Genomic DNA, 57468 nt, shown 5'->3' on the forward strand with positions numbered 1-57468 from the left:
GTGGATCATCAGGTCCAGCACCACGGAAACATCGGTCCCGCGGGGATTGAATTCGGCCAGTCTGTGGATTTCAATAAACATCGGGTTCTGGATATACTCTTTGGCTCCGATAAAGGCGGGATTGTATCTTTCAACGTGCCCGACCTGCGCTTTGATATTGTTTTCCTGACACTTTTGAAGGATTTCTTCAGCCTGTTCCAGCGTCTGTGTTACCGGTTTCTCAATAAAAAAATGAAGTTTTTTTTCAATAGCCTTCAAAGCATAATCGTAATGGTAGAGGGTCGGCGTCACGATATCCAGCACATCGATCTGATCCAGGAGATCATCAAAATTTTCAAAATACGGATATCCGAATTCGGCTTCCAGTTTTCTGCCGTTCTCTGCATCCTTGTCATGGAAACCTACGAATTCATATTGATCCGACTGATTCAGAAGCCTTAAGTGGATCTTGCCCAAATGTCCTGCTCCTACCAAACCTGCTTTTAACATAGCTGTATTAAATTTTTGTAAATATAATCAATTTAGGGGTTCGGCAAGAGATGATAGGTTTTAGGTTGACCGGTACCGATTGTTTTTTTACTTTTGCACAAACTGCTGCTGCAATCTAATACCAGTTATCCCATGACGAATGATTCGTTTGTACACAAAGGAAAAAGAAAAATTTTAGTTGACTATCTCCGGAACAGGATCGGCATTTCAGACGAAAATGTCCTGTCTGCCATGAACCAGGTTCCGAGGCACCTTTTTATTGAAAGTATTTTTGAGGATTTCGCGTATGAAGACCGTGCGTTCCCGATCCTGGCGCATCAGACGATCTCGCATCCTTCCACCGTGGCGGAACAGTCTGAACTTCTTCAGGTAAAAGAAGGCGAAAAAGTCCTTGAGATAGGCACCGGCTGCGGGTACCAGACGGCAGTTCTGCTGGCCATGAAAGCTTTGGTCTATACCGTGGAACGGCAGAAAGACCTGTTTGATTTTTCCAAGAAAAAACTGCGTGAAATGCTCCTGTATCCGAAGTTCCAGAGTTTCGGGGACGGTTTTGCCGGCCTTCCGACCTTTGCGCCTTTTGATAAAATCATCGTGACCTGCGGGGCTGCGGTTTTGCCCACCGAACTTTTAAAACAGTTAAAGGTAGGCGGAAAAATGGTGATTCCTTTGGGCCCGACCGATGAACAGGTGCTGTACCGCTTTACCAAAGTTTCCCCGACCGAGTTTGAAAAAGAGGAATTCGGAGCCTATAAATTTGTGCCGATGCTGGGGAATACGAATCAATAGCTGTTTATTCAGGCAGCAGTGACAGGAATTCCCCTCCTCCGGAGGGGTGTCGAAAATTGAAAATTTTTGACGGGGTGGTTTAGAAGCATCCCACAAAAAAACAATACATGGACGAAATTTCAACCCATATCCACGGAGTTCCCATCCGCAGGCATTTCGTGGAATCTTTGCCCTACAATCCGCATTTAAGAAAATTACTCAGCAGCAAACGCAAAGCCGGAATTCTCAGTGAAGTCCTGTTCTGGAAGCAGGTACGGGCAAAAACATTTCACCGGATCGATTTTGACAGGCAGAGAATTATAGGAAATTATATTGTCGATTTTTATGTAAAAACCTTAAGTCTGGTCATTGAAATCGACGGCTGGAGCCATGACCATAAAGAAGCTGATGATGAAGCCAGGCAGAAATATCTTGAATCTCTAGGATTGAAAGTATTCAGAGTAAGCGATTTTGATATTCGGAACAATATCCGCGTGGTGATGAAAGACCTGGAGGATTTTATTGTTGAACATTATAAATAGTAAACCTAATCTTCCAATAATATCCATATGGGAATTCCCCTCCTCCGGAGGGGTGGATTCGGCTTAAGGCCGGAGACGGGGTGGTTTAAAACACCAGATAAAAAGAGATTAATAAAAATATTATATTTCTTTTATGACCACCCCGTCAAAAATTCCTTCAGAATTTCCGCCACCCCTCCGGAGGAGGGGAATTGATGCATAGGGAATTTTTTATGTTTAGTTGCAGGGATTTTCTAATTTGAATATCTTTAAAACATCAAAAATTAGAACTAAACTGAACTTTTACATAGCCATATGACTTTCCAGGAACAGATACAGCAAGGCATCCCAAGCCAGTTACCACAGCCGAAACCTTACGAAACCCATATCAACCACGCGCCGAAGCGAAAAGAGATTTTAGGCGAGGAAGAGAAAAAATTAGCCCTAAAGAATGCTTTACGGTATTTTGAACCGCAGTTCCATGCGGAACTGCTGCCGGAATTCAGGGAAGAATTGGAAACATACGGCAGGATTTACATGTACCGGTTCCGTCCGGATTACGAAATGAAGGCAAGGCCGATTTCAGAATACCCGGGAAAATCCGAGCAGGCCAAAGCCATTATGCTGATGATCCAGAACAACCTGGATTATGCCGTGGCACAGCACCCGCACGAACTGATTACCTACGGCGGGAACGGTGCCGTGTTTTCCAACTGGGCCCAGTATCTCCTGACGATGAAGTACCTGTCTGAAATGACGGATGAACAGACCTTAACGATGTATTCCGGTCATCCGATGGGACTGTTCCCGTCCCACAAAGACGCACCGAGAGTGGTGGTGACCAATGGAATGGTGATCCCGAATTATTCAAAGCCGGATGACTGGGAGAAGTTCAATGCATTGGGTGTTTCGCAGTACGGGCAGATGACGGCGGGAAGCTATATGTACATCGGTCCTCAGGGCATTGTCCATGGGACAACGATTACCGTTCTCAATGCCTTCAGGAAAATCAATAAAGAACCGAAGGGCGGACTGTTTGTTACCTCCGGACTGGGCGGCATGAGTGGTGCACAGCCAAAAGCTGGGAATATCGCGGGTTGTGTTACGGTATGTGCGGAAGTGAATCCTAAAATTACCAGAATCCGCCATGAGCAGCAGTGGGTCAATGAAATCCATGAAAATCTGGATCAACTGGTAAACAGGGTCAGAAAAGCGCAGGATAACAGGGAAACGGTTTCGCTGGCCTATCTTGGAAATATTGTTGAGGTCTGGGAGAAATTCGATCAGGAGAATGTAAGGATCGATATCGGTTCAGACCAGACGTCGCTGCATAACCCGTGGGCGGGAGGCTATTATCCGGCCGGACAGAGTTTTGAGGAATCCAACACCATGATGGCGGAAAATCCTGAACTGTTCAAGGAGAAAGTCCAGGAGACATTGAGAAGGCACGCCGCAGCCATCAATAAGCATACGGAAAAAGGAACCTATTTCTTTGATTACGGAAATGCGTTCTTGCTGGAAGCATCAAGGGCCGGAGCAGATGTGATGTCTGACCATCCTACCCTGGGAAGAGAATTCAAGTTCCCGAGCTATGTTCAGGATATTATGGGGCCGATGTGCTTCGATTACGGTTTCGGGCCGTTCCGTTGGGTATGCACCAGCGGGACGCCGGAAGACTTGCAGAAAACCGATGAAATTGCCTGTCGGGTTTTAGAAGAAATGATTAAAAATTCCCCGGAAGAAATCCAGCAGCAGATGAAGGATAACATCCAATGGATCAAAGGGGCGCAGGAAAACAAACTGGTGGTCGGTTCACAGGCAAGGATTTTATATGCCGATGCCGAAGGAAGGATGAAGATTGCCGAAGCCTTTAACAGAGCCATCAGAAACGGCGAGATCGGGGCGGTAGTCCTGGGACGGGACCACCATGATGTTTCAGGAACGGATTCGCCGTACCGGGAGACGTCCAATATTTACGACGGTTCAAGGTTTACGGCTGATATGGCGATTCAAAATGTGATCGGCGACAGTTTCCGCGGGGCTACCTGGGTTTCCATCCACAACGGTGGCGGCGTAGGCTGGGGCGAGGTGATCAACGGCGGTTTCGGGATGCTGCTGGACGGAAGCGATGATGCCGAACGGAGATTAAAATCCATGCTGTTCTGGGACGTGAACAACGGAATCTCCAGACGAAGCTGGGCCCGGAATGAAGGCGCTGTCTTCGCGATTAAAAGAGCCATGGAAGCAGAACCGAACCTGAAAGTGACGCTTCCGAATTTTGTGGATGAGAATCTTTTTTAATTTATTATGAAAGTTAAAGGTATATGTAAGATATGTAAGGAAGAGAAGATGTTAAACTACGAACACTTCCCACCTCGATCTGCTTTTAATAAAAACACTCGATTTTATTCAATACCATCAGATGAATATTTTCAACATTTTACTGAATATTTAAACGGTAAAAAACCGAAAGGCAGAGTCAACCAAGGAGGTTTAGGTGATTATTGCTTATGTGAAGATTGTAATAATTTTTTAGGTTTGAAGTATGTAAAGGATTATGTAATTTTTGCAAAAATTTGTTATACTGTGATTAATACTTTGGAGAATTTTAAATCAATAGAGTTTAAAATAAAAAAAGAAGAAGTTAATCTTAAAAACTTTTTGAAACAGATTACTTCTATTTTTATTTGTAATAATGATTTTTGGTTTACCGAAGCTTATCCTGAATTATTAGAATTCGTTATTGATGAAAACTATATTGAGCTTCCGAATAAATACAGGTTCTACATGTATTTAAATAATGAAGGACAAATCAAAAACGGTAACTGGACATTTGATAATATAAATGGTGCTGTTTGTGAATTTACATTTCCACCGTTTGGCTTTGTATTAAATATTGAAAAGGAAAATCGTATTATGGAATTATCTGAAATTACAAGCTGTAAGAATTATGATGCTTTCCCAAATGAAGAAATTAAAATAATATTGAATAAATATCCTACGTATTCTCCTATTCCTCTTGATTTTAGAGATAAGGATACTTTCATGAAATAAATTAGATTCTTTGTAGTGAGAGTTTGATTAAAACTTTTTAAATATGGAAAAACCTGCCTTAAGGCAGGTTTATTTTTTATCATAGCGCAGATTTATAATCCGTGCCTTATTTTTTATGTTTGCTCAAGGATTGTAAATCTGCGAGATCGGGTGCAGATTTTTAATCGATGCGTCGTTAATTCTTTTTACAGATCCACTTCCGGATCTTAGTTTTCACTATCGGGCTCATCTTTAATGATCTCAAAAGGCCAGGTAAAATGGCTTGATGCGAAAGGGGCTCCGTTTCTCGGGGTGATTATTTTTACTTTTATCCTGAATTTTGTTCCCGCCGGAAAGTTGGTGGATAAAACCTTGGAACATTGTACAAACATGGTTTCTACATAAGGGTCCTGACCGGGAAGCGGCTGTATGCGAACCGGGCCGTATTTGTCTTTTTCATTAATCAAAACGCTTTGCACTATAATATAATCAAACTCCATTTTATCGTATTTTTTTATTAGAATCTCTCTTAATATTTTAGAATATGTTGGCTTGAATAACGGTTCCCAAATGTATAAAACTGGCCTGATAATGAACTCCGTATTTATACGTAAATTATTATTAATTGTGGTACGTGGATTTATAATCCATGCCTTGATTTTCCTGGTAAAACTCTTTAGGTATAAAAAAACCTGCTGTGAGGCAGGTTTATATTTTATGATCGCGCAGATTTATAATCCGTGCTTTATTTTCTGTGTTTGCTCATGCATTGCAAATCTGCGAGATCGAGTTCTAGAAGAATAATATCAATTTGGTTTATCAAAGAATGAGCTGCTAAAGACAGTCGTATTGTATTAGCCTAATTCCTGAAAAATATCGTTACCTACTTTTCTAAATTGGCATTAATACTATTTTTTCAAAGAATCAATCCTGAAGCTTTGCGCGCTGTTGTAGCTTATCTCTGTAAAATTTGAAGATTATATAATAAGATTGGTGTTTTCTTTCCAATCCACATTTATTTTGTTTTGCGCAACGAAGGTTTTACCCATGTTCAGAAGATCTGCATACATAGTTTCAAAACTGGCACTATATTTTTGTTTAATAGAATGGGCTAAGGCATCTTTTTTTGTCTGATCCGCCTTACTGTCGCAAAGCTCCGCATAATTTGTATATTCATTTTTATAGACAGGAATTACAAAACTCATAGAGTGCCACAGGCTTTTCCTTAATAGCCTTTCTGTCATCAGAATTTGCATTCAGTGTTTGATATCATTGAGGGACTTTTCCATATACAGGGAAGTCTTTATTATATAATAATGCTCAGCTTTCCGTTGCGGTTGCCCCCTAATATGTAAGGACATACTCTACAGTATTGGTTGTCAGGTCCTTGAGATGATATGAATGGTTTGTTTGTTTTTCCAATAAATACGTCCTTTCAGAATTATTAATATTTGTGTCCATGTAAAATTCTAACTTATTCCAGCTTTTATAGTAATATGGGTTGGATGAATGGATCGTGTAAGAAAACTTGTTTTTATCGTAGACGCATCTTACTTCATTTCCATCATTAGTACATTTTACACTTACTTCTTTATTTGAGTGTACATCTTTAATTATTGACAACCTTGTAAACTCAATATATGTTTTTGTAAGTGTTTTTTTTGTGTCAAAAATATCATCTTTACTGATATTTTGATTTCGAATATAGGTACTGTTTTTTTTCTTCGTTTTATATGAAATGGTATTTTCATTAATGTAGGTATAAAAAGCTAAACCATCTGTATATATATCTTTTGTAATTTTTTTTATTGATTTGAATTTAGGTTTCACGGAAGACTCGACCTGGTAAAAGTTAGCCACTTTATTTTTTGAAATCTCAAAAAACATCGGTTGCATAATTCCGGAGTTCTTTGATTCTAGTGAACCATCTAAAATTGAATTTCTAAGCTCTTCGTTTAACCAGACACCCTCTATATGCTGCGAAAAGAAAAAACCGGACCATAAACAACAAAATAACACACTTGTTTTTCTCATATTCTTCTATTTATTTAATTTCCTGAACAAAATTAACTTTGTCCTGAACATTTGACTTTCAATCCGCCTAATGCTTTTTATTGGGTTTAAAAATTTGGAATCCTGGTTACAAGAAGTAATCATTTATTCAAGAACCGCTCTCAAAATATTATTGCGGGAATCCTGAATCGGTTTACCATTGATCCGGGCAGTAGAAACACGACAGATTTCAATCTCCTTATGATTCCTACCGTCAATCGCCGTTTCCCTAAGATTCCTAAAATCATAGATCTTATACCCTTTTCCCTTATAATCAATTGTTATGGTATCCTTAAGCTGTAGACTTTCATCGATAAAATAATTGATATGTCCGGTTCCAGTTTCTTTATTTTTAGGGAGTACCTCTTTATTTCCAAGTCTGAAAATAACACTGTTTTCCTGCAGGCCTTTAGAATAGAGATTAATCCAGAATCCTTTTTTACCTGCAACAAAAACTTCACAAGGATCATCTTCGTCATTTTTCACCGCTGTTTTTTTACAGGAAAATAAAAGCATTAAAATGATCAGAGATGCTATTCTATTCAACTTTAATATAACCATGATAATTATTTATGAAATGTTCTATTGGGATAGCCTTTCTCAGAAAAGTTCTATGGCCATCCAAAATTAAACTGTGAAATCTAAGATATAAAATATTTCGGCTTCTATGTTGATATTTTGTTTTTGGAAATGATCATGGGCCATAGGGTGAAAATGGAATGAATGAAATATCAGGATTAAACAACCTTAGCAAAGTCAAGAATATTTTAATAACAGGAAATCCAGGCTTTAAACATTATCTGCTGTCTCTTACGGCAGCATTTGCCGAAATGAAATCTAAGCATGAAAATTTTGAGGTGATCTTTGCAGGCCAGGCAGAAGCCAATGCCGGGCTCCGGCAGATGACCAGCGCAAGCGCCATCCGCAAAGATCTTGAAAAGCACCTGAAATCTTACTTCAGTTTATTAACCGCCATGAAAGAAGTTGACAGATGGCAGTTGTTATACAGCGATACCAATGAACTGGTAAAAGCCGCGAAAAATTCTGCTCAGCAGAAAGACGGCCGCGAAACAGAAACCGGATCATCCGGAAATGCCTGACCATCCGGTAAAAAGTATCTCAACACCGTTGCTTATTTCTTTCTCCCGCAGGTTTTCCTGCGGGAGATTGCAGTTAAAGGAAATCTAAAACAGACTTTTAAATGATGATACCTGATATAATATATTTCCTATATTTGTCTCACAAACCGATACTTAAAAGCATAAGATAATGATAGCGGAAATAGAAAAATACATCGAGATCCGGAACAATATAGATGAGATCCTGAAAAATTCGCCTTTCAAAATGTCGTATATCATTGAGAAATCCGGAATTAAGAAACCCACATTCTTCAAGAAGCTGAAAGAAAAGAGATTTACGCCGGAAGAGCTTCTGGTGATTTCCAAAACCATAGAAGTGAAACCGTGGCGCAATGAAACCAGGGAAGAGATTTTAGAATCTTTGAAACGTTCGGAAGAAGATTTTAAGAACGGAAGATTTCACGATTACAGGGAAGTAATGGAAGCAGCAAGATTACGTTTGGAAAAGTACAGAAATGAAAATAAACTTCTCTGATGAATCGCTCACCGATTTAAGAAATATTGAGGAATATCTTCTTAAGAATTGGAATGATAAAGTTTTTGATGACTTCCTGAAAAAACTGGATGAAATTGTCAGAATAATTGCTGAAGGAAATGTTGTTTTCCAAAAATACGAGAATACAGATTACCATAAAGTACTCATCACAAAACACAACACGCTGATCTATATTGTGGAAGATCATGCTTTAAAAATCATGCGTATCCTCCAGAACTTTCAGGATCCGGACGAAAATTACAACGCTTTGAAATAAAAATAGAATATGAAAAAAATAGGAATCATCGGCTGCGGCTGGCTCGGAAACCATATCGCAGAACGGCTTGCTGGCCGGTACGAAATTTTTGCAACCACCACGACACCCTCTAAAATGGGTGAGCTGGAATCTAAAGGCTATCGCGCTGCTTTGGCAAGCTTTCCTGATGAAGCGGATTCAGGAACAGAACCATGGGACGCTGCACCGGATCTGGATGCCATTATTATTAGTGTACCGTTTTCCGGGATCAGGGGAGCACAGGTTCCGATGACGGGAAGGCGGGAAAACCTGCTGAAATTCATCGGGGATTACAGGGGGCAGATTTTTCTGATGAGCTCTACCGGAGTCTATCCCCAGGCCGAAAAGGAGTTTATGGAAGACGATCAGCCGGCTGCGGAGGTAGAGAGTGAACGTTTTATCCTGGAAAAATTCCCCCAGGCCAATATCCTGAGACTGGCCGGATTAATGGGCGGTGACCGGCTTTTGAAGAATTACAACATTTCCGGACTGGATCAGCTGGTGAACCATATCCATTATGCGGATATCAGTTCGGTGATTGAGAAAATGCTGGAAAACCGGTCGCAATCCAAAGTATACAATGTGGTGGCTCCTGTGCATCCCAACAAAGAGGAGGTGATCAACGCGCAGAAAGACCTGCCGTATTCGGGGGAACGTAGCGATAAAGGCAGAACCATATCGCCGGCAAAATTAATGGCAGAGCTGGATTTTGAATTCCGGTATCCGGATCCGCGGTATTTCCACCTGGTGAATGCTTAAATAATAAAACCTGCCGTTGGGCAGGTTTATTTTTTTTTTACCGTGTCGGAGACTGTTTAATTGATTTCAAAAATAATTCTACAAAGTCCTTCGATTTTTATGGGTATTTAATCTGCCGGACCTGAAAGAGCTAACATGATGTATTTCAACAGGCACTTCCGTTTTATTTTTACCGGCAAGTGAATCAGATTATTGATCTCTTATTTGCCGCCATTTTTTCATACTCCGACCGGATGAGTTCTTTACCGTAGATTTTTTCCAGGCGTCTTATGGTAAAATGCCCTTTGGCCATATCCTGGAAATGATTGATGAAAATGGTATTGACGATGGCTCCGCCCGCCGCACCGATGGCAGGAATGGCCTGGGCGGCCACCTTTTCCGTGACCTGGATATTAAACCTTGAAGCAATTTTAATGACCAGTTTCACCAGCTGGGGCGCACTTTTATCCGCCACCGCATTTTTTGTGATAAACTCAGCCGCAGTGCCCACCGATTTTGACAATGCCGCCCGGACGGTAAAATAACCGCTTTCGGTGGCATCATCCGACTGGCTTTTACCGCCTAAGGCAAAAACTTCAAGACAGGCCAGTTTCGTCACCGGGTCATTGATGGATTCGCCTTCGCTGCGTGCAATGTCAATAATGGAGCGGAGCATAATGGTGGTGGAAAGGGGAAGTTCAATAGCCAGCGCCGGAAGGCCGAAAAACCCGCCGATGGCACCGGATGAAGCCACGCCTATTTTGTGCCATAAGTTTGACGCTTTGGAATTCGGTGACTCCTTCATGGTCAGCACCGCGGCATCAGCGGCTTTCAGCAAAGCGGTTTTTGTAATTTCGCCTATTTTCCCGTTCCAGCTGGCCGGGAGGCGTTCCAGCCCTTTCTCAATAGGGGAGCCGATAAGGTTTGTTATTTTGGCGGCTATTCCGGGGTTTTCCAGAATCTGCATGGCCGTGAATAATTCCTGGTGATGATCTGCGGAGATGTTCATGATCTGATGATTGAATTGGTAATAGTATTGATTAATAATGTAATGTGGATCTTAACTGTTTATATTGCGAACCGCCAGTCCGGATAAAATTCCGAAAGAATTTTATATTGGGAACATTGTTCCGGATATCCGGATAGGTTCTCAATCCGTTTTCCCCTGTATGGCGGAAAACATCTGAACGGACGTATGGAGTTCTAAAATGCACGGCAGGTCAACAGTATAATTGTAAGCTTAAAAATACGGAACATTTTTAAACAATGGGCTACCACTTTTATATTTCATTCGTTCCCTGTTGCTGCTCCTATTTTCAGCCTTGGAATATTTTTTAAAAAGAATGTGATATCTGAAGTAATCTCCTGTCAGTTAAATACATCATGTCATATCTGAGGTGACAGTTTTTCATTCTAAGTGACAGATTTTCACGCTTCGGTGGCTGGCATATCATTTGAAAATATTCAGATGTGTTCATTAAAATTAATGTTTAACCTTTTAAAAATCGTTTTGTTATGTCAATCGTAAAAAGAAACAGCGGCAGCATGCTCCCTGCCAGTCCACGTGCACTGTTCGATGACTTTTTCAGCCGCGAACTTTTTAACTGGGGCAATACTGATTTTTCTTCCACGTTAACCACCGTTCCTTCGGTGAACATCCGGGAAAACGAGGAGAACTTTGAAGTGGAAGTGGCCGCACCGGGAATGGAGAAAAAAGATTTCCGGATCACCCTTGAAGGCAACCTTCTGACCATTTCATCTTCCCGAAAGAATGAAACGGAGGAAACCAAAGACCGCTATACCCGTAAGGAATTCAGCTACCAGTCTTTCCGGCGAAGTTTCGAGCTGGCCAAGGACGTGGTGGATGAAGAGCATATTGAAGCGAAATATGACAACGGCGTTCTGAAGCTCACCATCCCTAAAACGGAGAAAGCGAAGAAGCAGGCACCCCGCCTGATCGAAATTCAATAATACAATGACTTTACCGCAATTGGTTTTCCTCAGGAAAACCAATTGCTGTTTCCTGATGTTTATTTAATCTCAAATTTATTTTAAAGATCAAATAACCCGTATTGTATGGATACATTGCTTTTATCGGTGTCTGTTCTGTGCCTTACCACGACCGGACTGATTTTCCTGCTGAAAAAGTTCCGACAGCCTTACCTTATTGCCTATATCATCGCCGGGATTTTATTAGGCCGGTATGTCCTGAAAGTATTTACTGAAATCCACCAGATCGAAGCAATCGGTGAAATGGGGATCCTGCTGCTGATGTTTTTCCTCGGGATGGAAATCAATATCCCGAACCACCACAGCCTGATCATAAAGCCGCTGATTGCCCAGGGAATCAAGATCCTGCTCAGCCTCGGCTTTGCCTTCCTGATCGGGCATTTCATCGGCCTTGAATTCAGGAGTATGATCCTCGTGGCCATATTGTTTACTTTTAACAGTACGGCAGTCGTGAGTGAATTCCTTAAAAAGCACAATACCCTGCATACCGCTTTCGGGGTTACGATTCTCAATATCCTGATTGTCCAGGACCTGTTCCTCGCGCCCGTCCTAACGCTGCTCAAAGCCTGGAGTGGGGAAGAGGCCCGGTTATGGAACATGGCTTTGCCGGTTTTGTTCAGTGTGGCGGTCTTCCTGCTGTTCAATAAAATAAGGAATGCCCAGGAGATCAGGATGCCGAAGTTTTTGCCAGTATTGAAAACGACCATGACCTGCAGGTATTTACCGGACTGCTGATCTGCCTGGGATTCGGGCTGCTCGCTGAGTTCATCGGGCTGAGCAGCGCACTGGGAAGCTTTGTAGCGGGAGTGATGGTGGGAAGGCTGAAGATGCTGAACTGGCTGGAACATTCGCTGGTTCCGTTCAAGGTTTTTTTCATCACGCTGTTTTTCGTATCGGTAGGGCTGAGGCTGGACCTTGCGTATTTTTATCAGCATTATGAAATCATCCTTCTCGGGACCCTGTTTGTTTTGATCAGCAACAGCCTGATGTCTGCCATTGTTTTCAGGGTACTGCGGTACGGCTGGAAAGACAGTTGGTACGGAGGTGCCCTGCTTTCGCAAACCGGGGAATTTGGGATCCTGGCTTTAGCCATTGCTTATAAAACCGGGATTATTCCTTACGACCTGTACAAAGCCGGGTTGTGCATCACCTGTCTTTCTCTGCTGCTGTCGACGGTATGGATTACGGTTTTTAAATCGGTAACGGATAAGCGGTATTAAGGGCGTCTTCTTTAAGCTAAGATGATTGCTTTAATCCAATATTTTGAACGGTTAAAGTTGATTTTTGAAGCTTATTGAGTTAAAAATAATTTTCCGAAGATGATGCTGAGTGCATAGATTAGATGAATAAACCTGTTGAATCTGAAAATCAGTTTTACAGTTTTCCGAAGAAATGCATAAAGTCTTTTTGTCCTTTTCCAACCTTTTCATTAAATCAGGCATCTATACTGTTAAAGATAAGTTCTACTATGAAAATAACGATACCTCAATCCTGTCACGAGAACTGGGATACGATGACACCGGATGAACAAGGAAGATTCTGTTCCGTATGCTCAAAAACGGTCAGGGATTTTACAGCGGCTTCCGATGAAGACATTGCCACCGCTTTTTCCGGGATTTCCGAAACGGCATGCGGACAATTCAAGGCCTCCCAGCTTAACCGTGATCTGCAGTATTCGCATATCAATTCCCTTTTTGCTAAGTTTGCCGTAGGATTTGTGCTGACGGCTGGAGGATTTGTTTCCGTACAGGCCCAGCAGCATGAACCGCAAAAGAATGAAGTAAAGCCACCGGAAATTAAAGGAAGAGTAACGCCCGGATTAATAAGGAAAGATACGGCTGATCACCGGAATATTATTCTAGGCGGCATCCACAGGGAGAGCCTAGACAAATACCGGCCTTTATACGTCATCAATGGCAAAGTGAGCACGGAAAGTGATTTCAAAGCCCTTGACACGAAATCTGTTAAAGAGTTACAGGTACTCAAAGGGGCTTCTGCGACTGCTCTCTATGGCGAAAAAGCTGAGAACGGAGTGATCCTAGTCACGGTAAAACGAAAGAGAAAATAATAATGATTAAAAGATAATTTATTGAAAAAGTATACTGCACAGCATTATGGAAAACAGTTTGTCCTGCTTACGGAAGCTCGCGAAGAAATTGGAAGAATAGTGTAAATATAAGCAGTTAATTACATAGACTGGGATGGGGATTTAAGCTGTGGGCCTTTAAAATTTTCGTATGCTCGTTCGGAAGCATACAAATGATAAAATCTGGTGTGCAGCAGTTTTAGACCCCGTGAACAATCATACGAAGCAGATTCAGATGGATCTGGTCCTGTTTGCTTATCTGTTACCTGTTCACCAGTATTTTTTCGACAGCATCAAGAATTTCTTTTTCTATTGTATCCTCATCGAGCGTTTCAAGCGTATAAGTCTGGGGTTTCATGGCTGCCGTTCCGCTGCCGTTCTGGAAAATGGTGTCCAGATGAATACCGATTCTCTTTAAATTTTTGTCTGCCGTAAACATCATGTGCGGAAACTTGTCGTTCGCATAGAAATTAGAATTTACATTCCTTGAAATCTGAAGCCTGATATGGCATTGGGAATGGATGCCTGATCCGCTTTTCTGCTCTTCACTGAAGGTAATTTTACATCCAAACCCGTTTTCTCTCAGCATTCTCCTGAATTCCTGCATTTTCGGATCTATAAAATTTTTGCACAGGTTTTTAAAACCTTCAATAAACAGGTCCTCTTCGCTTTTCTTCTTTTCCAGGCTTTCTTTCAGCTTTTCTTCTTCTGTTTTCAGATTTGAAAACAGGGTATTCAGCTTATTGATATTTTCTTCCTTCATGCGTATGGTATCTGGCTTTCAATAATCTGTTGTGTCTTGTTAAAGCCCAACGGTTACTGTTTTTCAAATATAAAGAAAATTAAAAAAATGAATTTGATGGTAATATTGTAATCTATGGTTGAAATATGTGTTTTCAGAATTGCATAGGGATTGGAAGTCCGCGACATATACGGTAATAGATAAATTTAATGTGCTTTATAAAAGAGATTATGTATTATTTATTGTTTTCAGAAATCTCTTTCCAAAGTTTTACCAGATCTTCTGCATATCTTCCCATTATTGGGATTGCCTTTCCATCCTTTATTTTATAATATTTTTCGGGAAATTTATAATTATTTAATTGAACAATTTGTTCTTCACTTTGTTTATTTGGTAAATCAAAACTGACTGATTTTTCAAAATCAATATTTACAGGTATGAACTGATCAGATGTGTAAAAATGTTCCATATAAGTATCAATCGGAGCAGCCCATCTACCGTCAACTGTTTTATAGACAGGGAAAAAATAATCTTTAATTAAATCACCACAGTATTCTCCAACAAAAATCAATATATTATCATAGTTTCTAAAATCATATTCATACCGGCTGTTATGATCATATGCCGTAAAAAAGATCGATGAATTTGGGTAATGATCGGAAAACTCCTGGTCAATTTTATACTCAGCTTTATATTCACTACTTAACGACAGACCACAGTATTTAGATTGATCCACATACGTAATATCTATTTTTTTTCCTACAAAAGCATATCGTTTTAATGGAATTTTTTGGTCACATTTTTTATACAAAACACAAGGTGCAGGTGATAAAATGACTTTTATATTATCTTTAATGATATCTGCAACTTTATATTTTTGAGTCGTATAACGTGGTTTATAAAAGTATAATGTATCAGTAAGCTTTGCGGTTATCGTATAATTTCCATCAGGGAAATCTGGTGATGTACTATATTTTTTTACCAATTCTTCGTACTTATTCCAGTTCTCACTTTTGAATTTTTCATCTTCAAATGCTCTATCTCTAAATTTTCTTACCGTATCATTAACAACAATTCCGATAATATTGTTGATTTTTAAAGAATCCAGAGCAATACCACGGATAGTCACTGTTTGACATTTATAAAATACAGTTGTCAATAGAATTAGAATTGAAAGAATCTTAATAAATAATCTTTTCATATTTCATCATTTGTAAAGGCTTCTTTAAAGGATTTTCATTACTGTTTAGTGAAAATTAAATACTTGGTTTCCAGAGGATAGATCGTTGTGTCCAGAGTTGGCGGACATTTAGCTGCTGTTGTTGTAATACCATTTGGTTTATATTCCCATGAGAGTTGTAATGAATTCAATTTTTTTAAATTAATTTCGCCAAATCCAACATTACAGTTAGTTCCATTATATATTAACTCATCTCTATTACTATTTTCCGTTACCCATAGACTATAAATTGTATATTTAAGATTATCTGTTGGTAATATCATATCTTGCGTATTCTGTAGAACCATTCCAGAAGAATCCTTTACAATATATTTCACCTTTAAAACATCTCGATAAATTTGTTTCCCTCTAGTGTTAAAAAGTTTATCATTTTCTTTTGTAATGTATAAAATAATTTCATTTCCATTATAATTTGCAGTGTAGATTCCAACAAAAGATTGAAGTTCATTATTCGTATCTTTTAAATGAGATAAATTTGATATAGTAGAAACAGAAGTTTGTAAAGGGTAAATTTGTTGCGCTTTACCAAAAAACGCAACAGATCCCTATACATATCATTAAACTCTTCATTACTGTTTCGTGAAAATTAAACCCTCGGTTTCCGGAAGATAGATTGTTGTGTCCAAAGTTGGAGGACATTTAGCTGCTGTTGTTGTAATATCATCTGGGCGGTATTCCCATGAAATTTGATTGGCATTAAGTTTTTTCAAATAAATATCTCCCCAGCCAACATTACAATTTGTACCAGTATAAATAAAATCTACTCTATTTTGAGCAGGAGTTGTTCCAATGCTATATAATTCAATATTTGGATAATTATTGTTTTTAGTATCTTGCAAAACTGTACCTGTAGAATTTTTTACAATGTATTTTATTACTAAAGCATCCATATAGTAATTTTTCTGCCCAGTTTTTTCTAATTTTTGTTCTTGTTTATTTATATAGAGCGTGATTTCATTTCCATTAAAATTGGTTTTATAAATTCCAATATAGGGTAAAAGGTCATTATTCAGATCTTTTAAATATGAATTTTGCGGAACTTCTTCATAATCTGCGTTTAATGGATACACTTGCTGAGCTTTGCAAGAAATAAAGTTTGTAAGTAAAATGAAAATTACTATTCTTAGGTATGTTGTTCTCATATTATATTTATTATTAATTAATATTTATGGGCAAGGATTTGCATTAATCGTTCCGTTACTATTTTCAGTAATATTTTTTATAACTCCATTACTCTCTATACGCTGCAAATTTACTTTTCCATTTATTCCAATGTTTTTTAAAGTATCAAAAAATAATTTTTCTAAGCCAATATTATTTAAAATAGCACCATTGTTATTTGAATATAGTGGATCTTTTAATAACTTATTAACTTTTTTTCGATAATCAATTAAAAACTGTGTCATCTGTGCAGGGGTAAAATTATAGCTTCCCCCTGTTCCCAAATCTGAAGCCGCACCTGTATACTGAATCACATAATGTATATACTGGACATTATTCGGACAGGTACTGCACCATTCTGCGGCAATCATTCCAAAATAAGCATCTTCAACATTGTTCTGTGCCGCGGCAAAACCGAATAGGGTCTCGGTAATATCCAGTGGTGAAAACATATGGGTTCCGGTAATCCATTTTGTAGTGCATTTCCAACCATAGTATTAAAATACATAACATCTGCCGGAGAAAATATTTTAAAGCCTGTTCTGGGTTATTCATTATTTGTATTTTAAAATAAACCACCAAATTTTGGTGGTTTTAGTTTATTGTTTAGTGAAAATTAAATCCTTGGTTTCCGGAAGATAGATTGTTGTGTCCAAAGTTGGAGGACATTTAGCCGCTGTTGTTGTAATATCTTCGGGACGGTATTCCCATGAAATTTGATTGGCATTAAGTTTTTTCAAGTAAATATCTCCCCAGCCAGCATTACAATTTGTACCAGTATAATTTAATACTACTTTATTTCCATTTTCAATAGCCCATAAGCTGAATATTGTATTTAATTTATCAGATTGAAATGGTATATTTTGAGTGGTTTGAAGAACATTATTAGAAGAATCTTTTATTGTATACCTTACATAAAGAATATCCATATAGATTTGTTTATTTCCATAATCAAAAAACTTATCATTTTCCTTTGTAATATAAAGTGTAATATGGTTTCCATTGTAAGTTGAAATATATGTGCCGGTATATGGTTGAAGTTCATTATTAATATCTTTTATATGAGCCATATTTGGTACATTATCTACGGACGTTAATAACGGATAAGTTTGTTGTGCGTTGCAGGAAATTAAATTTATTATTAATACTAATATTATTAATATTCTTGATTCTAATTTATTCATATTTATTTTGTTTATGTTAAATGATTAAGGACAAGGTGCTCCGACAGGCATTCCATTATTATCTAAAGTTAAAGTATTAATAGCACCATTCATCTGTATGCGTTGTAAATTTATTTTTCCGGCTAAATTCATACTATTTAGTGTCTCAAAAAATAATTTTTCCAAACCTTTTTCATTCAGATCTCCTGCAGAATTTTTTATATATTTTGTTCCATTTAGTGAAGTATTAGACAATTCTGCTACTTTTCTACGGTACTTATTTTCAAACTGTGTCATCTGTGCAGAGGTAAAATTATAGCTTCCCCCTGTTCCCAAATCTGAAGCCGCACCTGTATATTGAATCACATAATGTATATACTGGACATTATTCGGACAGGTACTGCACCATTCTGCGGCAATCATTCCAAAATAGGCATCTTCAACATTGTTCTGTGCCGCGGCAAAACCGAATAGGGTCTCGGTAATATCTGGTGGTGAAAACATATGGGTTCCGGTAGCCGTATGGTTATGATAGCCGCCGTAGCCATCCGTAACGTCATTGTATACTACTTTATGATTTGAGTTTACATCAGCAAGAACTATGGTCCCGTCTTTTTTCTCTTTAAAACCTATTTCTCCGGCATATATATTACCCAGAGTACTTAAAGCCTGCGCTTTTATACTGTTTATTCCCTGCTGTATGTTGGGTTTTGCAAGCATTGCTTTTGTTTTATCGCAGGGATTCTGGTTTTGTCTGGGATTAAATCCGCCTCCGCCATGTAAAACCGGGCCTCCGCTCATTCCTCCTCCAAGTCCTCCCGCTCCTCCTGAACTTCCGTAATCAGCATAGGGGTTATAGAAAACATATGATGGTCCCGGAATAGATTGATAGATTGTGATTACCACTTCCTCAATATCCATCTCATGCATAGGCTCTCTTCCCTTTGAAAGTTGATTGGCATTATAGGCTCTCTGAAATTTGGAGAGAATACTCTGTACTTCCGGAAAATCATTTTTCAGGACACTGAAATTCACCCAGTCTCTTTCTGCATTGATCATCCCGAGTAATGCAGCCTGTACAACCCCATCTTTCATAATAGGATAAACAATTCCTTTATTTGTATCACCATAGGTAAAACTTCTCAGATCGAAGTATACATCTCCTGCCTGGTCATGAAATTTTTTGGAATAATCAGGATGCTTATCCATAAATGTCATGATAACGTTCATAAATGGTTCGTGGTAGCTTACATAGTCTGAGGAATTTTTTCCTGTGAGGCTTCCGGAATAAATAGTATTTTCAAATCTGTTGAAAGCTTTAATTCTCTCTCTGCCAGTCTGGTATTCTTCCTTCATAACTTCATCAGTTCTGCAGGAATGTAGAGAAAAGGCTATGGCTGTTATCAGCAAAAACCTAATCATTTTCATGGTCATAAATTTGTTTTTAAGTTGTTAAATATAATATTTTATTTAATCACAAAAAAGTGATATTTTGATAATGTTTATTGCATAGATAATACTCAAGAAAATAATAAACTATATTAATTTGTCTCCATTATTTTTTTTGAGGATTAAAGTTATTTTCATCGTGCTAAAATACAAAAAAACAATTAATAATTGTTTTTTTAATGATGTTCAAAATGAATTTATATTAAACTATAATATAACTATCCAGTGAATGTATTGATATATATGCTTTATTTCATATTCTACATCCTTTGAACTTACCAATAAGAATGTTTAAATAATTCGGTTGAATGCCCCATATTAATTCTCGTTCAAAACTCCATACATAGAGCAAATCTATTAAACTGCTCTTTTTAAAATCAAATTTTACGGCTACCTTTATTGTATTCAAATATCAATTTACCATTATTAAAAAAATAAAAAGACTTATGAGTTCAGAAAACACGACTTCATTTCATAACCTGTTCAAACCTGAAAACGAAATCCCTGAAGAATATAAAGTACCTGAAATCCATCAGCGCGTCTATCTCCTTAACGGAGAGCTGGTAGGCTGGAGCGGCGAGGTGACGGAAATTTATTCGCCGGTCTGTATCCGTACGGAAAACGGACTGGAAAGAAAGCTGTTGGGAAGCATTCCGAACATCGGCCCGAAAGAGGCAATGGAGGTTCTGGAGGCTTCGGTAAAAGCCTATAACAACGGGCTGGGCGAGTGGCCCACCATGTCCGTGGAAGGGCGTATTAAATGTATGCAGAAGTTCGTCTACCTGATGATCAAAGAACGTGACCTCATCATTAAACTGCTGATGTGGGAGATCGGGAAAACGCTGGCTGATTCGACCAAGGAATTCGACAGGACGGTAGATTACATCAACCAGACGATTGATGCCTTAAAAGACCTGGACAGGGAATCGTCAAGATTTCAGCAGGCCGAAGGGACGATTGCCCAGATCAGAAGGGCACCACTTGGCGTGGTGCTGAGCATGGGACCGTTCAATTATCCCTTAAATGAAATTTTCACGACGCTGATCCCGGCACTGATCATGGGGAATACCATCCTGTTTAAGCTTCCCAAACATGGCGTTTTAGCACATTACCCATTGTTAAAGGCGTTTAAAGAAGCCTTCCCGAAAGGAACCGTCAATACTTTATACGGAAAAGGAGCCGAGATCATCACCCCGATCATGGAAAGCGGGAAAGTAAACGTGCTGGCCTTTATCGGTTCCAGTAAAGTGGCCAACGGGCTGAAAAAACTGCATCCGAAAGTCAACCGTTTACGGGCGATCCTTAGCCTGGATGCAAAAAATGCAGCCATCGTGACCAAACATGCGAATCTGGATGTGGCAGTAAGCGAATGTATTTTAGGAGCCTTATCGTTTAACGGGCAGAGATGTACGGCGCTTAAGCTGATCTTCGTTCAGAAAGAGGTGGCGGAAGAATTTACCCGGAAACTGACCGCTGCCGTTTCAGCCATGAAGGCCGGCCTGCCGTGGGAAAAAGACGTCAAGATCACCCCGCTTCCGGAAGTGAACAAACCGCCTTACCTGAAAGAATGTATTGACGATGCACTGGCGAAAGGCGCAAAAGTCCTGAATGAAAACGGCGGGCTGACGGAGGAATCCTTTGTTTTTCCTGCCGTGGTATATCCGGTCAGCAGCGATATGAAACTGTATCATGAAGAACAGTTCGGTCCCGTTATTCCGGTCGTTCCTTTTGAAAATATTGAAGAGCCGATCGATTATCAGGTGAATGCTTCCCACGGGATGCAGGTAAGTATTTTCAGTGAAGATCCGATGGAGGTTTCTCAACTGATTGATCCTTTTGTCAATCTGGTAAGCCGTGTGAACATCAATTGCCAGGCGCAACGGGGCCCTGACGTTTTCCCGTTCACCGGAAGAAAAGACAGTGCGGAAGGTACGCTTTCCGTTTTTGACGCGCTCCGTTCCTTCTCCATCCGTTCCCTGGTAGCGGCAAAAATTACGGATTCCAATAAAACCCTGTTGAATACGATCGTCAGGGACCACGATTCAAATTTCCTAAGTACCGATTATATTTTTTAATCTGAAAATTTTTAATAAAAACCGGAACCTGCTGTAAGGCAGGTTTTTTTTGTGTACCTTTTTTAAATAGGTTACTTTTATAAAAAATATCCCATGATGAAATTTTGTTTTGCTTATCTGATTATCTTAATCCATTGTTCTCTCACTGCACAGAATTTAATTCCTTTTAATGACAACGGCAAGTACGGGCTCTGCGATGTTGAAGGGAAAATTATATTAGACCCAATTTATGCCGACACCAATTTCTTTTCGGCAAAAACCAATGGCTATTCTGTTAAAAAAGACGGGAAATACGGTTTATTGAATAAAGACCTGAAGACAGTCATTCCTTTTGTTTCTATTGAACCCATTACCGGAAATGACAATGGGTATGTTGTTTATTTCTCGGAAAATGAACTGCATTATTATTCTAAAACTTATCAATTGGTAAAAAAGAGAACGCTGGAACAGGCTCCTGATTCTTACGGTCCCGTAACGGCAGATTATTCTGCAGATACGCCGGATCATTTCACCAATGAGAAAGTCCTGGAACTGTTTAAAAAGAAATATCCTAAAAAAGGAAAATACAATGTGGTGTCCGCCAACAATACCTATTACAGCATTTGTTCAGAAAATGAAAACGGAAAATGTGTTTCTTTAGCGGTGTTCCTTCCCAAAACATCTGTTTTTTTAATCAATAATGAACAGAAAGAGTATCAGAGTGTCACCTGGAATCCCGGAACATCAATGTATTATATTTTAGTGAAGAGCGGAACAAAAGAATACATAATCGACCAGAATGAAAAGACGGTCTTTCCGGCAAAAGAATATGACAGGCTCTATGTTCTGAAAAATTATATCGGGTATAAGGATAAAAATTCAGCTTCTAAAAAAAGCGTCACGCATTATTTCATCATCAGTTCAGGCGTAACTATCGAAAATAGATTTTCTTCTTTCGATCCTGTAAAAAGCCTGCTTATCAACGGGAAAAACTTTGATATCTTCAGAGCCAAAATCAATAATTATGATCTTCATCAATCACAGGATGTTTATATCGGAGAAAACGGGAAGCCGTATTTTAAAGCAGATTTTACGTTTGATAATTAATTACAGTGATCTTTATTGTTAATAGAAGGAGATTTTCAGGAGTGGAAGTTCTTACAGGGTATCAATAATGTTGCAGACCGCTAAAAATTTAAGACAATAAAATACAGCGGAAAAATAATTCATCACAATAAAAACGGTAAGCATCTTGATGCTTACCGTTTTATCGTTTATATATTAAACAGAAAGTTATATTTCAGTTAAGAACCTGCTGATAATGCTGTTCAGGTCGTCTGCATGGGTAATATTCAGTCCGTGCGGGGCCCCTTCGATAATTTTGAATTCATTGTTGGCAATTCCCTGGGCAGCCTGTTTACCGGCGGTTTCAATAGGAACTACCTTATCATCGTCACCGTGTACAATCAGGGTTCTTACATTCACATTGCCGAGTTCAGGACGGAAATCCGTATTCGCCCAGCTTTCCGCACATTTGATGGTGGCAATCGGGTTGGCGCATGAAGCGATGGACCAGTCGTAATCGAGCTGTTTCTGGCTTACTGACTTTGAAAGCAGTCCGTAGTTGTAAAAATCTTTGTGGAATGATTCCAGGAAGGTAACGCGGTCGGTCTTTAAACTTTCCATAATCGTATCCAGCTTCTCCTGCGGAACACCATCCGGGTTGTCTTCTTTCTGTTTTACCACCGGGATAATGGAAGAAATCAGGGCTACTTTGTCTACGTTTTCAGAACCGTAGTTCGTCAGGTAACGGACCACTTCGCCGCCGCCCATGGAAAATCCGAAAAGGATTACATTTTTCAGCTCCAGCTGAGAGATAAGGTCATGGAGATCCTGTGTAAGGCTGTCATAATCGTATCCGTCTGCCGTAGGGGATGATTTTCCGAAACCTCTTCTGTCGTACGAAATGACACGGTATCCTAAATTTAACAGTACGGGAATCTGCATTTCCCAGGATTTCCCGCTTAACGGCCATCCGTGGATCAGAATAATAGGTTGTCCGGATCCGAAATCCTCATAATAAAGCTCTACGTTCTGGTTGTTGCTTTTTGTGATGTAAGGCATATTAATATTTTTTGATGTCAGTCAGCAAACACAAATATTAAGCCATCATAATCCGTTTATAAAAATTGAAAAATAAATGAGATTAACTGTAACAAATTCTGAAAACGGCTACTAACTGGTACACAGCCAAAGAAATGCCTTCACCGGAAAAAGAATTCCTGGAGAAAATTGAGAAACATAAAGGTGTGATTTTCAAGATTTCCAAGATGTATATGAATAACCTGGACGACCAGAATGATCTCTATCAGGAGATCATCTATCAGGCATGGAAATCATACAGCAATTTTCAGAAGAAAAGCGAGTTTTCCACATGGCTTTACAGAACCGCCCTCAATACGGCGATTGTATTTCTCCGGAGCGAAAAAAAACGCAGCTTTATACAGAACCAGCATATAGAGAACCTCAGAGTTCATCAGGATTCCTATAATGATGCAGAAGACCTGAATATGAAAATGATGTATGAAGCCATCCAGCAGTTGAGCCCCATTGACAAAGCGCTTATTTTCTTTTTTCTGGAAGATTTCTCCGGAAAGGAAATAGCCAGGCAGCTGGGACTTACGGAAGTGAATGCAAGAGTGAAGCTCAACCGGGCAAAAGCCAAACTGAAAGAACTTATAGATAAACAAAGGGCTGTTTAATACAAACACGTTAAGTATGGAATTAGAAAACTTTAAAGAACTCTGGAACAGGGAAGAGCATAATCTTCCGGAAATTTCGCTGGAAAAGCAGGACGAAATCCATTCCCCGCTGGAGATGATCCGGATCAATATGAAAACCGAATTCTGGCTGATGATCGTTACGCTGCCGGCTGTTCTCATCGGGTTTCCGTTTGCTACACAGGACTTTAACGTCAAAATGATCGCCGTCTTTGTTACTGTTCTTACTTTGGGGCTGGTGGTCTATTTTTATTCCAGGTTTTTAAAGCTGTATAAGATGCTGTCCAAAACCAGTATCAATACAAATTACGATCTGTTCAATATCAGAACCCAGCTTCTGGTTTCCAAAGAAATCTATATCTGTTATTATATCTCTTATATTCCGCTCGCATTTGTCTCTTCCCTGGAACAGATTAATTTTAAATTTAATCTTGATTATCACATTGCAATTTTCGGGATTACTTTCCTGATCGCTGTTTCGTTACTTTGTGTCATTATCAGATATTGGATTTATTATATGTACGGGAAATACATCAACGATGTCGTACGATTGGTGGATGAACTAAACGGCGTTGAACTGATCCCCGAAAAAACCCGGAAAATTACCTGGTTTGAACGTTCCCAGAAGTTTTTCATGACCCGGTTCGGAATCCGTGGGAATATTCTTAATACAGTGATCTGGTTTATCTTGGCATACCTCTTTATTATTATCTTTTTTTCACTGACTATTGCCGGGATTATTATACTTGGAGCAAAGTTCGGTTGGATTGACCTGCAGGTTCTCCTGAAAGCTTTGGACAGGAGTGATTCATAATTTTATTGTATTTAACAAACGGTGTTGTGAAAATATCTGCTGCAAATTTTAAATAAAAGAAAACCTTCCTGTAACATTTTCCTGTTTTTTCTACTAACTGTCAGATTTAATCAAAAAAGTTACTATGAAAAAAACAGTTACAATGGTTAGGGCATTGGTTTTTACATTTGCCATAGGTATGGCGCCGGTTTCCTATCTAAAAGCTCAGAAAAAAGACAAAACGGAAGTTTCCGTGAGAGATTTGCCAAAACGGATGATTACCTCTGCTCTGGGTAATTTCAGTGCTGATTTCAGCGGGCAGCAGGTCACGTCGGATTTCCTCGCCGGTCATCTTGCCCAATGGCTGGGCGCGGGCAGCGATCACACTTTTTCTCTGGTAAAGACCTCAACGGATGAACTGGGGGTCCGGCATTCCGTTTATCAGCATTATTATAAAAATATAAAGGTTGCTGACGATCTGATCCTGCTTCATGAAAAAAATGGGGAAATCACTTTTGTTAACGGAGAATTCATCGGGAACATTGATCTGGTTATTTCACAACCTCTTACACAGGCTGAGACACAGAGTAAGGTACAACTGGATATGCGGGCCCCGGATATTACTTTTACGGATTTTGATCAGGTAATTGCCAAAGTGAATACAGGAAAGGAAGTGAAGCTGTATTCAGCCTCTCAGATTAATGCGCTTTCATTAAAAACACTGCGCAGCTATATGTATTACATCGATAATGCCGGCGGCGGGGTTGTTAAAAAATTAGAAAAAATCCATCATCATACAGGAAAAGCTTCAGTAAGCCCTTTGCTCGATACTTCCTCTACCAGTGCAACCTATTATAAAGGGAATCAGCAGATTACCGTGGATTCATATAACGGGTCTTACCGTCTGAAAGACAATACAAGAAACATCCATACCATGAATGGTTCCAGCTGGGACGGAAACGGTACTGCAGCCGGCGGCCTTACAGGAAACATTACGGAGTATACCAATGCAACGGCCAACTTCACGTCGGCAGCTTTAAAAGCTCCTGTAGAAGTACACTGGGCTATGAAAACGGCTTATGATTATTATCTGAACGTCCATAACAGAAACTCTTATGACGGGAACGGTTCAATCATCAGGAATTATTATAATATCAATTTTAACAGGGATACCACTACAGGTGCAGGCCAGGCCCCTGAAAGCGGAATAAACGCAGCGGCAATAGATACACAGGGCATTGTGGCTATGGTATACGGAAACGGGATATATCAGGGGCTTTCAGGATATTTCAATCCTTTTGTGGGAATCGATGTGGCGGGACATGAATATTCCCATCTCATGGTCAGCCGTACGGCCAATTTAGCTTATCAGGGAGAGTCAGGCGCATTAAACGAGTCTTTTGCAGACATGTTCGGTGCGGCTATCGAATTTTATTCTAATATTACGCCGAACTGGACCATAGGAGAGGGGATCCCTAATCCTGCCTTGGGATTCACCTACTTAAGGAGCATGTCCAACCCGAATTCCGGGCCTGCAGCATTGGCTTCCCAGCAGCCTGATACCTATCAGGGTACCTATTGGGTAGATCCTGCTAGTACAACGGATAACGGAGGCGTACATACCAACAGCGGTGTGGGCAATTACTGGTTTTACCTGTTGTCTGCGGGAGGCTCAGGAACCAATGATCTCGGCCATGCGTTTAACGTCACCGGTATCACTCTACAGAAAGCAGAGAAAATCGCCTACCGTACTTTAGCAAATTATCTCACTCCGAACAGCCAGTTCGTTGATGCTTATACAGCCAGCAAGCAGGCGGTTGCAGATCTTTACGGTGCCACGGGAAATGAGCAGCAGCAGAATGTGAAAGCCTGGTACGCTGTGGGAATCGGCAATGGGTTACTGGCAACCCATGAGGTTAAAAATGATATTGAAAATCAGTTTTCGGTATTTCCGAATCCTGTTAAAAACGGGACTGTTACCATTGAGAGCAATAAGAATGACGCGGGATTTGAAATTTATGATATTTCAGGAAAACTTATCAGAAAGTCTGAGAAGTTACAGAAAGGCGCCAACAGAATCAGCATCAACGGAATTCTTAAAGGGGTTTACGTGATAAAAATAGGTTCAGATGGCAGTACCGTTTCCAAAAAAATGATTGTGGAATAACTTTATCCTACACGACAGAAAAATGAAACCCGGCAGAATAAATTCTGCCGGGTTTTTTAATTATTTTTCACAAAAAAATGTAACATTTTTGTGAAGCTGAAACTAACGATACAGAGCATAAGAAATCATGGCCTCATCAGAACAGGAATTTTTAAAGAATATCGAAAAACACAAGGGGATCATTTTTAAGATTTCCAAGATGTATATGGACCGGAAAGATGACCGGGACGATCTCTTTCAGGAGATTACCTGTCAGGTCTGGAAGGCTTATCCCCAGTTCAAAGGCCAGAGCGAATTTTCCACCTGGCTGTACAGGATTGCCCTCAATACGGCCATTGTATTCCTTAAAAACGAAAAGAGAAGGAGTTTTATCGGCCGTGAAGATTTTTCCGAATACAAAATCATGCAGGAAGAATTCGATGCTGAAAAAGAAGAGAAGCTGAATGCCATGTATAAAGCCATTCATCAGCTGAACCCTATTGATAAAGCGTTTATTTTCTATTACCTCGAAGATGTTTCCGGAAAGGAAATTGCCGGGCAGATGGGAATTTCAGAAGGAAATGTAAGGGTAAAGATGAACCGCGCCAAAAATAAGCTGAAAGAGATCTTACAAACAATACCCACTCACTTTTAAATTAAAAAATTATGAATATCGACGAACTTAAAAACGCATGGAATGAAGACGATTCCCTTGCCGGTACTCCTGAAATCAGTATGGAGCAAAAGAAAACCATCCATCTTCCGCTGGAAAAAATCCGGAAAAACATGCGTATGGAATTCTGGTCTACTTTTGCACTCTTTATTTTCGGATTTTTTATTGTTTATTCCTGTCAGGCACCCTTTAAATTCAAATTTTACATGGGCATCTTATTGGCTTCCATGGTTTGTGTCACTTTTTTCTTTTTCAGTAAATTTTTTCAGCTTTATAAAGAGATGACCGATCCCGTGATGAAGACGTCGGAAAGCCTGAAGGATCTTTTGTACCAGTTTGATCTGAATAAACAGTATTACCTTTCGTTCTACCTTACTTTTGTGCCGTTCCTGGTGTGTGAACTGATTATTGTCATGGAATTTATTCCGCGTCCGCAGCCTCTTTCCGATACGAAAATTGCATCCGTGCTGATCGGGACGCTTGCGGTAGGTTTATTTGCTCTGTTCGCTTTCGGGAGCTTCTGGTTTAAAAGGCTGTACGGAAAACATATTCAAAAAATCAGAACTCTTTTGAATGAATTGGAAAAATAGGTTCGGGCGGGCTTTCAGCCCGCCCGAACGGCTTATTGGATATAATACGCCGGAAATTCCCGGAGCAGCGAATACAGGTCCCGAAATTCAAAATAATCCGGGCTTGCACTGTGCACTTCCCCAAAACCCTGGTCTTTAAATAATTTTTTTGTCCGGGTCACATGAAAATACTGGGAAACCACGATAATGCTGCCGAACTTCAGCTTTCGCCTCAGCTGTAAGGTATTCTCAACCGTTGCGCGCGTGTTATTCCCAAAGTTATCAACTGTGATTAAAGAATCAGGGATGCCTTCTGACACAAGGAATGCTTTCATCCGGTCTCCTTCATAATACCCTTCCTTTCCCAGTCCTCCGCTGACAAGGATCTTTCGGATCCGGTGGTTTCTGAATAAGTCAATACCACATTCAAGACGTTGTTCAAGCCTTTCCGACAGGGTTCCGTCTTCATTCACCTTACTTCCTAAAATAACGGCGAGGTCTGCTTTTTGGCCATCGTCGGAAATACCGTCAAAGATAATGAAGGCAGAATGGACTGTAAACCATACGGCTAGTACCGAGGTAATAATTTTTATAACGGTAAAAAACTTTTTTGCCATAGAACAGTTTACTTTGTGCCGGCGGTCTTTTCTTTATGGATTTCATTCATTATCCAATCCAGCTGTGGATCTTTTTTACTGATGATATCATGGAGGGTTTCTTTTACCGTAACATCAGGGAGTACGCCTTTCCTGGTGTGGGTGAAAGCAATATCAGGCTGTACCAGCACCAGTCCGACAGGAAGGTCAATTTTAGAATTAGGGAGCTGCTGATAGGAATAAAACCCGGCCACGGTCCCGTCATTGGCGCCGCCGGTTTCCTCACCGACAAGAACAGCCCGTTTATCATTCTTCAGTTTCGCTGTAAAAATAGAAGAAGCGGAGAAGCTCCCGCCGTTTATCAGGACAAAGACCTTTCCGGTAAAAACATTTTTGTTGGGCTTTGCTTCCTTAGCAGCTTTCATACGGTAATAAAATTTCCCGTCTTTTTTGTAGGTTCCGAATGCCTGGGCAAAGAAAAAAACAGGGTAGGCAAGACCTTTAAAAACATATTCGAGAGGATTGCTTTTCCTGAAATATTTTGTTTTCAGGGGAGAGGTTTTCGATGTCACCTCCGAAGGCTTTATCAGGACATAAGGTTCAGGACTCAGATAAGAATACAGGTTCAGGATCTCTTCCAGGGAGCCGCCGTAATTGTTTCTCACATCAATAATCAGATAGTCGGATTCTGCTTTTTTAATTTTGCTGAAAGCTTCCTGGTAAAATTTCACGGAATAGGCTCTTGAAAAGCTTTTTACTTTGATATAGGCCATGCTGCTGTCGGCATCCAGAAATTTGAAAGAACGGTTATACGAATCGTTGAAAGCTACATAGTCATTGATCTTTTTCTCCGGAGTCCGCTTTTGCTGTGCCTTGTCTTTTTCAAGATCTGCCGTGTTTTTTGTTTCTCTGGCCAGGAAGTACGTTTTTTTTGCTCCGTTATACAGCGTTTCCAGTTTTGCTCCGTTTTCATACCCGTTCTCGGCCACATAAAAATAGAAGAGCCAGTCTTTCAGGAAATAAGGCTGGAAGGTGGTATTGAAACCGTCACTGTTGATGAGCTGCCCGTATTTTTTCAGGTAGGCGGATGCCGGAATTGTATTGATGGACAGGATTTCCGTTCCCGGTTTAATGCCCTGAATTGAATCTTTGTTTTCTGCAATGTAAAGGTGCTTCCCCTGGACATAATACCCGAAACGGCTGAACATGGCTTTTTTATTTTCCAGGGCTTTGGTTTCCTTTCTTGAAAGCCTTTTCATCGGGATTCTCAGCGAAAGATGCGCTTCACGGATGTCTGAGATGACCGGCTGTAATTTAAAATAAAACTGAAGCGGTGTAAGCGGTTCATGGATTGTCTTTTTGACACTGTCAAATTTACGGTCCAGATTTTCTTTGGAAATATACAGGTAAAGCTGGGGGTGCAGCTCTTTCAGCCGGGAATAGGCAAAATCCACATCCTCTCTCAGTTTTTCCGGAGGGAGGCAGGAAGATCTCTGCTCATTGTGTCTTCTGGCTGATGTGCAGGAAGTTACGGTAATGAGTAAGAAGATGATGAAATAATTCTTCTGCAATTTTTATTGTATTGGAATTCAAAATTAAAAAGTTTAGCCATTAGTTGGTAAATTAATTGATGATTATTTCAATTAATTTAAAGGTTTACGGTTGATGGATCGTCATATCCCGTAATGTTATACATTTGACACCTTATACATCATGATGTACACAATAATTGGCATAGCCGTTTTAATCGTTTTATTATATCTCCTGATTACCGGCCGGGAAGTGTTCGGTGCCGAAGCGAAAGGGAAAAGACTGGAAAGGATACAGCAGTCGGAACATTATAAAGACAGGCAGTTTCAGAATCTCAGTATCACGCCTTCGCTTGCAGAAGGGTATTCCATGCCGAAGGTAATGCTCGACTTCTTTTTTAAAAAGAAAAATCCGCTTTTAAAACCGTTGAAAAACATTCCGGCGGTCCATACCGATATCAAGAGCCTGCCTGAAGACAAGGATGTTTTTATATGGCTGGGCCATTCCTCCTATTATATGCAGCTGGAGGGGGTTTCTTTTCTGGTAGATCCCGTGCTGAGCTCCTATGGCTCACCGTTCCGGTTTTTTAACAAAGCCTTTGCGGGTGCAGACCTGTTTACGCCGGATGATATTCCTCAGCTTGACTATCTGGTAATTACCCATGACCATTATGACCATCTGGATTACCCCACTGTTAAAGCCATCAGGGACAGGGTCGGAAAAGTAATTCTGCCGCTGGGAGTCGGTGCTCATTTGGAAAGATGGGGATATGCTCCCGAGCAGCTGATCGAAGAAGACTGGGGAAGTGAAGCTGCTTTAAAAAACGGTATTAAAATCACTTTTACGCCGGCAAGGCACTTTTCAGGCCGGAAGATGAAAAGGAATGTCACTTTATGGACTTCCTATGTTCTGGAAACCCCGTCTCAAAAATTTTTCCTGGGAGGCGACAGCGGCTACGATACCCATTTTAAGAGGATCGGCGAACAATACGGGCCTTTTGATTACGCCATCATGGAAAACGGACAGTATAATCAAGCCTGGAAGTACATTCATGCCCTGCCGGAAGATGTTATTCAGGCCAGTATCGATGTGAATGCCAAAAATATTATTCCTGTGCATTCCTCAAAATTTGCGCTGGCATTACACGCCTGGAATGAACCTCTGGATCAGGTAACCCGTCTCGGGAAAGATAAAAATTTAAATATCCTGACCCCGATGATCGGCGAGCCGGTTGAGCTGAATCAGGCAGAGCATCATTTCAAGAGGTGGTGGAAAGATTAATTTAAGCGTGCCAGATCTCTTTATACCTTTCCGGATGGTTTTCAAACTGCTGCCTCACGAAATCACATTCCGGATCTACCAGCAAGTCATTTTCTTCGGCGTATCTTACCAACTCATCCAGAAGCATTTTTGCGTACCCTTTGCCTTCATATTCTTCATCGATCTTGGTGTAATACACAATCAGTACCCTGCCGTCAATCTTTACCGACATATAACCCGGTTTTTTTTCATCGATCAATAGCTGAAGTTCGTCCTGATGGGGAGAGACCTGAAACGTTATATTTTCCATAATATTAAGGTTTTGACTGTTAGATATCAGTGCCGGTAACACCTGTTCTAAATTACGAATTAAAAATTACAATGTCTGTTTGGTATGCGATTATAATTTTATAAACTTTTTCCCGCTTATTTTTCTGAGCATTTCTGTCCTGAATTTTATTTATTGCCTGTTATCTGCAGGCTGTGTGAATGGCAGAATTTTTTTAATCTCTCTTGTACAATAAATCCAGCAAAGTTTTCTGTATCCCCAGCTCATGAAAATGGATTGGCATTTTAATTGCGCGTTATCCTTCAGTTTAATTTTAAAACGGGTAAATATGAAAAAGTGGTTATGTACAGCGTTATTGTTAGGGACATTCAGCTTAAGTTATGCGCAGTCCGATTATTACAATGACTACAGAAGAAGTGTTACGGATATCAACTGGCAAAGTGTGATTTCGGATCTCGTATTGTCAAGCACCCAGGCAAACCAGGTATATGCATTAAACGACCGGTACCGTGATTATAATTCATGGAACAGCGTATATGTCAGCAATCCTGATCGCTGGAGAAATGACAGATACGTGGAACTTGAAAGGATTCTGGGAAAGGATAAATACGCAAAGTTCAAAAACAAATACTATAAAGGACAGAATCCTGTAGCGGTTTATAACAGAAGTAAAAATAATGATAAGCGTTATAAGCACATGAATAAGAAAGCAAAGGCCCATCAGCCTAAACACCATGGAAAAAAGCATCATTAAAAAAGATAATCAAAAAATATATTCAAGGCTGAATTGGCTGTTCTCCGGATCAGTCAATTTTTTTGTTAATTTATAATGTGGTGTTGTTTGATTTTTATAATTTTGGATAATGGAATCTAAAGAAACGATACAGGACTTTTATGAACGTAATGCCGGTCAGTTCGGCTGTATGAAGACCCCGGGGGTAGGCCATTTCAATGTATTTTCCCGGGATAACTGTTCATCCATTACGCCGTACAGCAGGAGAGATTACTATAAAATTTCGCTGATCATCGGTAAAGGGACGCTTCATTACGCAGACAAGTGGATTTATGTCGACCGTCCTGCATTGCTGTTTTCAAATCCTGTAGTGCCTTATTCCTGGGAGGCGGAAGATGAAAATCAGAAAGGGTACTTCTGTCTTTTTACCGATCACTTTCTGCACAACGGCAGCCGTTCCGGAACCCTTCTTGATTCCAAACTTTTTAAGGTAGGCGGAACCCCGGTTTTCTTTGTGGATGAACGGCAGCAGGAAACAGTAAATGGTCTTTTTCAAAAGATGACGGACGAAATAAAGTCAGATTACCCGCATAAATATGATATGCTCCGGGCCTATCTCCACCTGCTGATCCACGAAACAATGAAAATGCATCCTGCCGATAACTTTGAACCGTATCAGAATGCTTCGCAGCGGGTAGCTGCCCTGTTTATGGAGTTGCTGGAAAGACAGTTTCCGATTGACAGCCCGGAACGGTACCTGAAATTGAAGACCCCGACGGATTACGCCGAGAACCTTTCCATCCATGTCAATTCACTCAACCGCTCCGTTAAGGAAATCACCGGAAAAACCACTACGCAGCAGATTACGTCAAGGATTATCCATGAAGCCCAGGCACTGCTGAAGCATACAGACTGGAACGTCTCTGAAATTGCTTACGGGCTGGGTTTTGAAGAGCCTGCCTATTTCACCAATTATTTTAAGAAGCAGACCGGAATGACCCCGAATGCCATAAGAACGGCTGTTGTTTGATTTTTATAATTCTTTGTTTGATTTCTATATTGAAACCGTACTGTTTCTATTATAATTTTGTCCTGTTAATTTAAAATCACGAAAACTTATGAAATTCAGAAAATTAGGAAATACAGGAAAAGAATTGTCTGCCATCGGCTTAGGATGCATGGGAATGAGTTTTGCGTACGGGCCTGCAGACGAGCAGGAAAGTATACAGACTCTTCACAAAGCTTTGGATCTGGGCGTGAACTTTTTGGATACGGCAGATATGTATGCCAACGGAGAGAATGAAAAACTGATCTCAAAAGTACTGGTCCCGAACCGCGACAAAATTTTTATTGCGACAAAGTTCGGGTTCAGGTTTAAAGACGGGAACGCAGGCCACAGCGGAGCCCCGGGAACCTACTTCGACGGCTCGCCGGAATGGATCAGGAAGGCGGTTGACCTGAGCCTTCAGCGGTTGAAAATCGATGAAATCGACCTGTATTATGCCCACAGGGTAGATCCCAATATTCCGGTGGAGGAAACGGTAGGCGCCATGGCCGAACTGGTACAGGCGGGAAAAGTAAAATACCTCGGGCTGTCGGAAGCGTCTGCAGAATCAATCAGGAAAGCCCATGCCGTTCATCCGATCACGGCTTTACAATCGGAATACTCACTTCTGACGCGTGATGTTGAAGGAGAAATCTTATCTGCAATCCGGGAGCTGGGTATTACCCTGGTCCCTTATTCGCCGCTGGCAAGGGGACTGTTTTCCAATATCAGCGAAGCTCAGCATTTCGGAGATGATGATTTCAGGAAATCGCTGCCGCGCTATCAGGAAAAATATCTGGAAAATAATACGAACCTGGCCGGAGAGATCAATGCATTCGCCGCTTCAAAAGGGGTTAAGGGAACACAGCTGGCTTTGGCCTGGGTTCTGAACCAGGGCGAAGACATTATTCCGATCCCGGGAACCAAACGGATTAAATACCTCGAAGAAAATATTGAGGCGGTGAATATCGAACTTTCTTCATCAGACCTGGACACCATCGATGCCATCCTGAAAAAATATCCGGATACCGGGGAAAGGTACAGTGAAGGTTCCATGAAACTGGTCAACAACTAAAGATGCTACCGGATCCGGATTTCTGAAGAATATCAGAAATCCGGGTTTTATGACAAAATATTAGAAACAGCAATGGTTACACTCAAAGAAAAAAATAAATTTATTGCCACCCTTCTGGCATTTGCCGTCATCCCGATGTCGGGCCTGGCAACGGATATCTATCTGCCTTCAATGCCGAGTATGGCCCTCGGACTGCACCAGCCGGAAAGCAGCATCCAGCTTACCCTGTCCATATTCTTGATCAGCTACGGACTGACCCAGTTTTTTGCCGGAAGCATTGTTGATTCATTCGGACGGTATAAAATTTCTATGATTTCGCTGGCTTTGTTCGTGGTTTCATTTCTGATTACGGCAACCACCCAGAATATTTTTGTAATCTATGCGATGCGGGTACTTCAGGGCATGCTGTCGGGATTTGCTGTGGTATCGAAGCGCGCCTTTTTCGTAGATGTCTACGATGGGGAAGAGCGGAAGCATTACCTCAGCATCATGACGATTGTCTGGTCGGTAGGGCCTATCATAGCCCCGTTTATCGGCGGGTACCTGCAGAAAATTTTCGGATGGCAGTCGAATTTTTATGTGCTGGCCGGATACAGCCTGCTGCTGTTCATTCTGGAGTTTATCTTTTCGGGGGAAACCCTGAAAAAAAGAAATCCTTTTCATCTGGAATTTTTACTGAAGGAATATAATTCGATGTTTAAAGCGAAAGATTTTTTTTACGGAATGATTATGTGCGGACTGAGTTATTCGATGATTATGTTCTTCAACCTGTGCGGGTCATTTATTATTGAGCATAAAATGGGGTATTCGGAAGTTGTGGCCGGATATGTTTCCCTAATCCTCGGGTTTGCCTGGATGACCGGCGGATTTCTCGGGAAAGCGCTGATCAACAGAGCATTTTTACCTAAGATCCGGTATGCAAATTTTGTACAGCTGGGATTGATCGCAGCCATGTTTTCGGCTTCTTATTTTTCAAATAACATCTACAGCCTGGTGGCGTTTGCCTTTTTAATTCATATCACGGCCGGATTTATTTTCAATAATTATTTTTCCTACTGCATCGGCCGGTTCCCGGATTCTGCCGGAATCGCAGGCGGACTCACAGGCGGGGTTGCCTTTATTATTACCTCAGCCATCAGCTATGGGATTGTAGCCGTTATAAAACCTCAGGTTCAGCTGGAAGTGGCCGAAGGGTATTTTGTACTTGGTATTTTGGGATTGCTTGTGTTAAGCATAATCAAACTGAGAAAAGCGCATGGTTAATTACAGATTTAGCGGCTTTTAAAACAGATTGTAGAGATGGATATTAATCCTGTTTTTTTAAGCTTTAAGTGGTATGATACTATTGATTATATCAAAAAAATATTGATCATATTATTGAGATGCTTCCTGATGTCAGAAGAATAAAATAACTTACATTTGATGCTGTTTTAAAATCATTTATACTTTAGCAGAAATAAGAAAGCTCCTTGTAAAAGGAGCTTTACTTTATTTTAATCGGTTCCGGAATTAAATCCCGTCAATGATTTCATTCAACACCGTACTTGGTCTCATGGCCTGATACGTTTTAAACTTATCAGTTTTGTAATAGCCGTCAATGTTCTGAGGTTTGCCCTGTGCCCCGATCAGTTCAGAGTTAATCACTTCCTCGTTTTCCTGCATGGTTTTGGCAATCGGAGCAAACTGAGCTGATAATTCAGCATCTGCCGTCTGGTTGCCCAGTGCTTCAGCCCAATACATGGCAAGGTAGAAGTGAGATCCTCTGTTATCGATCTGTCCCACTTTTCTTGCAGGGGATTTATCGGTAGCTAAGAATTTAGCATTGGCTTCGTCCAGTGCATCTGCCAGAACCTGCGCTTTCGTATTGTTCTGGGTCTGTGCCAGGTGTTCCAGGGAAGCCTGAAGCGCCAGGAATTCACCTAAAGAATCCCATCTTAAATAACCTTCTTCAACGAACTGTTCCACGTGTTTCGGTGCAGAACCTCCGGCTCCGGTTTCAAATAACCCACCGCCGTTCATCAACGGAACGATAGAAAGCATTTTTGCAGAAGTTCCCAGTTCAAGAATCGGGAAAAGGTCTGTTAAATAATCTCTCAGTACGTTTCCTGAAACAGAAATGGTATCTTTTCCTTCTCTCGCTCTTTTCAGGGTTTCCGTCATGGCATCTTTCACATCAAGAATCTTAATGTCAAGTCCGGTAGTATCATGATCCGCAAGGTATTTTTCCACTTTTTTGATCATTTCCCTGTCATGGGCCCTTCCTTTATCTAACCAGAAAATAGCCGGCGTATCCGACAGCCTGGATCTGTTAACCGCTAATTTTACCCAATCCTGGATCGGGGCATCTTTTGTCTGGCACATTCTGAAGATGTCTCCTTTTTCCACTTTCTGGGAAAGAAGCACGCTTCCGGCTTCATCCTGAACCTCAATGGTTCCGTCAGCCGCCGCCTGGAATGTCTTATCGTGGGAACCGTATTCTTCCGCTTTCTGTGCCATTAAACCAACGTTCGGAACAGAACCCATGGTCGTAGGGTCCAGTTTTCCGTGTGCTTTCATATCGTCAATCACGGACTGATAGAACCCGGCATACGAACGGTCCGGGATGATACAAACCGTATCTTCCTCATTTCCGTCTTTGTTCCACATTTTACCGCCGCCTCTTACTAAGGCTGCCATGGAAGCATCAACGATAATGTCGGAAGGAACGTGGAAATTGGTAATCCCTTTGTCGGAGTTCACCATAGCTACTCTCGGTCCGTTAACCAGGGCCGCTTCAATATCGCCTTTAATATTGGCCTCCTGCTCATTCCCTTTGATTTTATCAAAAAGATCCGCAAGACCGTTGTTCGGATTGACATCCAGCGATCTGAATGTTTCGGCATATTTCGTAAATACTTCTTTGAAGAACGTTTCTACGATGGCCCCGAAAATAATAGGGTCGGAGATCTTCATCATCGTCGCTTTCAGATGGGCGGAAAGCAGTACGTTTTTGTCTTTCGCTTCGCTGATCGCCTGCTCTACGAATGATCTCAAAGCATTCAGGTTCATCACGGAAGAATCGATTACTTCTCCGGCCTGCAGGCTGGCGAAATCTTTTAACAGGGATTCAGAACTTTCATCGCCTTTGAATACAATCTTATATTGTGTAGCATTTTCAAGAGTAATGGAAGTCTCGGTGCCATAGAAATCTCCCGTATTCATGTGAGCCACATCCGTTTTGCTGTCAGAAGCCCAGTCGCCCATTCTGTGCGGGTTGGTCTTGGCATAGTTTTTAACGGCTTTCGGCGCACGTCTGTCAGAATTTCCTTCTCTTAACACCGGGTTAACGGCACTTCCCAATACTTTGGCATATTTGGCTTTGATGGCTTTTTCCTCGTCATTTTTAGGTTCTGCCGGATAGTTCGGAACCGCGAAACCTTTAGACTGCAATTCGGCAATAGCCGCATCCAGCTGAGGTGCGGAAGCGGAAATATTAGGCAGCTTGATAATGTTCGCATCGGGCTGGGTGGCCAGTTCGCCCAATTGAGCCAAAGCATCACCGATCTTCTGGTCATCTTTCAGGAACTCCGGGAAATTGGCTAAAATTCTTCCTGCCAAAGAAATATCCGGAACGGCAATCTCAATATCTGCTGATTTGGTAAACGCTTTTACAATCGGTAAAAACGAGTGGGTAGCCAACATGGGAGCTTCATCCGTAAGGGTGTAATAGATTTTTGATTTGTCTGACATTATACTGTTATTTATTATTTGATTTTTTAAGACTCACAAATTTAGTTAAAAATTAATTTTTAAGGTCAATCCTGAAAAAGATTTTCCACTTTAAGAATTATTTAACCTTATTGCAAAGGAAAAGTTTCCCGTTTTCATTAAATTTGAGAAACTTAAAAAAAGAATTACATTATGTCAAGCATCACGCTAAAAGGAAACGAGGTAAATACATTGGGAAAACTTCCTGAAATAGGATCTGCAATCAGAGATTTTGCTTTGGTGGATTCAGGGTTGAATGTAAAAACGCTGGAAAACTTTGAAGGTAAAAAAAAGGTATTCAATATTTTTCCAAGCATTGATACGCCTACCTGTGCAGCTTCAGCAAGAAAGTTCAATGAAGAGGCCAATAATCTGGAAAATACCGTGGTAATCAATGTTTCTAAAGACCTGCCGTTTGCCCTGACGAGATTCTGTGCAGCGGAAGGCCTGGATAATGTGGAAACACTTTCGGATTTCAGAGGGACTTTCGGTGATGATTATGAAGTAACGATCACAGATTCTCCGATGAAAGGCCTTTTAAGCCGTGCCGTAATTGTGACTGACGAAAACAATAAAGTAGTCTATACGGAACAGGTTTCTGAGATTGCCAACGAGCCTGATTACAGTGCCGCTTTAGAAGCCCTAAAATAATTATCCGGAAAAATTTTTATAGAGCCTTGTGAAGATTATCTTCACAAGGCTTTTCTGTTAAATACGTCTTTACATGAAGTATATTCAATAAAGGCATAGGGGGCGGTCATTCTCTCAGAATCATGTTCTTCGTACTATTTAATCTTAACTTATAATAACAGTGTATTGAAATAACTGATCCGGATCATTAAATATCATCTGTTTAAAACGTACTTTTACACTATGAAACGTTCCGGAACCGCCACCTTACCCCTTCACTACGGAAAAGTTCCGCCCTGGCTGTACGAAAGAATGTCTGTATTGGGACTTTCAATTGTAGAAGTCATGCTGGCAGATTACGGAAAGGATGAGGTGCTCAGAAGGCTGGCGGATCCATTCTGGTTTCAGAGTTTCGGGGCGGTGATGGGGATGGACTGGCATTCTTCCGGAATTACCACCTCCGTTATGGGAGCATTGAAACGAAGCATCAATCCGGGATCCAAAGAACTCGGCATTTATATCTGTGGCGGAAAAGGCCGGTTTTCCAGGGAAACGCCTAATGAGCTTCTTATTATCGCCGATAAAACAGGACTGAACGGAACGGAACTGGTTCGCGCCAGTAAACTCTCTGCAAAAGTCGACAACACGGCAATTCAGGACGGTTATCAATTGTACCTCCATAATTTCATCGTTTCAGACGAAGGAAACTGGACAGTCGTGCAGCAGGGAATGAACGATGCAGACGGAACGGCAAGACGTTACCACTGGCATTCCGAGAATATGGAATCCTTTGTTGATGAACCGCACAAAGGTATCCAGGGAATCAACCGCGGAAATATTTTAAATTTAACGGCCCATGAAGCACAGGAAAGCCGGAAGGGAATTTTGGAAATTTCCCACACCCATTCAGAAAAGATCATGCAGGATTTTGCCAATCTGATCCTGCCTGCACACCATGAGGTCCGGGCTTCCGATGTCGACTTGAAAAAGTTGGGAACGCTTCTGTATATGACACGGGAAAACCAGCCTGAGAACTTTGAAGAACTGCTTTTGTTAAAAGGGGTCGGTCCGCGAACTTTGCAGAGCCTGGCTTTGGTAAGTGAAGTGATCCACGGGTCACCTTCAAGGTTCCGCGATCCTGCGAGATTTTCTTTTGCACACGGGGGGAAAGACGGCCATCCGTTTCCCGTACCGCTGAACGTTTATGATGAAACCATCAATATTCTGCAGAAGGGAATTGAAAAATCCAAACTGGGAAATTCTGATAAATTACAGTCAGTCAATAAACTTCACACCATCATTGCAGAAGCTGAGAAAAATTTCACCCCGGATTTTGACATCAATGATGTGATTGAGGAAGAACGGCAGAACTCATGGCGTTTCGGCGGGAAAACCGTTTTCGGGGATGCTGAAAAACCTTCAAAACCAAAACCGATACAACTTTCCTTGTTTTAGATAACCTATTCAGAGCCTGTGATAATTTTTATTGCTCTTTTAGTATTTAATAATGGGTCAAGTGCTCTAGAGACCTTTCCGGAATTTCTACGGTCTATAACTCCAATAGACTTAAATTTCCTCATATTAATCTTTACGGCAATTGAATTAATGCAATTTGTGCTTTGTCTCTTATGATTTTGTCCCGATATGGCAGGTGGCTTCCTATAAGTACCGTTTAATAGGGGTGTAAATCCATGCCTGGAGTCGATTAATTTTCAAGTAACAATTGAAATTATGTGTTGAAAGTTTGCTGTATATAAATATGGGCGCATTTCAGGAATTTAATATTATTTATCAGAAGAAATTTTAAATATAGAGATATTAAAAAAACAGTGGCAACGATTGTATTTATTGTCTTTAATTTTGAGTTTTATGGCCAATTTAAAAAGATGTTATCTGTCTTTTTTATGCATCTCAATTAGTAAACAGATATTGTTCTGTTGATTTAATTGTATTTCAATAATAATTTATTGTTAATCGTGTAATTCAATTTATGGAAAATTAAAATTTCATAAAGGCGGCTTAATTTTTGAGATCTTTTTTCATTAAAAAAGTAATATATGAAAATTAAATCTTTACTCAGTCTGTTTATCATGGTCATGTTTGGTTTTATCAGTTATTCGTGTGGAAGTAATGATGATGCAGATATAGAAGTAATCCCTTCGGCTCAATCTCAGGATGTGTATGCAGCAGGAAGAGAAAATTATGTTGCCAAATACTGGAAAAACGGCGATCCTGTTGTTTTAGGAAAAGCTTCAGGTGTGTCTGATGCCAATGGATTGGTAGTGGTTAACAATGATGTTTATGTGGTTGGTTACGAAATCAATAATGCCGGAAAACATGTTGCGAAATATTGGAAGAATGGCTTGGCCACAGATCTTACAGATGGCAGCAGAGATGCATACGCAAACGATATCTTCATCCGGGGAAATGACATCTATATCGCTGGACAGGAAATGATTAGTGCCGGAACTACTTATGTGGCAAAGTATTGGAAAAACGGTGTTGCAATTAATCTGACGGATCAAAACCAGAATGCCGTTGCATCAGGAATTGCTGTTTATAACAATGATGTCTACGTCATCGGTGAAAGACGCGAGCTTACCTGGTCAAATCCCATTGCATGCTATTGGAAAAATGGCCAGGTTAAAGATTTGGCAGATCAGTCGACCTACGCAGCAGATCAGGCAATTGCCGTTTCCAATAATGATCTGGTCATGGTATGGTCTGCCTCTTACAACAGTTTCGGACAACTGAGAACACAATATTCCAAAAATCTGTCTGCTCCAGTGGTTTTGCAGGATGGTACTTCAAGTTTCAGAGGCTCTTCTGTCGCAATTTCAGATAATGATATGTATGTTGCAGGCACTGGTCTTTCTTCAAACGGAAATGATTTGGTGGCTAAATATTTAAAAAATGGTGTGCCGGTATCATTGATGAATGAATCAGGCTATTCTGAAGCATTAAGCGTCAGTGTTTCAGGGACAGATGTTTATGTGGCCGGATCTCAGATGATTTCTTCACCGGCTGCCAAAGCCACCTATTGGAAAAACGGAAAAGCCGTATCGCTTACAGACGGATCTTCTGATGGCCTGATAAGAAAAATAGTTGTGGTAAATAAATAATTTATTGAGTTAAATGAAGATGCGGATTAATAAAATTATAAATTACGTTGATATTCATAGGTATTTGACATTAAGGTAGTAAGAATTGCTCAGGTTAATTGGTTAATGATTATTCCGAATTTTTTGCTTTTTATTTCACATTCTAATCTATAAGTGATTCAAAGAGATAGGGATTAATGGAACAAACAAAGGCATTGGCCTCCCAATTTCGGATGATGTTGATTACTTAACCTGAATAATAATTTTTGCGAAAAGTTTTAATTTTTATCATTTTGAAATTTTATTAGGTGAATTTACCACAGGCTGTTAAGCGGAATTTCAGGGATTAAAGTTTTGATTTATTTGCATTAAGATGAAATAATGTTATTATTTTTCAATATTTCATATTCAATTACGATAAAAATTTTAATTTTAGAGCCTAAACCATTGATTGAATGACAAGCAAAGCCCTGGAAATCTGCTACGACTTCCCGTTTTTTATGTCCGAAGAACTTGAAGAGATCTTCCGGGCTCATGAAACCGTGCATTTCCGGAAGGGCGACTGCATTCTTAAAGAAGGAAAAACGGCTAATGAATATTATATCCTGGAAAAGGGCCTGGTCCGATCATTTGTCAATGATTTTAACGGGAATGAAGTCACTACCCATTTTTTCACGGAGAATGAAATTGTCATCGAAGTATCTTCCCTGTTCCAGAGAATTCCGTCACAGGAAAATATAGTCTGCATTACCGACTGTGAATGCCGGAAAATGCCTTTTGAAACGTTCCAGGAATTATTCCATAAAATTCCCAACCTGAGGGAATGGGGCAGGTCATGGATGTCCCAGCAGCTTTTTATATACAAACAGCGCTCTGTAGAAATATTTACGCTGTCTGCAACCAAACGGTACCTCGGTATTTTAGAGCAAAAGCCTCAGGTCATACGGTTCGCCCCGCTGAAACAGATCGCATCTTACCTGGGGGTTACCGACACTTCATTAAGCCGGATCCGGAAAGAACTGGTCTCTCATCCCAAGAAAAATTAAATCTTGTCTTATGGCAAGTTGATTTTCATTTTAACCGGGTAATTTGGTTAAAAATTTCAGAGCGTGTCTAAAACTTATTTCAAAAATAATTTCCCGTTGATTTTTTAGCTTCGGCAGAGTTAAGTGCAGGTAAAAAATCTGCGTGGGCACGATAGGCTGCGGGAACAGAACTCAAAATAAAGTTTTAATAAACGTTCAGGATTAGAATTCAATACTAAAAATTACAGAATGAAAATCAACCAAATTTATGTCAACCTTCCGGTAAAGGATATTCAGAAAACAAAAGAATTCTGGACGAAAATCGGTTTTTCCGTGAACGATCAGATTTCAGATGAAAGAGCAGTCTGTATCGTTTTAAATGACAGTTCTTTCGTCATGTTCATCACCGAAGAATATTTCCAGACCTTTTCTGAGAGGCCTGTTCCGAAAGGTGATACTACCCAGGTTCTGATTGCGATTGGTTTAAGCAGCCGCGAGGAAGTTGATCAGGTTGTAAACGCCGCTGTCGCCAATGGCGCAACCCAGCACGAAGAGCCGCAGGATTACGGATGGATGTACCATAATTCTTTCTGGGATATCAACGGGCATGGCTGGAACGTAACCTTTACAGACCTTTCCAAGATGCCGTCACAACCATAAACTTTTTAAAATAAATAATCATGGTGAAATTAAATCCGTACTTAAATTTCGATGGGAAAGCAGAAGAGGCTTTCCGTTTTTACAGATCCGTTTTCGGCGGCGAATTTCTGGGCGAAGTATACAAAATGAGCAATGCCCCGGGCACCGAAAACCTTTCCGATGAAGAGAAAAACAGGGTAATGCATATTGCGCTTCCGGTAGGGAATGACCTGCTGATGGGATCTGATGTGGTTCCCGGTTTCGGACAAAAGCTGACCGTCGGAAATACCCATTATGTTTCTATTTTCCCGGAATCACGGGGTGAGGCCGACCGGCTTTTTAAGGCACTGTCTGAAGGAGGAGACATTGAAATGCCGATTGAAGACCAGTTCTGGGGAGACTATTTCGGAAGCTTTCAGGACCGGTATGGTATCTTTTGGATGATCAATTATAATGAGGAATATACAAAATAGCTTATCTTTAGACTGAATTATATTGAGGGTAACCGGCTTGCGGTTGCCCTTTTACACCCTAAAATACACTGATATGGAACCGATTACTATTGATATCACCATTTTATCACCCGTGAAGAAAGTCTGGGACTGCTTTAATGCACCCGAACACATTACCCAATGGAATTTTGCCCATGAAACCTGGCATTGCCCCAGTGCTGAGAATGATCTGAAAGCCGGCGGGACATTTAAGACCAGGATGGAAGCAAAAGACGGAAGCTTCGGGTTTGATCTTGAAGGAACCTATGATGAGGTGATTCCGTATGAAAATATAAAATATCATCTTCAGGACGGCCGGAAAGTGGAAGTGATTTTTGAAGCCGTTGATGAAAATACAACCAAGGTTACGGAGAGATTCGATCCCGAAAAACAGAATTCGGCAGAGATGCAGCGGGACGGATGGTATGCGATTCTGAATAATTTTCACAAATACGTTGAAAACCATTAATCCGTCCAAGATTTTTAAGCCATGATCAATTTAATTATAATGGCAAAGTGTCTTACCTCCGTTTATGCCGTAAGCCACACAGTACAAAGCAATTTCCTGAAAGGGATCATTGCCGTGCCTGCCAGGCGGGCACTGGAAAAAGAAAAAATAGATTCCCTCGAAAAGCTGTCGGGATATTCTGAAGATGAAATCATGAAGCTCCACGGCTTCGGAAGAAATACCATGAACAAACTGAAGCGGTACATGAATGAGCAGCGGGTTTCTTTTAAAGACCAGTTGTTCTGAATGAACACGGATTGCCAGGATTTTCATAACAGCGGTATAATGTTACGGTAAAAAACAGAAATCACTCAACCTAATTTAAACGAAATGAACAACGATATATTCCCATGCCTGTGGTGCGATGAAGAAGCACAGGAGGCCGCAGCGTTCTACTGCGAAATATTTGAAGGAAAGATCACGGCAAATACGCCCGTGGTAATGAATATTGATCTTTTCGGTCAGAAATTAATGCTGCTTAATGGCGGCCCGCAGTTTAAGAAAAATGCTTCGGTTTCATTCATGGTCATTTGTGAAACGGAAGATGAGGTCCTGAAGTATTGGGACCGGCTCACGGAAGGCGGAATGGTTTTAATGCCTTTGGATTCTTATTCATGGAGCAGAAAATACGGCTGGGTCAAAGACCGGTACGATGTGACATGGCAGATCTTCTTAGGGGAAAAACAAACGGAGCAGAAAATTATTCCGACTCTGATGTTTATCCATGAAAATAACGGAAAAGCAGCAGAAGCCATGAAATTGTACACCGAAACATTTCCGAATTCTGATATCGGAAGTATTTTAAAATATGGGGACGGAAGTGAAGGCCATCCGGCTAGCGAACCTGCGGAAAACATTCAGTTTGCCCATTTTGAAATTGACGGTTACCGTTTCTTCTGTATGGATAATTCTTATGATCATGCGTTTGATTTCAATGAAGGGATTTCAATGGTCGTAATGACCGATGACCAGCAGCAGACCGACCGGTACTGGGATGCACTGACGGCCGGCGGAGGAAGGGAAAGCATGTGCGGATGGCTGAAGGACCGGTACGGGCTCAGCTGGCAGATCGTCCCGAAAAGGCTGATCCAGCTGATGAATGATTCTGATCAGGAAAAAGCCCATAGAGTAGTCCAGGCCATGATGAGGATGCAGAAAATCAATATTAAAGAGCTGGAAACTGCTTATTCCTCGTAGATCGCTTGAGATGGTAATAAAGCATGAAGTTCGGAGTTTAAGATTTGTGCCTGCTGTCATTTTACATTGAAAACATAAATGGAATTCTGCAAAGAAACAGCACACGTAGGATATGAAATTCAGGATAATTTTCGCAAATAAGCAGAAAACAATTAAATTAAGGGTTAATATCATTTTTATTGTGGAATTGGAATAGGATTTGAGAATAATGTAAGGTAATGCTGGTTTCCTTTTTTTAAATAATCAGCTGATGCCTACATGAAAACGAAAATTAAACAAAAGCCCGGAAAATGGAAAAAGACAATACTGATTATTTTAGGAATCCTGATTATTTTAGTGCTTGTTTTCCCGTTCTTACTGAATATTTATCTTAAGCACAAGCTTCCGGAACTGATCAATGAAAAGACCCCGTATCGGATTGTCTTAAAAGATTTTGATCTTGATCTTTACCAGGGGAATATTTCTGCACATTCAGTGGTTGTCCACACCAAAGCCACCAATGATTTAGCTGTTACCAGGATTGAAGGAAGCGTGAAAAGCCTGCAGATAGAAGATTTCGGCATCTGGAAAGCTATTTTCAGTAAATCCTATCATGTAAAAAACATACAGCTGATTGATCCTGATATTCAGGTTGCCTTAGGCAGGGCGAAAAAGAAGAAAAATCCCGCACAGAAGAAAACCGATTTCGAAGCCGGGAATATTCTTGTTACCAACGGAAATATTTCGGTAAAAGACGCCGGACAAAAAGATATTTTTAACGGGAGAAACGTAAACATCAATCTTACGGAGATCCGCCAAAGTAAAGATGCTTCAAAACTGCCCGTTTCTTTCAAAGATTTTAAAATCGACGCCCATGAGGTAGTGGTTACCGTAAATGACTTTTACCAGATCTTTGCCAAACAGATCAATGCAAAAAATAAACAGCTTAGCATCAGCGGATTTCACCTGAAGCCTATTGAAAGCCCCGGACTTTATAATGCTAAAAATGTTTTTGACCTGAAAGTCAGCCAGCTCCTGGCGGAAAACTTTATCATCGACCAGGATTCTTTAATTATAGAAAATACCCGGTTCACAAAGCCGCAGCTGATTGTTACCTCCACCGATAAAAAAACGGTAAAAGAAAACCCGAAGGAAGTCAATTTAAAAATAGGAATTAAAAATTTCGATATCCGCCAGGGTTCTGTGTTGGTACAGCAGAAAAATAAAGTAAAAACCGCATCGGTTGATAATTTCCGCCTGAATTTAAACGACATCGTCTTTGATAAAAATACAGTAAAGCAAAAGGTTCCGTTTGCCTTCTCCGGGCATAATATCGAACTGGAGAATATTTATTTTATGACCGATCCCCTGCAGGCGGTAAGTATCGGGAAAATTTCTTCAGACAATGATGATATTTTTTTGGATGACGTTCAGTTCAGGGCGCTTGGAAAAAGCAGCACGAAAGATGTATTCAACATCAAAACAAAGAAAATCGAACTTCTTAAAAACACATCGCGGTTTGCCGGCCAGCAGTTCCAGCTGAAGTTTGCTGCCGTTAATGTTTACCGGCCGGATATTGAAATGATGGCCGCGGATCATAAAAAGAAAGCCTCCGGTACAAAGAAAGCCGCTGCTCCGGATCTCCTTGCGAATCTGGGAGTTGTGAATATCATCAACGGAACATTCTCACAGAAATCAAGAGGTGCTGATAAAATAAAGGTCGGAAACTTCAATATTAAGCTGAACTCGGTCACAACGGATAAAAATATACTGAAAGAATCCATTCCATTTCATGTCAAAAAACAATTGGTCACAGCCAATAAGATTGATGTGGATGCCGGTAAATATTACCGGTTGAAAGTGGATGCGATAAAAAATACCGGTAAATTGACACAGGTTACGGATTTTGGTTTTCTTCCGAAATATTCCAGAGAGAAGTTTAACCGGATGATTGCGGTGGAGGAAGACCTCTATACCATAAAAGTAAAGTCGATTAACATCACAGACCGGAATTCCATTTTCGGAAACAATACGGCCATTGATCTTGACCGTATCGTTTTTGACGGGGTGAACTGTAACATTTTCCATGATCTGGCACCTCCTGATGATATCGGAGTGCGGTACATGTTCAGCAAAAAGCTCCGGGATGTGAAGTTCCCTTTGTTTATCAAACAGATCGATATTAAAAATTCACGCCTTGCCTATGAGGAAGTTGCTGAAAAAGCCCAGATTCCCGGGAAAATTACTTTCGAAAATTTTAATGCTTCCATCTATAATGTCAACAGTGCGAAGATGAAAGGCCGGCCCACAATGGTAAAAGTGGATTCTCATTTTAAGCTTTTCGGGGATGCCGATACCAAAGTACAGTGGCAGTTTGATGTGGCCAATCAAAATGATGATTATGCCATCAACGGGATGATCAATGATCTTTCTGTGGAGAATGCCAATCTCTTCGTAAGGCCTTACCTGAATGTAAGCCTGGACGGGAAAATTCATTACCTGAAATTTGACTACAAAGGGAACAGTAAAAATATCGGAGGTAATTTTTACTTTAAGTACAGCGATATGAATGTTAATTTCATGAACAAGAATACGGGCAAGGAAAGGAAGCTGCTGAGTGCTATCGCGAATATCTTTGTTAAGAACGACTCCAAGGGCGAGCCCAGCCATGTGGAAGTAGCTATAGAAAGAGATCCTAATAAAAGCTTTTTCAATACCCTGTGGCAGGGAATTATGGAAGGCCTGAAAAAATACCTGATTTAGGCTGAAGTTTCAGGGATCAATCCCCGTTTCGTATTCTGCCGATGCCCTGTTTCGGCGTACTGTTTGATATAGTGTAGAAAAAAGATTTGCCTATGAAGACACAGAACAAGTCAGACTCAAAATCAGAAGTCCCGAATGAAGGGCTGTTACCTGAAATCATCCGTGAAAATTATCATGGGAGCGGAAAACTGACCGGTAAAAAAGCATTGATTACCGGCGGAGACAGCGGAATCGGACAGGCAGTTGCCGTTCATTTTGCCCGGGAAGGAGCCGATGTTGCGATCATTTATAAAGAAAGCGATGATGATGCCGGAGAAACCAAAAAACTGGTAGAAAAGGAAGGCCGTACCTGCATCATCATCAAAGGAGATCTTGGTGACAAAACATTCAGGACCGGCTGTACTGAGCGAATTAAAAAAGAATGGGGAAAGCTGGATATTCTTGTGAATAATGCCGGTATCCATACTTCAAAAGATACACTGGAAGAGATTTCGGATGAACAGATCCAGGAAACCTTCAATACCAACATTATTTCGATGATTTCCCTTACACGAAATTTATTGCCGGTCATTAATGAAGGCGGCAGGATTATCTGTACCACTTCGGTAACCGCCTACCGCGGAAGTGATCACCTTATTGATTATGCGGCCACCAAAGGTGCCATATTGGCATTTATGCGTTCCCTTTCCACCAATCTTGCAGAAAGGAAGATTCTGGTGAACGGTGTTGCCCCCGGCCCGATCTGGACACCCTTGGTCAAAGAAACGTTTGATGACCTTTCCACTTTCGGGAAAGACACGGCGCTGAAACGTGCGGGCCAGCCTTCTGAAGTGGCCCCGGCCTATGTTTTTCTCGCTTCGGAAGACGCTAGCTTCATTACAGGCGAAGTGATCCATGTTAACGGAGGTGATTTCGTAGGCGGCTAAATTCATTTTAAAACTTAAACTATTCCAAGTCTGTTTATGCAATAAGCAGACTTTATATTAACTTTACTTTACCTAACAGAACAGGACAATGGAAAAATTACATTTTGAAATAGAGATCAATGCAGAACCTGCAAAAGTATGGAGCGTGCTGTGGGATGATATTTCTTACCGGCAATGGACGACTGCCTTTACAGAAGGGTCCTTTTATCAGGGGACATGGGAGGAAGGAAGCACGATGAAATTCTTCGATTCCCATAACAACGGAATGTACAGCCGGGTGGAAAAAAATATCCCGCATAAATTAATGAAGCTGCTGCATCTGGGAGAGATTTTTGACGGGATCGAAGCGGCCCGGGACTGGGGTGAATCTACGGAAGCCTATATTCTTGAAGAAAATGAAGAGGGGACCGGATTGACGGTGGAGATCCAGGCCGGTCAGGAATTTAAAACTTTCTTCGAAGAAAAATTTCCCAACGCTTTAATGATCATCAAAAACCTTTCGGAGAATCAGCTGTAATTAAAGGATAGTGAAGCTTAAACCAATTAAAAATATAAATATGGAAACCTTATCTTATGAAAAAGTAATCAATGCTCCGAAGCAGAAAGTCTGGGATGTGCTCTGGAACCCTGAAACCTATGCCCGGTGGACCCAGTTTTTCGGTCAGGGATCGGTAATGAAATCAGACTGGCAGGTCGGCGGAAAAACCTATTTTGTGAATGCTGAAGGCGCGGGGATGGTTTCCACCATCGACAGCCTTGAAGAACCTGACCAGATCATTTTCAAGCATCTTGGAACGGTGGATAAAGACGGAAATGAAGATACCCGGAGCAAAGAAGTGATGGAATGGAGCGGCTTCTTCGAAAAATATATCCTGATTGATTTTGACGGGCAGACCAAGCTCCATATAGAAGTCCAGGTTGAAAAAGACTGGCATGATGATATGGACGCCGGGTTTATACAAGGCGTGGAAAAAATTAAAAATCTTGCTGAAGGAAATTAAATTAAAAGGAACTGAATAGTTTATTCCTCACAAATTCAGCGGAAATTACAGATTTTTATCTAATTTTAAAACCCTAACGGAAGGGCTTCAAAAATCTGTTTACTCTGCGAAATAAAATACTATGAAACTGTTAACAATTCTTTTTGTCACATTCGTTCTGGCTTTGTTGGGAACCAAAATATTTCAGGGCGACTGGAATTTTTTGTTTTCCGGAAACCTGGGAATGGCTGTTTTTATCATATTCACCGGTTTTTCCCATTTTAAATTTCAGAAAGGGATGGCCATGATGATCCCTGATTTTATTCCGGGTAAATTGTTTTGGGTCTATTTTACCGGGATTATTGAAATCGCAGCCGGGATCGGGCTGATGATTCCTTCCATCCGTCAACTGACCGCTGTCTTGCTGATTATCTTCTACGTGCTGGTTTTTGTAGCCAACATCCAATCATCAAAGAAGAAGATCAATATTTTCAAAGCAGATGATACCGGCCCCGGGATGGACTATCTCTATAAAGAAAGAATCCCGATGCAGGTGATCCTGATCGTATGGACCTGGTATTTCGGCCTATACCTGAGCTAATCTATTGATTGATCAACATCATAATTGACGGAAAGTTTTTGCTTTCCGTTTTTTAATTCAGCTAATTGCTAAAAAGTATTCAACTTAAACTGATTCACCGACTGTATTTAAATTCCCCTCCGATGGAGGGGTGGCAAAAATTCAAAGAATTTTTGACGGGGTGGTCTATTGATTTAATCAGGAAACTCCAAGAACTAAAATGGTATAATCACTACATTTTCAAAGTAAATATTTTTTGTCAACCCACGATAAACAAAAGAAATTCCTTACTTCCCGAAAAATATTTTAAATTTATTAAAGTAAAACAAAAATACCAGCCGTCATAGCCATATGGAGGTTGTCGAAAAAATAGCAATGCCACAGAAAGAGAAGGAAAATATCATCTCACAGACCGTTTCAAAGTACGGCGGAAAGCTGATGTCGTATATCCGCCCTAAGGTAAGGAATACGGAAGATGCGGAAGATATCTTGCAGGAAGTGTGGTACCAGTTCAGCAGTATTACCAATCTGTCCGAGATCGTTAATGTCGGAGGCTGGCTGTACCGGGTAACGGCCAATAAGATCACGGACAAATACCGGAAAAAGAAAACCGAGAATCTTGAAGATTTCGTGTACGAAGATGAAGACGGGACTTTTTCAATAAAAGATATTCTGCTTCTGGATGACAGTGCAGGCCCGGAAATAAAAATGTTCCAGGATGAAATCTGGAAAAAGCTGTTTGAGGCGCTGGATGAACTTCCGGAGAAACAGCGGCTGGCGTATGTGGAAAATGAGCTGAATGACAAAACCCTCCAGGAAATTGCCGACGAGCAGGGTGAGAATATCAAAACGATCATCAGCCGGAAAAATTATGCCGTGAAACATTTGAGAAACAGGCTGAGACAATTATACGAGGATTTAAATAATTAGAAAAAATATCATGAACAATAAATATAAAAAAAGCTGGGCACTTTTAATTCTATGTCCGCCGTTGATTTTCCTTGCCGTCGCCCTGATTGTGATGTGGCTCTGGAACTGCATTCTCCCTGAGATTATCGGTGTAAAAACCATTAATTACTGGCAGGCCATGGGGATCCTGGTATTGAGTAAAATCCTTTTCGGAGGCTTTCACGGAAAATTCGACCGGGGCATGCGCGATATGAAGGAAAAACACCTGAGGCATAAAATGGAAGGCATGTCTGAAGAGGAAAAAGAAAAATTCAAGGAAGTCTGGAAAAACAGGTGCGAAAACGGTTTTTTCAGCAAAAATAAAAGAAACAACGAATAATTGAAATTTTAAGAAGTAGTAAAGTAAAACAACAATGTATTCGTCTTTATAAAAAAGAAGTAGTAAAATTTAAAATTTTGAAAAATGAAAAATTCAGTATTAAAGGGTGCTCTGGGAGCACTGGCCGTTGCCGGCGCCGCGTTGATCGCTAAAAAAGCAATACAGAGAAAAAGATTTGTAAAAGGTATTTTTGAAGAGTACGGAATCAGGGGAAAATCCCCTTTCGGGCTGGCAGATAAAATCCGGGAAATGGACGAAGAGCAGTACCAGGAGCTGAAAGGAAAGTTCAGGAGTGAGTTCGCTTCAAAATGCGGCCACAGGCAAAGCAGAAAGCAGCGTACTGCCGAAGCATAATAAAAAGTAATTAAATTGAAATTGTTTGTTCGGGTCAGGAAGCTTCGCTTCCCGACCCGAACTTTTTTAATTCCTGATGTGAAACCCCAATAACCCCTTCATTCTCCCTTATTTCATCATGACAAAATCTTCTGTATTGATGCATGAAAAAAATAAAATCCTTATTTTTGTAAGGTTCAATGAAAGATTACTACTATTTTCTCGGGATTTCTCAGGATGCTTCAGAAGAAGACATCAAAAAGGCCTATCGTAAACTTTCCCTGAAATACCATCCTGATAAAAATGAAAATGACGATTTTTTTGCTGACCGGTTCCGGGAAATTCAGGAAGCCTACGAAACGCTGAGCGATAAAGGGAGGAGATATTCTTACGACCAGAATCTCGAAAGCCACCAAAAAAGTTTCAGGTATACGGTTTCGCCTTCCATAAAAACGTTTTCGGCGAATAAAGTACATGCCAAAAAAGGGGAGGAGATCATCATTACCTGGCAGACCCAGAATGCGGATGTGGTAAAAGTGTTACCGTTCGGACTGGAAAAACAATATGGTGAGCGGGTTTTTAAAATTACGGAATTCAAGGACGGGAAATTCCAGGTCCTGCTTCATGCAACCAATTCATTGCTGCACAAGACGGCCGTTCAGGGCATAACGATTACCGAAGTTTTTGATAATGATGCCGATCAGTTTAAAGATAGTGTGGAAGAATTATTCAGGCCACAGCCAAGAACAATGGTAAACCGGAGAGGCATGCCTAAAATCGTTATGCTGATATGGGGCATACTGATCCTGGCGATTGCGATATATTTTCTGATAACAAACTTCAGCTGATTAAGAAATCTTCTTATTCCCGGGGCATTTTTTGCATCTTTTTCCTTTTTTGAATTTCTTGCAGCAGGATTTCTTTTCGCCGCAATACAATTCTTCAGTATTGATGGTAAACGCAGGGGCCAAAGGCGGAACTTTAAAAGGGACGATCATATTCATGTTGCAAATATATTAATTTAGAATAAATACAGATAACAAATTAACATAAAATTATTTCATCTGACTGTTAAACGTTTATCATTTATATTTTAGTAAGAATCAGGTTTTATAATTTCATCGCAAAAGATCACGGTTAAGGTCTGATTTTTATAAATCTATTAAAAGCCGGGTCAATAATTATTTTTCAATAAAAGTAAATATCAGCTGCTTTATCATACATAATGCTAATAAATACCTGTTACTATTGAATTATGCAGAATACTTTTACTGAAATCGCTGCGTTTTTAATTTACTTGTACAATTTTCCAAAAAACCGTAATTTTACGCATCTTTTTTACAACAAAATCTAATATAAAAAATGAATACAGAACAGTTTGTAAGCCGTCACATTTCCCTGAACGAAGCCGATAAACAGGCGATGCTGGAGAAAGTAGGCGTTTCAAGCATCGAAGAGCTTATTTCTCAGACCATTCCTTCTTCTATCCGTTTAGAAAAGGATCTTGAAATCTCAGAACCGCTCTCGGAATACGAAATGCTGATCCACTCCAAGGAACTGGCATCGAAAAACACCGATTATACAAGCTACATCGGGTTTGGTTATCACAATACTTTGCTGCCATCGGCGATTCAGAGGAATATCTTTGAAAACCCGAGCTGGTATACGGCTTATACGCCTTATCAGGCGGAAATTGCACAGGGAAGACTGGAAGCGCTTCTTAATTTCCAGACTGTGGTATGTGACCTTACCGGTTTCGGACTGGCGAATGCCTCGCTGCTCGATGAATCTACGGCAGCGGCAGAAGCAATGCACATGTTCTTCAACAACAGAACGAAAGACCAGAAGAAAGCGGGGGCAAATAAATTCTTCGTTTCAGATCTGGTATTGCCTCAGACGGTTTCCGTTTTGAAAACAAAAGCGGAAGGACTGGAAATTGAAATCGTGGAAGGCGATCACAAGACCCATGAACTGGATGGCTCTTATTACGGGGTTCTGTTGCAGTATCCGGGAAAAAACGGAATTGTTTTAGATTACACGGAGGACATTACCGAATATAAAAAATCAGATCTTCAGGTGGTAGTAGCCTGTGATCCGATGGCCTTGGTGAAATTAAAGTCGCCTGCATCCATGGGTGCCGACTGTGCCGTCGGAACAACGCAGAGATTCGGTATTCCGTTGGGATACGGAGGTCCTCACGCTGCATTTTTCTCATGTAAAGAAGAATACAAAAGGGATATTCCGGGAAGGATTATCGGGGTTTCCCAGGATATGTACGGGAAACGTGCCCTGAGAATGGCTTTGCAGACCAGAGAGCAGCACATCAAGAGAGAAAGAGCAACATCCAATATCTGTACCGCTCAGGTTCTTTTAGCCGTCATGGCCGGAATGTACGCTGTTTATCACGGCCCGAAAGGACTGAACTATATTGCAGACCAGATTCACTTCAAGGCAAATGCCCTGAAAAACGGACTGAAAGCATTAGGCTACCAGACCGTTGAAGAGCCCATCTTCGATACCGTAAAAATTATGGTCAGTGAGGATGAAAAAGGAAGACTGATGAGGATGATGCTGGATCATAAGCTGAATTTAAACTATTTCACAGAAGGCGTAGTGAGCATCGCCATCAACGAAAGCACCACATTAGACAAATTAAATGTTCTGATGGCTTCTTTCGCGCAGTTTAAAGATAAGCAGACCTTCAAATTAGAAATAAAAGAAGGATACAGCATTCCTGAAGAAAATCTTAGAAAAGATGAGATTTTAACGGAAGAAGTATTCAATAAATACCATACAGAGACAGAACTGATGCGTTACATCAAACGTCTGGAAAGAAAAGATCTGTCACTGACCCATTCAATGATTTCTTTGGGTTCTTGTACCATGAAGCTTAATGCCGCTACCCAGATGCTGCCGCTTTCATGGGATAACTGGGGAGCTATCCACCCGTTTGTACCGGTAGACCAGGCAGGAGGCTATCAGGAAATGATCCGTGAACTGGAGAAAGATTTAGCAGAGATTACCGGTTTTGCCGGGACTTCTCTTCAGCCGAATTCCGGAGCCCAGGGAGAATATGCAGGACTGATGGTAATCAGGGAATATCATATCTCAAGAGGGGAAGGCCACAGAAATGTGGTATTGATCCCTCAGTCGGCACACGGGACCAACCCGGCTTCTGCAGCCATGGCAGGAATGAAAATTGTTGTTGTTAAGAATCTTGAAAGCGGAGAGATTGATTTCGAAGATTTCAAAGCTAAAGCAGAACAGCATTCCGAGAACCTGTCTGCGGTAATGATTACGTATCCGTCAACGTACGGATTCTTCGATGCCAATATCAAAGAAATTACCAGCCTGGTCCACCAGCACGGCGGACAGGTATATATGGACGGTGCGAACATGAACGCTCAGGTAGGGTACACAAGCCCTGGGAATATCGGGGCAGACGTTTGTCACCTGAACCTTCACAAAACTTTCGCCATTCCTCACGGAGGCGGAGGCCCTGGAGTAGGCCCGATCTGTGTAGCGAAACACCTGGTTCCTTTCTTACCATCCAATGCGAACATCAGAATCGGAGCTAAAGAAGCGATTGAAGGTATTTCTGCAGCGCCTTACGGTTCCGGACTGATCCTGAATATTTCTTACGCTTATATCAAAATGTTGGGAACTTCAGGTTTGAAGAAAGCAACTGAACACGCCATCCTGAATGCCAATTATTTAAAAGAAATTTTAGCGGAACATTTCCCTATCTTATATTCCAATACGGAAGGCAGGGTAGCGCATGAGTGTATCGTAGACTTCAGACAGTTCAAATCTTTAGGTATTGAAGTGGCTGATGTTGCCAAGAGACTGATGGACTACGGGTTCCACGCACCGACGGTTTCTTTCCCGGTTGCCGGTACCTTGATGATTGAGCCGACAGAATCTGAAAGCAAATCTGAAATCGACCGTTTTGCAGAAGCATTAATTTCGATCAAGCATGAAATTGATGAGATTGCCAACGGTGATGCCGATCAGGCCAACAACGTATTGAAAAATGCGCCTCACACCGAACAGCTGGTGATCTCAGATTCCTGGGATAAACCCTACAGCAGAGAAAAGGCCGCCTATCCTTTGGATTGGGTGAGAGACCATAAGTTCTTTGCTACCGTTGCAAGGGTTGACGAAGCCTACGGAGACCGGAACCTGGTTTGTACCTGTGAGCCGATTGAAGCGTATATGTAATTACAAGTTTTAGAAATAAATGAATCCCTTTCAGTTTTGAGAGGGATTTTTTTGTATTACTTGATGATACCCTTATACTTAGGGGAGATTTGAAAAAATCGTATCGAGAAGTTAGTGATTGATAAGATTTGATTTATCAGGAATATTTGCTTGTAAGTT

61 protein-coding genes (1 of these 61 cut by a window edge) are annotated in these 57468 nt (G+C 40.7%); 43 read left to right on the forward strand and 18 right to left on the reverse strand.

Going from position 1 to position 57468, the window contains the following annotated elements; all coding sequences use genetic code 11:
- A protein-coding gene (locus H561_RS0117385) for a Gfo/Idh/MocA family protein (RefSeq protein WP_027388166.1) crosses the window boundary here: on the reverse strand, positions 1 to 489 show its 5' portion. It extends 474 nt beyond the left edge of the window; the window shows 489 of its 963 coding nt (coding positions 1–489); it begins with the start codon at positions 487 to 489; its stop codon lies beyond the left edge, outside the window.
- 132 nt (positions 490 to 621) lie between these two features.
- Between H561_RS0117385 and H561_RS0117390 the strand changes: the two genes are divergently transcribed.
- From H561_RS0117390 to H561_RS0117405, 4 genes are all read left to right on the forward strand, one after another.
- Positions 622 to 1275 carry a protein-L-isoaspartate(D-aspartate) O-methyltransferase gene (locus H561_RS0117390; RefSeq protein ID WP_034762644.1) on the forward strand — a complete coding sequence of 218 codons (654 nt, stop codon included), beginning with the start codon at positions 622 to 624 and terminating at the stop codon, positions 1273 to 1275.
- Positions 1276 to 1382: 107 nt separating this feature from the next.
- A complete protein-coding gene (locus tag H561_RS0117395) occupies positions 1383 to 1796 on the forward strand; it encodes an endonuclease domain-containing protein (RefSeq protein ID WP_051349433.1) in 414 nt (137 codons plus the stop codon).
- A gap of 294 nt (positions 1797 to 2090) precedes the next feature.
- On the forward strand, positions 2091 to 4076 hold the full coding sequence (locus H561_RS0117400; RefSeq protein ID WP_027388169.1) for a urocanate hydratase: 1986 nt from the start codon (positions 2091 to 2093) through the stop codon (positions 4074 to 4076).
- Positions 4077 to 4082: 6 nt separating this feature from the next.
- A complete protein-coding gene (locus tag H561_RS0117405) occupies positions 4083 to 4829 on the forward strand; it encodes a hypothetical protein (RefSeq protein WP_027388170.1) in 747 nt (248 codons plus the stop codon).
- Between the two features lie 206 nt (positions 4830 to 5035).
- Here H561_RS0117405 and H561_RS22725 read toward each other — a convergent pair whose 3' ends face one another.
- The 4 genes from H561_RS22725 to H561_RS0117425 all read right to left on the reverse strand — a co-directional run bounded on the left by H561_RS22725 (position 5036) and on the right by H561_RS0117425 (position 7346).
- Complete coding sequence (locus H561_RS22725; RefSeq protein WP_051349434.1) at positions 5036 to 5308, reverse strand: hypothetical protein; 273 nt, start codon at positions 5306 to 5308, stop codon at positions 5036 to 5038.
- A gap of 477 nt (positions 5309 to 5785) precedes the next feature.
- Positions 5786 to 6013 (reverse strand): hypothetical protein, encoded by a 228-nt coding sequence (locus H561_RS0117415; protein WP_155845836.1) that lies wholly within the window; start codon positions 6011 to 6013, stop codon positions 5786 to 5788.
- 139 nt (positions 6014 to 6152) lie between these two features.
- Entirely contained in the window at positions 6153 to 6842 is a 690-nt protein-coding gene (locus tag H561_RS0117420; RefSeq protein ID WP_155845837.1) for a hypothetical protein, read from the reverse strand.
- 123 nt (positions 6843 to 6965) lie between these two features.
- Positions 6966 to 7346, reverse strand: coding sequence for a hypothetical protein (locus H561_RS0117425; protein WP_155845838.1), 381 nt, complete (start codon positions 7344 to 7346; stop codon positions 6966 to 6968).
- Between the two features lie 233 nt (positions 7347 to 7579).
- On the opposite strand from H561_RS0117425, the gene H561_RS23415 reads away from it, so the two are divergent.
- The 4 genes from H561_RS23415 to H561_RS0117445 all read left to right on the forward strand — a co-directional run bounded on the left by H561_RS23415 (position 7580) and on the right by H561_RS0117445 (position 9528).
- The gene (locus tag H561_RS23415; RefSeq protein ID WP_027388174.1) at positions 7580 to 7960 is read left to right on the forward strand and encodes a hypothetical protein; all 381 of its coding nucleotides are present in this window, start codon (positions 7580 to 7582) and stop codon (positions 7958 to 7960) included.
- Positions 7961 to 8129: 169 nt separating this feature from the next.
- The gene (locus H561_RS0117435; protein ID WP_027388175.1) at positions 8130 to 8474 is read left to right on the forward strand and encodes a hypothetical protein; all 345 of its coding nucleotides are present in this window, start codon (positions 8130 to 8132) and stop codon (positions 8472 to 8474) included.
- Entirely contained in the window at positions 8455 to 8751 is a 297-nt protein-coding gene (locus H561_RS0117440; RefSeq protein WP_027388176.1) for a type II toxin-antitoxin system RelE/ParE family toxin, read from the forward strand. Before H561_RS0117435 ends, H561_RS0117440 begins: the two co-directional genes overlap by 20 nt.
- A 9-nt stretch (positions 8752 to 8760) precedes the next feature.
- Positions 8761 to 9528, forward strand: coding sequence for a Rossmann-fold NAD(P)-binding domain-containing protein (locus H561_RS0117445; protein ID WP_027388177.1), 768 nt, complete (start codon positions 8761 to 8763; stop codon positions 9526 to 9528).
- A gap of 184 nt (positions 9529 to 9712) precedes the next feature.
- Here the strand turns inward: H561_RS0117445 and H561_RS0117450 are convergent, their stop codons facing one another.
- Positions 9713 to 10516 (reverse strand): EcsC family protein, encoded by an 804-nt coding sequence (locus tag H561_RS0117450; RefSeq protein WP_027388178.1) that lies wholly within the window; start codon positions 10514 to 10516, stop codon positions 9713 to 9715.
- 506 nt (positions 10517 to 11022) lie between these two features.
- Here H561_RS0117450 and H561_RS0117460 point away from each other — a divergent pair.
- The 4 genes from H561_RS0117460 to H561_RS0117475 all read left to right on the forward strand — a co-directional run bounded on the left by H561_RS0117460 (position 11023) and on the right by H561_RS0117475 (position 13585).
- A complete protein-coding gene (locus H561_RS0117460) occupies positions 11023 to 11478 on the forward strand; it encodes an Hsp20/alpha crystallin family protein (protein ID WP_027388179.1) in 456 nt (151 codons plus the stop codon).
- A gap of 105 nt (positions 11479 to 11583) precedes the next feature.
- Positions 11584 to 12252, forward strand: coding sequence for a cation:proton antiporter domain-containing protein (locus H561_RS24405; protein WP_027388180.1), 669 nt, complete (start codon positions 11584 to 11586; stop codon positions 12250 to 12252).
- Between the two features lie 5 nt (positions 12253 to 12257).
- Positions 12258 to 12737 (forward strand): cation:proton antiporter, encoded by a 480-nt coding sequence (locus H561_RS24410; protein ID WP_262486247.1) that lies wholly within the window; start codon positions 12258 to 12260, stop codon positions 12735 to 12737.
- A 248-nt stretch (positions 12738 to 12985) separates the two neighbouring features.
- Positions 12986 to 13585: a TonB-dependent receptor plug domain-containing protein gene (locus H561_RS0117475; protein WP_162143032.1), complete on the forward strand. Its 600-nt coding sequence runs from the start codon at positions 12986 to 12988 to the stop codon at positions 13583 to 13585.
- 280 nt (positions 13586 to 13865) lie between these two features.
- Here H561_RS0117475 and H561_RS0117480 read toward each other — a convergent pair whose 3' ends face one another.
- From H561_RS0117480 to H561_RS0117515, 7 genes are all read right to left on the reverse strand, one after another.
- Positions 13866 to 14366: a hypothetical protein gene (locus H561_RS0117480; RefSeq protein ID WP_027388183.1), complete on the reverse strand. Its 501-nt coding sequence runs from the start codon at positions 14364 to 14366 to the stop codon at positions 13866 to 13868.
- Between the two features lie 214 nt (positions 14367 to 14580).
- Entirely contained in the window at positions 14581 to 15546 is a 966-nt protein-coding gene (locus H561_RS0117490; protein ID WP_027388184.1) for a hypothetical protein, read from the reverse strand.
- 38 nt (positions 15547 to 15584) lie between these two features.
- On the reverse strand, positions 15585 to 15902 hold the full coding sequence (locus H561_RS24135; protein ID WP_162143033.1) for a hypothetical protein: 318 nt from the start codon (positions 15900 to 15902) through the stop codon (positions 15585 to 15587).
- A 252-nt stretch (positions 15903 to 16154) separates the two neighbouring features.
- Positions 16155 to 16727, reverse strand: a complete 573-nt coding sequence (locus H561_RS0117500) for a DUF6705 family protein (RefSeq protein WP_027388186.1) — start codon at positions 16725 to 16727, stop codon at positions 16155 to 16157.
- A 24-nt stretch (positions 16728 to 16751) separates the two neighbouring features.
- Positions 16752 to 17198 carry a hypothetical protein gene (locus tag H561_RS0117505; RefSeq protein WP_027388187.1) on the reverse strand — a complete coding sequence of 149 codons (447 nt, stop codon included), beginning with the start codon at positions 17196 to 17198 and terminating at the stop codon, positions 16752 to 16754.
- Positions 17199 to 17345: 147 nt separating this feature from the next.
- A complete protein-coding gene (locus H561_RS0117510; RefSeq protein WP_027388188.1) occupies positions 17346 to 17930 on the reverse strand; it encodes a DUF6705 family protein in 585 nt (194 codons plus the stop codon).
- A gap of 24 nt (positions 17931 to 17954) precedes the next feature.
- Complete coding sequence (locus tag H561_RS0117515; RefSeq protein WP_155845839.1) at positions 17955 to 19337, reverse strand: hypothetical protein; 1383 nt, start codon at positions 19335 to 19337, stop codon at positions 17955 to 17957.
- Positions 19338 to 19804: 467 nt separating this feature from the next.
- Here H561_RS0117515 and H561_RS0117520 point away from each other — a divergent pair, with 467 nt between their 5' ends.
- Entirely contained in the window at positions 19805 to 21433 is a 1629-nt protein-coding gene (locus H561_RS0117520) for an NADP-dependent glyceraldehyde-3-phosphate dehydrogenase (RefSeq protein WP_027388190.1), read from the forward strand.
- A gap of 93 nt (positions 21434 to 21526) precedes the next feature.
- Positions 21527 to 22519 (forward strand): WG repeat-containing protein, encoded by a 993-nt coding sequence (locus H561_RS0117525; protein ID WP_081411687.1) that lies wholly within the window; start codon positions 21527 to 21529, stop codon positions 22517 to 22519.
- A 186-nt stretch (positions 22520 to 22705) separates the two neighbouring features.
- Here the strand turns inward: H561_RS0117525 and H561_RS0117530 are convergent, their stop codons facing one another.
- Positions 22706 to 23536 (reverse strand): alpha/beta fold hydrolase, encoded by an 831-nt coding sequence (locus H561_RS0117530; protein ID WP_027388192.1) that lies wholly within the window; start codon positions 23534 to 23536, stop codon positions 22706 to 22708.
- Positions 23537 to 23670: 134 nt separating this feature from the next.
- Here H561_RS0117530 and H561_RS0117535 point away from each other — a divergent pair, with 134 nt between their 5' ends.
- The 5 genes from H561_RS0117535 (at position 23671) to H561_RS0117555 (ending at position 28394) form a co-directional block, all read left to right on the forward strand.
- Positions 23671 to 24174 carry an RNA polymerase sigma factor gene (locus H561_RS0117535; RefSeq protein WP_027388193.1) on the forward strand — a complete coding sequence of 168 codons (504 nt, stop codon included), beginning with the start codon at positions 23671 to 23673 and terminating at the stop codon, positions 24172 to 24174.
- Positions 24175 to 24190: 16 nt separating this feature from the next.
- Positions 24191 to 25006: a hypothetical protein gene (locus H561_RS0117540; protein WP_027388194.1), complete on the forward strand. Its 816-nt coding sequence runs from the start codon at positions 24191 to 24193 to the stop codon at positions 25004 to 25006.
- A 124-nt stretch (positions 25007 to 25130) separates the two neighbouring features.
- The gene (locus H561_RS0117545; protein WP_027388195.1) at positions 25131 to 27152 is read left to right on the forward strand and encodes a M4 family metallopeptidase; all 2022 of its coding nucleotides are present in this window, start codon (positions 25131 to 25133) and stop codon (positions 27150 to 27152) included.
- A gap of 127 nt (positions 27153 to 27279) precedes the next feature.
- A complete protein-coding gene (locus H561_RS0117550) occupies positions 27280 to 27786 on the forward strand; it encodes an RNA polymerase sigma factor (protein ID WP_027388196.1) in 507 nt (168 codons plus the stop codon).
- A gap of 11 nt (positions 27787 to 27797) precedes the next feature.
- The gene (locus H561_RS0117555; RefSeq protein ID WP_027388197.1) at positions 27798 to 28394 is read left to right on the forward strand and encodes a hypothetical protein; all 597 of its coding nucleotides are present in this window, start codon (positions 27798 to 27800) and stop codon (positions 28392 to 28394) included.
- Positions 28395 to 28426: 32 nt separating this feature from the next.
- Here H561_RS0117555 and H561_RS0117560 read toward each other — a convergent pair whose 3' ends face one another.
- Both H561_RS0117560 and H561_RS0117565 read right to left on the reverse strand, forming a co-directional pair.
- On the reverse strand, positions 28427 to 28990 hold the full coding sequence (locus tag H561_RS0117560) for a YdcF family protein (RefSeq protein ID WP_027388198.1): 564 nt from the start codon (positions 28988 to 28990) through the stop codon (positions 28427 to 28429).
- A gap of 8 nt (positions 28991 to 28998) precedes the next feature.
- Positions 28999 to 30540, reverse strand: a complete 1542-nt coding sequence (locus tag H561_RS0117565; protein ID WP_027388199.1) for a S41 family peptidase — start codon at positions 30538 to 30540, stop codon at positions 28999 to 29001.
- A gap of 142 nt (positions 30541 to 30682) precedes the next feature.
- On the opposite strand from H561_RS0117565, the gene H561_RS0117570 reads away from it, so the two are divergent.
- Positions 30683 to 31780 (forward strand): MBL fold metallo-hydrolase, encoded by a 1098-nt coding sequence (locus H561_RS0117570; RefSeq protein WP_081411688.1) that lies wholly within the window; start codon positions 30683 to 30685, stop codon positions 31778 to 31780.
- A 1-nt stretch (position 31781) separates the two neighbouring features.
- Here the strand turns inward: H561_RS0117570 and H561_RS0117575 are convergent, their stop codons facing one another.
- A complete protein-coding gene (locus H561_RS0117575) occupies positions 31782 to 32069 on the reverse strand; it encodes a GNAT family N-acetyltransferase (protein ID WP_027388201.1) in 288 nt (95 codons plus the stop codon).
- 307 nt (positions 32070 to 32376) lie between these two features.
- On the opposite strand from H561_RS0117575, the gene H561_RS22740 reads away from it, so the two are divergent.
- The 4 genes from H561_RS22740 (at position 32377) to H561_RS0117595 (ending at position 36164) form a co-directional block, all read left to right on the forward strand.
- Positions 32377 to 32802: a hypothetical protein gene (locus H561_RS22740; protein WP_034762648.1), complete on the forward strand. Its 426-nt coding sequence runs from the start codon at positions 32377 to 32379 to the stop codon at positions 32800 to 32802.
- Positions 32803 to 32911: 109 nt separating this feature from the next.
- Positions 32912 to 33811 (forward strand): helix-turn-helix domain-containing protein, encoded by a 900-nt coding sequence (locus tag H561_RS0117585; RefSeq protein ID WP_027388202.1) that lies wholly within the window; start codon positions 32912 to 32914, stop codon positions 33809 to 33811.
- 88 nt (positions 33812 to 33899) lie between these two features.
- Positions 33900 to 34901 (forward strand): aldo/keto reductase, encoded by a 1002-nt coding sequence (locus H561_RS0117590; RefSeq protein WP_027388203.1) that lies wholly within the window; start codon positions 33900 to 33902, stop codon positions 34899 to 34901.
- Between the two features lie 72 nt (positions 34902 to 34973).
- The gene (locus H561_RS0117595) at positions 34974 to 36164 is read left to right on the forward strand and encodes an MFS transporter (protein ID WP_027388204.1); all 1191 of its coding nucleotides are present in this window, start codon (positions 34974 to 34976) and stop codon (positions 36162 to 36164) included.
- A gap of 246 nt (positions 36165 to 36410) precedes the next feature.
- Here H561_RS0117595 and H561_RS0117600 read toward each other — a convergent pair whose 3' ends face one another.
- A complete protein-coding gene (locus tag H561_RS0117600) occupies positions 36411 to 38630 on the reverse strand; it encodes an NADP-dependent isocitrate dehydrogenase (RefSeq protein WP_027388205.1) in 2220 nt (739 codons plus the stop codon).
- 171 nt (positions 38631 to 38801) lie between these two features.
- On the opposite strand from H561_RS0117600, the gene tpx reads away from it, so the two are divergent.
- From tpx to gcvP, 19 genes are all read left to right on the forward strand, one after another.
- Positions 38802 to 39299: a thiol peroxidase gene (gene tpx / locus H561_RS0117605; protein WP_027388206.1), complete on the forward strand. Its 498-nt coding sequence runs from the start codon at positions 38802 to 38804 to the stop codon at positions 39297 to 39299.
- 222 nt (positions 39300 to 39521) lie between these two features.
- Positions 39522 to 40733, forward strand: a complete 1212-nt coding sequence (locus tag H561_RS0117610; protein WP_027388207.1) for a DUF763 domain-containing protein — start codon at positions 39522 to 39524, stop codon at positions 40731 to 40733.
- 602 nt (positions 40734 to 41335) lie between these two features.
- Positions 41336 to 42400 (forward strand): hypothetical protein, encoded by a 1065-nt coding sequence (locus tag H561_RS0117615; RefSeq protein WP_027388208.1) that lies wholly within the window; start codon positions 41336 to 41338, stop codon positions 42398 to 42400.
- Positions 42401 to 42834: 434 nt separating this feature from the next.
- Positions 42835 to 43425 carry a Crp/Fnr family transcriptional regulator gene (locus H561_RS0117620; RefSeq protein ID WP_051349435.1) on the forward strand — a complete coding sequence of 197 codons (591 nt, stop codon included), beginning with the start codon at positions 42835 to 42837 and terminating at the stop codon, positions 43423 to 43425.
- 228 nt (positions 43426 to 43653) lie between these two features.
- Complete coding sequence (locus tag H561_RS0117625; RefSeq protein ID WP_027388210.1) at positions 43654 to 44064, forward strand: VOC family protein; 411 nt, start codon at positions 43654 to 43656, stop codon at positions 44062 to 44064.
- 20 nt (positions 44065 to 44084) lie between these two features.
- Positions 44085 to 44516, forward strand: coding sequence for a VOC family protein (locus H561_RS0117630; RefSeq protein ID WP_027388211.1), 432 nt, complete (start codon positions 44085 to 44087; stop codon positions 44514 to 44516).
- 73 nt (positions 44517 to 44589) lie between these two features.
- The gene (locus H561_RS0117635; protein ID WP_027388212.1) at positions 44590 to 45003 is read left to right on the forward strand and encodes an SRPBCC family protein; all 414 of its coding nucleotides are present in this window, start codon (positions 44590 to 44592) and stop codon (positions 45001 to 45003) included.
- Between the two features lie 39 nt (positions 45004 to 45042).
- A complete protein-coding gene (locus H561_RS0117640; RefSeq protein ID WP_228372297.1) occupies positions 45043 to 45288 on the forward strand; it encodes a helix-hairpin-helix domain-containing protein in 246 nt (81 codons plus the stop codon).
- Positions 45289 to 45372: 84 nt separating this feature from the next.
- Entirely contained in the window at positions 45373 to 46239 is an 867-nt protein-coding gene (locus H561_RS0117645) for a VOC family protein (protein ID WP_027388214.1), read from the forward strand.
- Between the two features lie 258 nt (positions 46240 to 46497).
- The gene (locus H561_RS23420; RefSeq protein ID WP_027388215.1) at positions 46498 to 48981 is read left to right on the forward strand and encodes a DUF748 domain-containing protein; all 2484 of its coding nucleotides are present in this window, start codon (positions 46498 to 46500) and stop codon (positions 48979 to 48981) included.
- Between the two features lie 92 nt (positions 48982 to 49073).
- Complete coding sequence (locus H561_RS0117660) at positions 49074 to 49907, forward strand: SDR family oxidoreductase (protein WP_027388216.1); 834 nt, start codon at positions 49074 to 49076, stop codon at positions 49905 to 49907.
- 88 nt (positions 49908 to 49995) lie between these two features.
- On the forward strand, positions 49996 to 50424 hold the full coding sequence (locus H561_RS0117665; RefSeq protein ID WP_027388217.1) for an SRPBCC family protein: 429 nt from the start codon (positions 49996 to 49998) through the stop codon (positions 50422 to 50424).
- Positions 50425 to 50464: 40 nt separating this feature from the next.
- On the forward strand, positions 50465 to 50908 hold the full coding sequence (locus tag H561_RS0117670; protein WP_027388218.1) for an SRPBCC family protein: 444 nt from the start codon (positions 50465 to 50467) through the stop codon (positions 50906 to 50908).
- A 121-nt stretch (positions 50909 to 51029) separates the two neighbouring features.
- Positions 51030 to 51488, forward strand: a complete 459-nt coding sequence (locus H561_RS0117675; RefSeq protein WP_027388219.1) for a DoxX family protein — start codon at positions 51030 to 51032, stop codon at positions 51486 to 51488.
- Positions 51489 to 51842: 354 nt separating this feature from the next.
- Entirely contained in the window at positions 51843 to 52397 is a 555-nt protein-coding gene (locus H561_RS0117685; protein WP_228372298.1) for an RNA polymerase sigma factor, read from the forward strand.
- Between the two features lie 10 nt (positions 52398 to 52407).
- A complete protein-coding gene (locus tag H561_RS0117690; protein WP_027388222.1) occupies positions 52408 to 52755 on the forward strand; it encodes a hypothetical protein in 348 nt (115 codons plus the stop codon).
- A gap of 84 nt (positions 52756 to 52839) precedes the next feature.
- Entirely contained in the window at positions 52840 to 53109 is a 270-nt protein-coding gene (locus tag H561_RS22750) for a hypothetical protein (RefSeq protein ID WP_051349436.1), read from the forward strand.
- Between the two features lie 179 nt (positions 53110 to 53288).
- Positions 53289 to 53936 carry a J domain-containing protein gene (locus H561_RS0117700; protein WP_027388223.1) on the forward strand — a complete coding sequence of 216 codons (648 nt, stop codon included), beginning with the start codon at positions 53289 to 53291 and terminating at the stop codon, positions 53934 to 53936.
- A gap of 514 nt (positions 53937 to 54450) precedes the next feature.
- Entirely contained in the window at positions 54451 to 57309 is a 2859-nt protein-coding gene (gcvP, locus tag H561_RS0117710; protein ID WP_027388224.1) for an aminomethyl-transferring glycine dehydrogenase, read from the forward strand.
- Positions 57310 to 57468 lie beyond the last annotated feature (159 nt).

The organism is Chryseobacterium gregarium DSM 19109, from assembly GCF_000430845.1.
Taxonomy (GTDB): Bacteria; Bacteroidota; Bacteroidia; order Flavobacteriales; family Weeksellaceae; genus Chryseobacterium; species Chryseobacterium gregarium.

Excerpts from the sequence above, each read along its gene's own strand:
- H561_RS0117640 (WP_228372297.1), top strand. The coding sequence starts at position 45,043 with ATGGCAAAGTGTCTTACCTCCGTTTATGCCGTAAGCCACACAGTACAA.
- H561_RS0117635 (WP_027388212.1), top strand. The coding sequence starts at position 44,590 with ATGGAACCGATTACTATTGATATCACCATTTTATCACCCGTGAAGAAA.
- H561_RS0117500 (WP_027388186.1), bottom strand. The coding sequence starts at position 16,727 with ATGAGAACAACATACCTAAGAATAGTAATTTTCATTTTACTTACAAAC.
- H561_RS24405 (WP_027388180.1), top strand. The coding sequence starts at position 11,584 with ATGGATACATTGCTTTTATCGGTGTCTGTTCTGTGCCTTACCACGACC.
- H561_RS0117590 (WP_027388203.1), top strand. The coding sequence starts at position 33,900 with ATGAAATTCAGAAAATTAGGAAATACAGGAAAAGAATTGTCTGCCATC.
- H561_RS0117515 (WP_155845839.1), bottom strand. The coding sequence starts at position 19,337 with ATGAAAATGATTAGGTTTTTGCTGATAACAGCCATAGCCTTTTCTCTA.
- H561_RS0117420 (WP_155845837.1), bottom strand. The coding sequence starts at position 6,842 with ATGAGAAAAACAAGTGTGTTATTTTGTTGTTTATGGTCCGGTTTTTTC.
- H561_RS0117625 (WP_027388210.1), top strand. The coding sequence starts at position 43,654 with ATGAAAATCAACCAAATTTATGTCAACCTTCCGGTAAAGGATATTCAG.
- H561_RS0117435 (WP_027388175.1), top strand. The coding sequence starts at position 8,130 with ATGATAGCGGAAATAGAAAAATACATCGAGATCCGGAACAATATAGAT.
- H561_RS0117660 (WP_027388216.1), top strand. The coding sequence starts at position 49,074 with ATGAAGACACAGAACAAGTCAGACTCAAAATCAGAAGTCCCGAATGAA.
- H561_RS0117490 (WP_027388184.1), bottom strand. The coding sequence starts at position 15,546 with ATGAAAAGATTATTTATTAAGATTCTTTCAATTCTAATTCTATTGACA.
- H561_RS0117620 (WP_051349435.1), top strand. The coding sequence starts at position 42,835 with ATGACAAGCAAAGCCCTGGAAATCTGCTACGACTTCCCGTTTTTTATG.
- H561_RS0117550 (WP_027388196.1), top strand. The coding sequence starts at position 27,280 with ATGGCCTCATCAGAACAGGAATTTTTAAAGAATATCGAAAAACACAAG.
- H561_RS0117440 (WP_027388176.1), top strand. The coding sequence starts at position 8,455 with ATGAAAATAAACTTCTCTGATGAATCGCTCACCGATTTAAGAAATATT.
- H561_RS0117585 (WP_027388202.1), top strand. The coding sequence starts at position 32,912 with ATGGAATCTAAAGAAACGATACAGGACTTTTATGAACGTAATGCCGGT.
- gcvP (WP_027388224.1), top strand. The coding sequence starts at position 54,451 with ATGAATACAGAACAGTTTGTAAGCCGTCACATTTCCCTGAACGAAGCC.
- H561_RS0117405 (WP_027388170.1), top strand. The coding sequence starts at position 4,083 with ATGAAAGTTAAAGGTATATGTAAGATATGTAAGGAAGAGAAGATGTTA.
- H561_RS0117400 (WP_027388169.1), top strand. The coding sequence starts at position 2,091 with ATGACTTTCCAGGAACAGATACAGCAAGGCATCCCAAGCCAGTTACCA.
- H561_RS0117445 (WP_027388177.1), top strand. The coding sequence starts at position 8,761 with ATGAAAAAAATAGGAATCATCGGCTGCGGCTGGCTCGGAAACCATATC.
- H561_RS0117505 (WP_027388187.1), bottom strand. The coding sequence starts at position 17,198 with ATGTTTTCACCACTGGATATTACCGAGACCCTATTCGGTTTTGCCGCG.
- H561_RS0117540 (WP_027388194.1), top strand. The coding sequence starts at position 24,191 with ATGGAATTAGAAAACTTTAAAGAACTCTGGAACAGGGAAGAGCATAAT.
- H561_RS0117700 (WP_027388223.1), top strand. The coding sequence starts at position 53,289 with ATGAAAGATTACTACTATTTTCTCGGGATTTCTCAGGATGCTTCAGAA.
- H561_RS0117450 (WP_027388178.1), bottom strand. The coding sequence starts at position 10,516 with ATGAACATCTCCGCAGATCATCACCAGGAATTATTCACGGCCATGCAG.
- H561_RS0117685 (WP_228372298.1), top strand. The coding sequence starts at position 51,843 with ATGCCACAGAAAGAGAAGGAAAATATCATCTCACAGACCGTTTCAAAG.
- H561_RS0117555 (WP_027388197.1), top strand. The coding sequence starts at position 27,798 with ATGAATATCGACGAACTTAAAAACGCATGGAATGAAGACGATTCCCTT.
- H561_RS23415 (WP_027388174.1), top strand. The coding sequence starts at position 7,580 with ATGAATGAAATATCAGGATTAAACAACCTTAGCAAAGTCAAGAATATT.
- H561_RS22740 (WP_034762648.1), top strand. The coding sequence starts at position 32,377 with ATGAAAAAGTGGTTATGTACAGCGTTATTGTTAGGGACATTCAGCTTA.
- H561_RS0117415 (WP_155845836.1), bottom strand. The coding sequence starts at position 6,013 with ATGAGTTTTGTAATTCCTGTCTATAAAAATGAATATACAAATTATGCG.
- H561_RS23420 (WP_027388215.1), top strand. The coding sequence starts at position 46,498 with ATGAAAACGAAAATTAAACAAAAGCCCGGAAAATGGAAAAAGACAATA.
- H561_RS0117645 (WP_027388214.1), top strand. The coding sequence starts at position 45,373 with ATGAACAACGATATATTCCCATGCCTGTGGTGCGATGAAGAAGCACAG.
- H561_RS0117675 (WP_027388219.1), top strand. The coding sequence starts at position 51,030 with ATGAAACTGTTAACAATTCTTTTTGTCACATTCGTTCTGGCTTTGTTG.
- H561_RS0117570 (WP_081411688.1), top strand. The coding sequence starts at position 30,683 with ATGATGTACACAATAATTGGCATAGCCGTTTTAATCGTTTTATTATAT.
- H561_RS0117575 (WP_027388201.1), bottom strand. The coding sequence starts at position 32,069 with ATGGAAAATATAACGTTTCAGGTCTCTCCCCATCAGGACGAACTTCAG.
- H561_RS0117530 (WP_027388192.1), bottom strand. The coding sequence starts at position 23,536 with ATGCCTTACATCACAAAAAGCAACAACCAGAACGTAGAGCTTTATTAT.
- H561_RS0117395 (WP_051349433.1), top strand. The coding sequence starts at position 1,383 with ATGGACGAAATTTCAACCCATATCCACGGAGTTCCCATCCGCAGGCAT.
- H561_RS22725 (WP_051349434.1), bottom strand. The coding sequence starts at position 5,308 with ATGGAGTTTGATTATATTATAGTGCAAAGCGTTTTGATTAATGAAAAA.
- H561_RS0117600 (WP_027388205.1), bottom strand. The coding sequence starts at position 38,630 with ATGTCAGACAAATCAAAAATCTATTACACCCTTACGGATGAAGCTCCC.
- H561_RS0117535 (WP_027388193.1), top strand. The coding sequence starts at position 23,671 with ATGCCTTCACCGGAAAAAGAATTCCTGGAGAAAATTGAGAAACATAAA.
- H561_RS0117630 (WP_027388211.1), top strand. The coding sequence starts at position 44,085 with ATGGTGAAATTAAATCCGTACTTAAATTTCGATGGGAAAGCAGAAGAG.
- H561_RS0117520 (WP_027388190.1), top strand. The coding sequence starts at position 19,805 with ATGAGTTCAGAAAACACGACTTCATTTCATAACCTGTTCAAACCTGAA.
- H561_RS0117615 (WP_027388208.1), top strand. The coding sequence starts at position 41,336 with ATGAAAATTAAATCTTTACTCAGTCTGTTTATCATGGTCATGTTTGGT.
- tpx (WP_027388206.1), top strand. The coding sequence starts at position 38,802 with ATGTCAAGCATCACGCTAAAAGGAAACGAGGTAAATACATTGGGAAAA.
- H561_RS0117390 (WP_034762644.1), top strand. The coding sequence starts at position 622 with ATGACGAATGATTCGTTTGTACACAAAGGAAAAAGAAAAATTTTAGTT.
- H561_RS0117545 (WP_027388195.1), top strand. The coding sequence starts at position 25,131 with ATGAAAAAAACAGTTACAATGGTTAGGGCATTGGTTTTTACATTTGCC.
- H561_RS0117670 (WP_027388218.1), top strand. The coding sequence starts at position 50,465 with ATGGAAACCTTATCTTATGAAAAAGTAATCAATGCTCCGAAGCAGAAA.
- H561_RS0117690 (WP_027388222.1), top strand. The coding sequence starts at position 52,408 with ATGAACAATAAATATAAAAAAAGCTGGGCACTTTTAATTCTATGTCCG.
- H561_RS0117595 (WP_027388204.1), top strand. The coding sequence starts at position 34,974 with ATGGTTACACTCAAAGAAAAAAATAAATTTATTGCCACCCTTCTGGCA.
- H561_RS22750 (WP_051349436.1), top strand. The coding sequence starts at position 52,840 with ATGAAAAATTCAGTATTAAAGGGTGCTCTGGGAGCACTGGCCGTTGCC.
- H561_RS0117665 (WP_027388217.1), top strand. The coding sequence starts at position 49,996 with ATGGAAAAATTACATTTTGAAATAGAGATCAATGCAGAACCTGCAAAA.
- H561_RS0117525 (WP_081411687.1), top strand. The coding sequence starts at position 21,527 with ATGATGAAATTTTGTTTTGCTTATCTGATTATCTTAATCCATTGTTCT.
- H561_RS0117460 (WP_027388179.1), top strand. The coding sequence starts at position 11,023 with ATGTCAATCGTAAAAAGAAACAGCGGCAGCATGCTCCCTGCCAGTCCA.
- H561_RS0117510 (WP_027388188.1), bottom strand. The coding sequence starts at position 17,930 with ATGAATAAATTAGAATCAAGAATATTAATAATATTAGTATTAATAATA.
- H561_RS0117480 (WP_027388183.1), bottom strand. The coding sequence starts at position 14,366 with ATGAAGGAAGAAAATATCAATAAGCTGAATACCCTGTTTTCAAATCTG.
- H561_RS0117475 (WP_162143032.1), top strand. The coding sequence starts at position 12,986 with ATGAAAATAACGATACCTCAATCCTGTCACGAGAACTGGGATACGATG.
- H561_RS0117610 (WP_027388207.1), top strand. The coding sequence starts at position 39,522 with ATGAAACGTTCCGGAACCGCCACCTTACCCCTTCACTACGGAAAAGTT.
- H561_RS0117560 (WP_027388198.1), bottom strand. The coding sequence starts at position 28,990 with ATGGCAAAAAAGTTTTTTACCGTTATAAAAATTATTACCTCGGTACTA.